The organism is Streptomyces sp. NPDC102360 (assembly GCF_044766085.1).
Lineage (GTDB): Bacteria > Actinomycetota > Actinomycetes > Streptomycetales > Streptomycetaceae > Streptomyces.
In genome coordinates, this window is sequence record NZ_JBIWLG010000005.1 from 1 (window position 1) to 57,671 (window position 57,671).

At 71.4% G+C, this 57,671-nt stretch carries 45 protein-coding genes and 2 pseudogenes (1 of these 47 running past the window's edge); 21 read left to right on the plus strand and 26 right to left on the minus strand.

Annotation, left to right across the window (positions count from 1 at the left end; genetic code table 11):
• The first annotated feature begins 564 nt into the window (after positions 1–564).
• Both ACIRHA_RS20910 and ptsP read left to right on the plus strand, forming a co-directional pair.
• Positions 565–1,014 (plus strand): PTS glucose transporter subunit IIA, encoded by a 450-nt coding sequence (locus tag ACIRHA_RS20910; protein ID WP_403847729.1) that lies wholly within the window; start codon positions 565–567, stop codon positions 1,012–1,014.
• Positions 1,015–1,088: 74 nt separating this feature from the next.
• Positions 1,089–2,759: a phosphoenolpyruvate--protein phosphotransferase gene (gene ptsP, locus ACIRHA_RS20915; protein WP_403847732.1), complete on the plus strand. Its 1,671-nt coding sequence runs from the start codon at positions 1,089–1,091 to the stop codon at positions 2,757–2,759.
• A 72-nt stretch (positions 2,760–2,831) separates the two neighbouring features.
• On the opposite strand, the gene ACIRHA_RS20920 is transcribed toward ptsP, so the two are convergent.
• Complete coding sequence (locus tag ACIRHA_RS20920) at positions 2,832–3,734, minus strand: hypothetical protein (protein WP_403847735.1); 903 nt, start codon at positions 3,732–3,734, stop codon at positions 2,832–2,834.
• A gap of 102 nt (positions 3,735–3,836) precedes the next feature.
• Positions 3,837–5,810 carry an acetoacetate--CoA ligase gene (locus ACIRHA_RS20925; protein WP_403847737.1) on the minus strand — a complete coding sequence of 658 codons (1,974 nt, stop codon included), beginning with the start codon at positions 5,808–5,810 and terminating at the stop codon, positions 3,837–3,839.
• A 215-nt stretch (positions 5,811–6,025) separates the two neighbouring features.
• Here ACIRHA_RS20925 and ACIRHA_RS20930 point away from each other — a divergent pair, with 215 nt between their 5' ends.
• Positions 6,026–8,383 carry a glycoside hydrolase family 31 protein gene (locus ACIRHA_RS20930; protein WP_403847739.1) on the plus strand — a complete coding sequence of 786 codons (2,358 nt, stop codon included), beginning with the start codon at positions 6,026–6,028 and terminating at the stop codon, positions 8,381–8,383.
• Positions 8,384–8,431: 48 nt separating this feature from the next.
• Here ACIRHA_RS20930 and ACIRHA_RS20935 read toward each other — a convergent pair whose 3' ends face one another.
• Positions 8,432–8,968: an NUDIX domain-containing protein gene (locus tag ACIRHA_RS20935; protein ID WP_403847742.1), complete on the minus strand. Its 537-nt coding sequence runs from the start codon at positions 8,966–8,968 to the stop codon at positions 8,432–8,434.
• Between the two features lie 70 nt (positions 8,969–9,038).
• Between ACIRHA_RS20935 and ACIRHA_RS20940 the strand changes: the two genes are divergently transcribed.
• From ACIRHA_RS20940 to glpK, 8 genes and pseudogenes are all read left to right on the plus strand, one after another.
• Entirely contained in the window at positions 9,039–9,848 is an 810-nt protein-coding gene (locus tag ACIRHA_RS20940) for a M15 family metallopeptidase (RefSeq protein WP_403847744.1), read from the plus strand.
• A 182-nt stretch (positions 9,849–10,030) separates the two neighbouring features.
• Positions 10,031–10,561 carry a hypothetical protein gene (locus ACIRHA_RS20945; RefSeq protein WP_403847746.1) on the plus strand — a complete coding sequence of 177 codons (531 nt, stop codon included), beginning with the start codon at positions 10,031–10,033 and terminating at the stop codon, positions 10,559–10,561.
• 60 nt (positions 10,562–10,621) lie between these two features.
• Positions 10,622–10,714, plus strand: a pseudogene (locus ACIRHA_RS20950) (D-alanyl-D-alanine dipeptidase); the annotation flags it as partial.
• A 161-nt stretch (positions 10,715–10,875) separates the two neighbouring features.
• Positions 10,876–11,334, plus strand: coding sequence for a Zn-ribbon domain-containing OB-fold protein (locus ACIRHA_RS20955; RefSeq protein WP_403847749.1), 459 nt, complete (start codon positions 10,876–10,878; stop codon positions 11,332–11,334).
• A complete protein-coding gene (locus ACIRHA_RS20960; RefSeq protein ID WP_403848886.1) occupies positions 11,331–12,521 on the plus strand; it encodes a lipid-transfer protein in 1,191 nt (396 codons plus the stop codon). The genes ACIRHA_RS20955 and ACIRHA_RS20960 overlap by 4 nt, the downstream gene beginning before the upstream one ends.
• A 96-nt stretch (positions 12,522–12,617) precedes the next feature.
• Positions 12,618–14,267, plus strand: a complete 1,650-nt coding sequence (locus ACIRHA_RS20965; protein ID WP_403847752.1) for an EAL domain-containing protein — start codon at positions 12,618–12,620, stop codon at positions 14,265–14,267.
• A gap of 315 nt (positions 14,268–14,582) precedes the next feature.
• Positions 14,583–15,326, plus strand: coding sequence for an MIP/aquaporin family protein (locus tag ACIRHA_RS20970; protein WP_403847755.1), 744 nt, complete (start codon positions 14,583–14,585; stop codon positions 15,324–15,326).
• A gap of 43 nt (positions 15,327–15,369) precedes the next feature.
• Positions 15,370–16,881, plus strand: a complete 1,512-nt coding sequence (gene glpK, locus ACIRHA_RS20975) for a glycerol kinase GlpK (RefSeq protein WP_403847758.1) — start codon at positions 15,370–15,372, stop codon at positions 16,879–16,881.
• Positions 16,882–16,993: 112 nt separating this feature from the next.
• Here glpK and ACIRHA_RS20980 read toward each other — a convergent pair whose 3' ends face one another.
• The 5 genes and pseudogenes from ACIRHA_RS20980 to ACIRHA_RS21000 form a co-directional block, all read right to left on the minus strand.
• The gene (locus ACIRHA_RS20980; RefSeq protein ID WP_403847761.1) at positions 16,994–17,596 is read right to left on the minus strand and encodes a GTP-binding protein; all 603 of its coding nucleotides are present in this window, start codon (positions 17,594–17,596) and stop codon (positions 16,994–16,996) included.
• Positions 17,577–21,255, minus strand: a pseudogene (locus tag ACIRHA_RS20985) (hydantoinase B/oxoprolinase family protein). Before ACIRHA_RS20985 ends, ACIRHA_RS20980 begins: the two are co-directional and overlap by 20 nt.
• Before the next feature lie 54 nt (positions 21,256–21,309).
• Positions 21,310–21,705: a DUF742 domain-containing protein gene (locus ACIRHA_RS20990; protein WP_403847764.1), complete on the minus strand. Its 396-nt coding sequence runs from the start codon at positions 21,703–21,705 to the stop codon at positions 21,310–21,312.
• A gap of 9 nt (positions 21,706–21,714) precedes the next feature.
• Positions 21,715–22,152: a roadblock/LC7 domain-containing protein gene (locus ACIRHA_RS20995; protein WP_351339480.1), complete on the minus strand. Its 438-nt coding sequence runs from the start codon at positions 22,150–22,152 to the stop codon at positions 21,715–21,717.
• A complete protein-coding gene (locus ACIRHA_RS21000; protein WP_403847767.1) occupies positions 22,149–24,965 on the minus strand; it encodes a nitrate- and nitrite sensing domain-containing protein in 2,817 nt (938 codons plus the stop codon). Before ACIRHA_RS21000 ends, ACIRHA_RS20995 begins: the two co-directional genes overlap by 4 nt.
• Positions 24,966–25,391: 426 nt before the next feature.
• Here ACIRHA_RS21000 and ACIRHA_RS21005 point away from each other — a divergent pair, with 426 nt between their 5' ends.
• Positions 25,392–25,808: a hypothetical protein gene (locus ACIRHA_RS21005; RefSeq protein WP_403847770.1), complete on the plus strand. Its 417-nt coding sequence runs from the start codon at positions 25,392–25,394 to the stop codon at positions 25,806–25,808.
• Between the two features lie 54 nt (positions 25,809–25,862).
• Here the strand turns inward: ACIRHA_RS21005 and ACIRHA_RS21010 are convergent, their stop codons facing one another.
• The 10 genes from ACIRHA_RS21010 to ACIRHA_RS21055 form a co-directional block, all read right to left on the minus strand.
• Entirely contained in the window at positions 25,863–30,473 is a 4,611-nt protein-coding gene (locus ACIRHA_RS21010) for a hypothetical protein (RefSeq protein WP_403847773.1), read from the minus strand.
• Between the two features lie 36 nt (positions 30,474–30,509).
• Positions 30,510–31,403: a hypothetical protein gene (locus ACIRHA_RS21015; RefSeq protein WP_403847776.1), complete on the minus strand. Its 894-nt coding sequence runs from the start codon at positions 31,401–31,403 to the stop codon at positions 30,510–30,512.
• Positions 31,404–31,482: 79 nt separating this feature from the next.
• Entirely contained in the window at positions 31,483–33,009 is a 1,527-nt protein-coding gene (locus ACIRHA_RS21020; RefSeq protein WP_403847779.1) for a hypothetical protein, read from the minus strand.
• Positions 33,010–33,101: 92 nt separating this feature from the next.
• On the minus strand, positions 33,102–33,794 hold the full coding sequence (locus tag ACIRHA_RS21025) for a GntR family transcriptional regulator (RefSeq protein ID WP_403848889.1): 693 nt from the start codon (positions 33,792–33,794) through the stop codon (positions 33,102–33,104).
• A gap of 61 nt (positions 33,795–33,855) precedes the next feature.
• Positions 33,856–35,064, minus strand: coding sequence for a cysteine desulfurase-like protein (locus ACIRHA_RS21030; RefSeq protein WP_403847782.1), 1,209 nt, complete (start codon positions 35,062–35,064; stop codon positions 33,856–33,858).
• A 45-nt stretch (positions 35,065–35,109) separates the two neighbouring features.
• Positions 35,110–36,030, minus strand: coding sequence for an SGNH/GDSL hydrolase family protein (locus ACIRHA_RS21035; protein ID WP_403847785.1), 921 nt, complete (start codon positions 36,028–36,030; stop codon positions 35,110–35,112).
• Complete coding sequence (locus tag ACIRHA_RS21040) at positions 36,027–37,178, minus strand: glycosyltransferase (RefSeq protein WP_403847788.1); 1,152 nt, start codon at positions 37,176–37,178, stop codon at positions 36,027–36,029. The genes ACIRHA_RS21035 and ACIRHA_RS21040 overlap by 4 nt, the downstream gene beginning before the upstream one ends.
• Positions 37,175–38,317 carry a glycosyltransferase family 4 protein gene (locus tag ACIRHA_RS21045; RefSeq protein WP_403847791.1) on the minus strand — a complete coding sequence of 381 codons (1,143 nt, stop codon included), beginning with the start codon at positions 38,315–38,317 and terminating at the stop codon, positions 37,175–37,177. Before ACIRHA_RS21045 ends, ACIRHA_RS21040 begins: the two co-directional genes overlap by 4 nt.
• Before the next feature lie 179 nt (positions 38,318–38,496).
• Positions 38,497–39,909: a HEAT repeat domain-containing protein gene (locus tag ACIRHA_RS21050; RefSeq protein WP_403847794.1), complete on the minus strand. Its 1,413-nt coding sequence runs from the start codon at positions 39,907–39,909 to the stop codon at positions 38,497–38,499.
• Between the two features lie 279 nt (positions 39,910–40,188).
• Positions 40,189–40,581 carry an ankyrin repeat domain-containing protein gene (locus ACIRHA_RS21055; RefSeq protein WP_403847797.1) on the minus strand — a complete coding sequence of 131 codons (393 nt, stop codon included), beginning with the start codon at positions 40,579–40,581 and terminating at the stop codon, positions 40,189–40,191.
• Between the two features lie 281 nt (positions 40,582–40,862).
• Between ACIRHA_RS21055 and ACIRHA_RS21060 the strand changes: the two genes are divergently transcribed.
• Both ACIRHA_RS21060 and ACIRHA_RS21065 read left to right on the plus strand, forming a co-directional pair.
• A complete protein-coding gene (locus ACIRHA_RS21060) occupies positions 40,863–41,057 on the plus strand; it encodes a hypothetical protein (protein ID WP_266598445.1) in 195 nt (64 codons plus the stop codon).
• 38 nt (positions 41,058–41,095) lie between these two features.
• Positions 41,096–42,676, plus strand: a complete 1,581-nt coding sequence (locus ACIRHA_RS21065; RefSeq protein WP_403847800.1) for a hypothetical protein — start codon at positions 41,096–41,098, stop codon at positions 42,674–42,676.
• A gap of 51 nt (positions 42,677–42,727) precedes the next feature.
• On the opposite strand, the gene ACIRHA_RS21070 is transcribed toward ACIRHA_RS21065, so the two are convergent.
• Entirely contained in the window at positions 42,728–44,236 is a 1,509-nt protein-coding gene (locus ACIRHA_RS21070; RefSeq protein WP_403847802.1) for a PLP-dependent aminotransferase family protein, read from the minus strand.
• A 64-nt stretch (positions 44,237–44,300) separates the two neighbouring features.
• On the opposite strand from ACIRHA_RS21070, the gene ACIRHA_RS21075 reads away from it, so the two are divergent.
• The 4 genes from ACIRHA_RS21075 to ACIRHA_RS21090 all read left to right on the plus strand — a co-directional run bounded on the left by ACIRHA_RS21075 (position 44,301) and on the right by ACIRHA_RS21090 (position 47,820).
• Positions 44,301–45,011 (plus strand): YitT family protein, encoded by a 711-nt coding sequence (locus ACIRHA_RS21075; RefSeq protein ID WP_403847805.1) that lies wholly within the window; start codon positions 44,301–44,303, stop codon positions 45,009–45,011.
• Positions 45,008–45,775 (plus strand): glycerophosphodiester phosphodiesterase, encoded by a 768-nt coding sequence (locus tag ACIRHA_RS21080; protein WP_403847808.1) that lies wholly within the window; start codon positions 45,008–45,010, stop codon positions 45,773–45,775. The genes ACIRHA_RS21075 and ACIRHA_RS21080 overlap by 4 nt, the downstream gene beginning before the upstream one ends.
• A 52-nt stretch (positions 45,776–45,827) precedes the next feature.
• Positions 45,828–47,183, plus strand: a complete 1,356-nt coding sequence (locus ACIRHA_RS21085; RefSeq protein ID WP_403847811.1) for an MFS transporter — start codon at positions 45,828–45,830, stop codon at positions 47,181–47,183.
• Between the two features lie 256 nt (positions 47,184–47,439).
• Entirely contained in the window at positions 47,440–47,820 is a 381-nt protein-coding gene (locus ACIRHA_RS21090; protein WP_403847813.1) for an RNA polymerase-binding protein RbpA, read from the plus strand.
• Positions 47,821–47,913: 93 nt separating this feature from the next.
• Here ACIRHA_RS21090 and fxsA read toward each other — a convergent pair whose 3' ends face one another.
• The 4 genes from fxsA to ACIRHA_RS21110 form a co-directional block, all read right to left on the minus strand.
• Positions 47,914–48,510 carry an FxsA family membrane protein gene (gene fxsA, locus ACIRHA_RS21095; protein ID WP_403847816.1) on the minus strand — a complete coding sequence of 199 codons (597 nt, stop codon included), beginning with the start codon at positions 48,508–48,510 and terminating at the stop codon, positions 47,914–47,916.
• Positions 48,511–48,568: 58 nt separating this feature from the next.
• Positions 48,569–49,342, minus strand: coding sequence for a polyprenol monophosphomannose synthase (locus ACIRHA_RS21100; protein WP_403847818.1), 774 nt, complete (start codon positions 49,340–49,342; stop codon positions 48,569–48,571).
• 532 nt (positions 49,343–49,874) lie between these two features.
• Entirely contained in the window at positions 49,875–51,488 is a 1,614-nt protein-coding gene (locus ACIRHA_RS21105) for an amidohydrolase (RefSeq protein WP_403847821.1), read from the minus strand.
• A gap of 110 nt (positions 51,489–51,598) precedes the next feature.
• A complete protein-coding gene (locus ACIRHA_RS21110) occupies positions 51,599–52,039 on the minus strand; it encodes an Lrp/AsnC family transcriptional regulator (protein WP_161306038.1) in 441 nt (146 codons plus the stop codon).
• Positions 52,040–52,272: 233 nt separating this feature from the next.
• On the opposite strand from ACIRHA_RS21110, the gene ACIRHA_RS21115 reads away from it, so the two are divergent.
• Positions 52,273–52,725, plus strand: a complete 453-nt coding sequence (locus tag ACIRHA_RS21115) for a hypothetical protein (protein ID WP_403847824.1) — start codon at positions 52,273–52,275, stop codon at positions 52,723–52,725.
• Positions 52,726–52,740: 15 nt separating this feature from the next.
• Here the strand turns inward: ACIRHA_RS21115 and ACIRHA_RS21120 are convergent, their stop codons facing one another.
• Positions 52,741–53,859, minus strand: a complete 1,119-nt coding sequence (locus ACIRHA_RS21120; RefSeq protein WP_403847826.1) for a phosphotransferase family protein — start codon at positions 53,857–53,859, stop codon at positions 52,741–52,743.
• A gap of 57 nt (positions 53,860–53,916) precedes the next feature.
• A complete protein-coding gene (locus ACIRHA_RS21125; RefSeq protein ID WP_403848892.1) occupies positions 53,917–54,990 on the minus strand; it encodes a hypothetical protein in 1,074 nt (357 codons plus the stop codon).
• Positions 54,991–55,621: 631 nt separating this feature from the next.
• Here ACIRHA_RS21125 and ACIRHA_RS21130 point away from each other — a divergent pair.
• Positions 55,622–55,747, plus strand: a complete 126-nt coding sequence (locus tag ACIRHA_RS21130) for a hypothetical protein (protein WP_403847829.1) — start codon at positions 55,622–55,624, stop codon at positions 55,745–55,747.
• Between the two features lie 58 nt (positions 55,748–55,805).
• Here ACIRHA_RS21130 and ACIRHA_RS21135 read toward each other — a convergent pair whose 3' ends face one another.
• Positions 55,806–56,975 carry an acyl-CoA dehydrogenase family protein gene (locus ACIRHA_RS21135; protein WP_403847832.1) on the minus strand — a complete coding sequence of 390 codons (1,170 nt, stop codon included), beginning with the start codon at positions 56,973–56,975 and terminating at the stop codon, positions 55,806–55,808.
• Between the two features lie 307 nt (positions 56,976–57,282).
• Here ACIRHA_RS21135 and ACIRHA_RS21140 point away from each other — a divergent pair, with 307 nt between their 5' ends.
• A protein-coding gene (locus tag ACIRHA_RS21140) for a glycoside hydrolase family 18 protein (RefSeq protein WP_403847835.1) crosses the window boundary here: on the plus strand, positions 57,283–57,671 show its beginning. The gene runs 853 nt beyond the window's last position; the window shows 389 of its 1,242 coding nt (coding positions 1–389); its start codon is at positions 57,283–57,285; its stop codon lies beyond the right edge, outside the window.

Consider the following 57,671-nt stretch of genomic DNA (forward strand, 5'->3'; position numbering starts at 1 on the left):
TGCTGGAGACGGGGTATCAACAAATTTTGGCGTTGATTTTTGGCACGCTGTTGAGTTCTCAAGGAACGGACGCTTCCTTTGTACTCACCCACAGCGACATTTGCTGAGGCTTTCCTCCGGGCGCTTCCCTTCGGTCTTTCTGTTCTTGCGTTTCCGACTCTATCAGACCGTTTCACCGGCCGATTTCCGTCGGATTGACGCCGCCTTACAGGAGTTCCGCTTTCGCGGCCCTTTCGGCGAGGTCAAACACTATCAGTCTTTTTCCGGCCCGCTTGCCACGCTTCTGCAGACATGCAGAAATAAGGTTCGCAATGCAACTTAGGACTTGATAGATGCTGCCGAGGTGTTGGACGCTCAAGGGCGTCGCTTGCCTCCCTGGCAGGGGTACGACACTACATCGGGCCCGAGCTTCGACGCAAATCGTTTGCCCGCGGCCTCTACGGCTGCCAACCGGTACCTCTCGTAGGGAACCGGGACTTTTTATGACTTACGCTTCTGAACAGTACGCCGTCCAGGACAGGCAGTGACGGCGACCCTGAATCTCCGCCCCCTGGGAGGCTTGCCATGACCAGTGTGACGTCCCCGCTCACCGGACGCGCCATCGGGCTCTCCGCCGTTCCTGACCCGGTGTTCTCCGGTGCGATGGTCGGCCCCGGCTCCGCCATCGACCCCGTGCGCGAGGCGTCCGACGCCGTGGCCCCGGTGGACGGCATCGTGGTGTCCCTTCACCCGCACGCCTTCGTCGTCGTGGATGAGGAAGGCCATGGTGTGCTGACGCACCTGGGCATCGACACCGTCCAACTCAACGGCGAGGGCTTCGAGCTGCTCGTCAACAAGGGCGACACTGTGCAGCGTGGGCAGGCCGTGGTCCGCTGGGACCCGGCTGCTGTCGAGGCCGCCGGCAAGTCGCCGATCTGCCCGGTCGTCGCCCTCGAGGCCACGGCCGAGTCCCTTTCCGGTGTCGTCGAGGACGGCGACATCAAGGCCGGCGACGCGCTCTTCGGCTGGAAGTGACGCACTCCATCACTGACGGTCGGCAGGAAATCAACGCGGCGGCAGCGCTCGCCGCACTATCGGAGACGGGTGAGATGGAGACAACGCTGCGAGGCGTCGGCGTGAGCCACGGTGTGGCGATCGGCGAGGTTCGGCACATGGGTACGGCGGTGCTGGAGCCGCCGGCCAAGCAGATCCCGCCTGAGGATGCCGAGCGCGAACAGGGGCGCGCCCGCCAGGCCGTCGAAGCTGTCGCGGCCGACCTGATGGCGCGCGGCAATCTGGCCGGTGGCGAGGCCCAGGCGGTGCTCGAGGCCCAGGCCATGATCGCCCAGGACCCCGAACTGATGGCCGACGTCGACCGTCGTGTCGCCGTCGGGAGCACGGCCGAGCGCGGCATCTACGACGCGTTCTCGCACTATCGCGAGCTCCTCGCCGGCGCCGGGGAGTACATGGCGGGCCGCGTCGCGGACCTCGATGACGTGCGCAACCGCATCGTGGCCCGGCTTCTCGGCGTGCCCATGCCCGGCGTTCCGGACAGCGACAAGCCCTACGTGCTCATCGCCCGTGATCTTGCGCCCGCGGACACCGCGCTCCTGGACCCCGCGCTGGTGCTCGGTTTCGTCACCGAAGAGGGCGGGCCGACCAGCCACAGTGCGATCCTGGCCCGCGCCCTGGGTGTGCCGGCCGTGGTGGCGCTTCCCGGCGCGGGTGAGCTCGCCGAGGGCTCCGTGGTCGCCGTCGACGGCAGCACCGGTGAGATCTTCGTGGAGCCCAGTGCGGAGAAGCGGGCCTCGATGGAGGCCGCCGCTGCCGAGCGCAAGGCTGCGCTGGCTGCGTCGACCGGCCCTGGTGCCACCTCTGATGGGCACAAGGTGCCGCTCCTCGCCAATGTCGGCGGCCCGGCGGACGTGCCCGCGGCGGTTGAGGCGGGGGCCGAGGGTGTCGGTCTCTTCCGTACCGAGTTCCTCTTCCTGGACGACAGCAAGAACGCTCCGTCAGAAGAGAAGCAGGTCGAGGCGTACCGGCAGGTGCTCGAGGCGTTCCCCGAGGGCCGTGTCGTGGTGCGGGTGCTCGATGCCGGCGCCGACAAGCCCCTGGACTTCCTGTCGCCCGGCGACGAGCCCAACCCGGCTCTGGGCGTGCGCGGTCTGCGGACGCTGCTTGACCACCCGGAGGTGCTGCGTACGCAGCTGACCGCGCTGGCGAAGGCGTCCGAGGGGCTCCCGGTCTACCTCGAGGTCATGGCGCCGATGGTGGCCGACCGCGCTGACGCCAAGTCCTTCGCCGATGCCTGCCGTGCTGCCGGTCTGCAGGCGAAGTTCGGCGCGATGGTGGAGATTCCGTCTGCCGCGCTGCGTGCCCGGTCGGTGTTGCAGGAGGTCGAGTTCCTGTCGCTCGGCACCAACGACCTGGCCCAGTACACGTTCGCCGCTGACCGTCAGGTCGGCGCCGTGTCGCGTCTGCAGGACCCGTGGCAGCCCGCGCTGCTCGACCTGGTCTCGCTGTCCGCCGAGGCGGCGAGGGCCGAGGGCAAGAGCTGCGGCGTCTGCGGCGAGGCCGCGTCCGACCCGCTCCTCGCGTGCGTCCTGACGGGTCTGGGTGTCACCTCCCTCTCCATGGGTGCCGCTTCGATTCCGTACGTACGGGCGACGCTCGGCAAGTACACGCTGGCCCAGTGCGAGCGGGCGGCCGCTGCCGCACGTGCCGCGGAGTCGGCGGAGGAAGCACGCAACGCCGCTCAGGCCGTGCTGTCCGGCGAGTAACCGAGTTCGACCGGTGCCTTCGGAGGGCGCTCCGCCTTTGGGCGGGGCGCCCTTCGCGCTTGTCCGCGGGGTTCAGTGCCGGTGCTTTCCTTCCGGTTTCGTGTCGTCCACTTCTGGTGCGGTGCAGTAGTTCACGCCGGGTTCAGGAGCGGACAGGTCGCCGGAATCCGCATCGGTGCAGTAGGCGTCGAAGACCCTTCCCCCAGGGATCGGCTGGAGTACCTCCTCCTTCAGGTGCCAGCCGTGGACACGGTCTTCCTTGCCGGTGACCGAGCTGCGCACGATGACGGCACTGGCACGCCGGCTGACGATCGCCAGCGCCAGTACGGCCGTGACCTCCATGGCCGCGGCCTCATCGATCCTGACCGTGTCGGGTTCCGTCGCGTCCACGTGCAGGACGGCGTGCAGGGACTCCTTGTCGGTGAGCACGCTGCACACCCAGTGATGGGCTCCCTCACCGAGCGCGTCGATCACTCGGGAGACCAGGTGCGAGGCCCTGGCGAAGGCCATGCGTCCGACGTCCTGCCCGCATACGGCACACGCACCTGTCCGGGACAGGACGGATGTCGCGAACTCCCAGGTCGCATGGCGGACGGCCTCTTCCACGAGCTCGGGGACGAGGTCGGCCATCGGCTGTCCCTGGTAGGCGACGCCCGGTCCTGACGCGGCGAGTTCCGCGGTGAATCGAGTACGGCTGACGGCGCTGTCCGGGTCCAGGCCCTCCGCCCTGCAGAATTCCGTGAACTCGGCAGGGTCGAAGAGCGTGACCGTGGTGTACCCGCCGGCCGCGGCCTGGGATTTGAGCAGTCCTTCCACCTGGCGCAGGTACGTCGTGTGGTCTTCGAAGGTGAAGCTGCGGTAGAGCCGCATCGCATCGAAGTCCTGCTCGTCGGCCAACAGGCCGATGGTTCCCGCCACTTCGCGGCGCAGTCCGCGCCGCACGCCGGCCGCTCGGCCGTGTTGAGTGTGCCCCATGATTCCCCCTGAGTGCGCTTGAACGATGCTCACTCAGAGTAATCGTGGGTACTGACAACGCCACGTTCGGTGACGGTCGCGCCATCGGTTTCCGGCGGCCGGTCAGGCTCGCTTGCGGGCGATCTCCTCGTAGAACTTGAGGAGTTCGAGGTTGTCGATGGAGCCGGGGTTGACCGCCTTTTCCAGCGGTGTGCCCGAGAGCAGGCGCTTGACCGGCACCTCGATGCGCTTGCCGGTGAGGGTGTGCGGGACGCCTGGGGCCTCGATGATCTCGTCGGGCACGTGGCGTGGCGAGAGCTGTTCGCGGATGACCTGCTTGATGCGGGAGCGGAGCGCGTCGTCGAGGGCGGCGCCCGGCGCGAGGTGGACGAAGAGGGGCATCCAGTAGCCGCCGTCGGGCTGTTCCAGGCCGATGACGAGTGATTCGCGGATCTCGGGCAGACGCTCCACGGCCTCGTAGATGTCGGCCGAGCCCATCCGGACTCCCTGGCGGTTGAGGGTGGAGTCGGAGCGGCCGTGGATGACGACGGAGCCGTGCGAGGTCAGCGTGATCCAGTCGCCGTGGCGCCAGACGCCGGGATAGGTGTCGAAGTAGCTGTCGTGGTACCTGGTGCCGTCGGGGTCGTTCCAGAAGCGGATCGGCATGGACGGCATGGGGTTGGTGACGACGAGCTCGCCGACCTCGTCGGTCAGGGGGGCGCCCGCGGGGTCCCAGGCCTGCAGGTCCGTGCCGAGGCCGGGTGCTTGGAGTTCGCCGATGTGGACGGGGAGGGTCGGCACGGCTCCGGCGAAACAGGAGCAGACGTCGGTACCGCCGCTGACGGAGGCGATCCACAGGTCGTCCCGCACCTCGTCGTGGAGCCAGCGGAAGCCGTCCGGCGGGAGCGGCGACCCCGTGGTGGCGACGCACTTGACGCGGGAGAGGTCGTGGTCCCGCGCGGGGTGCACGTCGGCCTTGCGGCAGGCCATGACGTACGCGGCCGAGGTACCGAAGAGGGTCGCGCCCGTGCGTTCGGCGATCGCCCACTGGGCACCGGTCTCGGGGTACCCGGGGCTGCCGTCGTAGGTGACGATCGTGGTGCCGGTGAGCAGGCCGCCGACGAGGAAGTTCCACATCATCCAGCCCGTGGACGTGTACCAGAAGAAGCGGTCGTCGGGGCCGAGATCGCAGTGCAGGCCGATCTGCTTGAGGTGCTCGACGAGGATGCCGCCCTGGGACTGCACGATGGCCTTGGGCAGGCCTGTGGTGCCGGAGGAGTAGAGCACCCACAGAGGATGGTCGAAGGGCACTTCTTCGTAGACGGGTGTGACGTCCGCGGAGGTGAGGGCCGACCACTCCAGGGCCCCTTCGGGTGCCTCGGTCCCGAGGAGCGGGATGTGCACCACCGCGCGCAGGGAGAGCAGTTCGTCGCGGAGTTCCCGTACGGTGTCGCGGCGGTCGTGCTCCTTGCCGCCGTAGCGGTAGCCGTCGACCGTGAACAGGACCACGGGCTCCACCTGCTGGAAGCGGTCCAGGACGCTGCGTGCGCCGAAGTCGGGGGCGCAGGACGTCCACACGGCTCCGACGGCCGCCGTGGCGAGGAGGGCCGCGACGGCCTCGGGGATGTTCGGCAGGTAGCCGCTGACGCGGTCGCCGGGGCGCACTCCGAGGGCGCGCAGTTCCGCGGCCAGGGAGCCGACCTGGCCGCGCAGCTCGGACCAGGTGACGGGACGGGGTTCGGTCGTCTCGTCGACGTGGAGGATCGCGGGGGTGTCCGCGCGTGCGGGGTCGTCCGCCGTGCGCAGGGCGTGCGCGGCGTAATTGAGCGTGGCCCCGGGGAACCACTCGGCGCCGGGCATGTCACGGTTGCCGAGCACGCGCGCGTACGGATGCGTGAAGCGCACGTCGAACCACTCGGTGACGGCCTTCCAGAAGGTTTCGAGTTCGGTGACCGACCAGCGGTGCAGCGCCTCGTAGCCACCGTCGGCGGGCGCGCCGTGCCTCTCGGCCGCCCAGGCCTGGAACCGTGTGATCTGCGCGTCGGCGATCTGCTGGCGATCGGGCTGCCAGAGCGGTGACGGGTTCACGGTGGACATGATGCGGCTCCAAGAAGTACGTGCGCGGCGTGTGCGTACTCGGCGCGCTCCGCGGAGTGTGCGCCTGACGCGGCTCACTGGACGATGCCACGTGATCGACTTCGGCACCAGGGTGTATCCCACATAGTCGGCCCCGCGAAGATGTGCTGGCACCACGGATGAACGGCAGTTGAACGCGGCACGCACGCGTGCGCCTCGGTGGCAGGGTGAGCAGCATGGATGGTCGTGACCTGGTGCGCTTGGCGAAGGCGGTTTCTTCCGTGGGGTGGGCCCATGGGCTGCGCTCCGCTCGGGCGTCGTGGCGGCACCGTCGCGCGGACGCCGTGGGCCTTCCCCGGCGGGGCGTCGAGCGGGCCCGGGTGCCGGGCTCCGTGGTCGGTGTGACGCCCGAACCGGGCGGCGGCCTGGTGCGATTCACGCGGTCCCGGTTGCGCATCACGGTCACCGTGAGCGGTGCACTCTTCTGGGGCTGGGACGGAGCCGAACCCGAGCCCTCGTACGCCATGGCCGGGCTCTGTCCGGAGGCGGATCCGCGGGCGGTGCTCGAGCCGGACAAGGACGGCGGCTGGCGGTTGGTGTCCGAGCGGGTGACCGTCGTGGTCTCCCGGCACGGCGCCTTGGAGGTGCGCACGCCGGGCGGGGTACTGCTGCGCCGTGATCTGCCGCCCCGGTGGTGGGAGCCCGAGGGCAGCGGTGAGGCACGCTGGGCGCAGCGGAGCGAGATCTCCGCCGACGCGCGCTTCTTCGGCCTCGGAGGCCGGGCGTCGGGCCCGCGGCTGCGGGACGCGACGTATCGGTTGTGGAACACGGATCCAGGCGGTTCGTTCGGCAGGCACGACGATCCGTTGTCGCTCACGATGCCGGTGCAGATGGTGGTGGCGGACGCGGGGACGCATCTGGTGTTCCACGACAACACGTGGGACGGCACCGTCAGCCTCCGTGAGGGCAGTGAGGGGGAGGGATCCGGGCACGACTTCGCCGGGACCTCCGAGTTGCGCATGGAGGGTGGCCCGTTGCGCTGTTGGGTGGTGGTGGGCACACCCGCGCGCGTGCTGCACGTCTGGTCCCAGCTGACCGGCGCTCCGGCCGTGCCGCCGGGTTGGGCGCTGGGCCACCAGCACGCGCGTCGGGAGTTCGGGAGCGAGGAGGAGGTGCGTCGCGTCGTCTCCGGCCACAAGGAGCGCGATCTGCCTCTGGAGGCCGTCCATCTGGACATCGATCACCTCACGGCGGGGCGAGGCTTCACCGTCGATCGTGAGCGGTTTCCGTCCTTGCCCCGGCTGGCCGAACAATTGCGCGGCGAGGGCGTCCGCCTGGTGTCGATCGTCGACCCGGCGGTGAAGGTACAGCGCGGCAACGCCCTGTACGACGGCGGGCAGGCGATCGACGCCTTTGTCCGGGACTCGGCGGGCAGGCCCGTGCGTGGGGTCATGCGGCCTGGTGAGTCGATGTATCCGGACTTCACGGCTGAGCGGGTGCGCAAGTGGTGGGGCGGCCTGTACGAGGAGCGTCTCGCGCAGGGGTTCTCGGGTTTCTCGCACGGCATGAACGAGCCGGTGTCCTTCTCCGCCTTCGGTGATCCCACGCTCCCCCGTTCGTCCCGTCACGCGGTCGAGGGGCGGGGCGGAGACCATCGGGAGGCGCACAACGTGTACGCGCTCTGCATGGCACGGGCCGGCTACGAGGGGCTGCGCGAACTGCGGCCGCAGGAACGGCCCTTCCTGTTCTCCCGGTCCGGCTGGGTGGGTTTGCAGCGCTACGGAGGGACGTGGACCGGTGACGTCGCCACTGGGTGGGCCGGACTCCGCTCCTCGCTCTCGTTGGTGATGGGGCTCGGGTTGTGCGGGGTGCCGTATTCCGGACCTGATGTGGGCGGGTTCGACGGAAAGCCGTCACCGGAACTGTTCTTGCGCTGGTTCCAGTTGGGCGCCCAGATGCCGCTGTTCCGCACGCACTCGGCGCTGGGGGCGGGTCGGCGCGAGCCCTGGATGTACGGCGAGGAGGTGCTCGCGCACGCGCGCGTGGCGCTGGAGGAGCGGCGTCGCCTCTTTCCGTACTTCATGACCCTCGCGCATCTGGCCCGGCGCACCGGCGCCCCGTATGTGCGGCCACTTTGGTGGGGCGCTCCGGAGGACCGGGCCTTGCGTGACTGCGAGGACGCCTTCTTGTTGGGCGACTGTCTGCTGGTCGCCCCTGTCCTGGAGCAGGGAGCCGACCGCCGCACCGTTCAGCTGCCACCGGGGCGCTGGTACGACACGGTGACCGGCGAAGGATTCGAGGGACCCGGTCGGATCACGGTGGACGCTCCCCTGTCGCGTATTCCGGTGCTCGCGCGTGGCGGGTCGGTACTGCCTGTGCGCGATCCGGGCGGTGGCGTAGCCCTGGAGGCGTGGGCGCCGGCACCGGGACGTACGGGCCATGGCTACGTGGTGCGGGACGTCGGGGACGGCTGGGAGGAGCCGGAGATCGGGCGGTTCCGGGTGCGGTGGGGCAAGGGGCGCGTGCTCGTCGAAGCGGACGGGGAGGACGGCGAGGTCGAACCGCCGTACCCGGTACGTGTTCGCGGCTTGTGAGCGCCTTGCGGCGCAGGTTGCCGCTGGACGCTGTCCTGGACCTGGCCCCTACGGGTAACGGCCCTCGAACCAGGCCTTCACCGCCAACGTATGGAGCGGGAACGCCAGTTCGGTCGGGCGGCGCAGGAGGTGCCAGCCGTCCGTCTCGTCCGTGGCCACGCTGGTGGGCAGGAATCCCGCTGGGCGTTCGGGCAGGAGGCCGAAGAGCAGGAGGTGGCCGTCCGGGGCGCTCATGGCGTCCACGAGCCGTACGTCACGTGCAGCGGCGACGATGCCCGTCTCCTCCTGGAGTTCACGCACGACGGCTCGCCGCCAGTCCTCCCGGTCATCGATGAAGCCGCCGGGCAGGGCGGGCTCCCCGCGCGCGGGGGCGATGGTGCGCGTGATCGTGACGAGGGCGGTGCCCACCGTGTCGTACACCGGTTGCAGGGCGATGGCCACAGGGAGCGGGTTGCGATACGCGACGGAGTCACAGGCCCGGCAGGTGCGGGGCCAGCCGTGCATCGCGGCCCCGTAGGCGGCCCCACAGCTCGAACAGTGGGAATCCGGAACGGGGTTGACCGTGGAGTGGGTTGATTCGGGCACGGCGCGGACTGTATCCGATCACTCGACCGCGGTCTTCCCCGGCGGGCCCGTGCCTGATAGACGCTGATCCATGACTCGAGCCTCCACCGCTCTGCGGAAACTCGCCGCCCTGACCGCCGCCGCCCTGATCGGTGTGGCCGCCGCCCCCTCGGCTGCCCAGGCGACGCCCGACCCCAAGGCGCCCAAGGATTTCGTGGCACTCCATGACGTGGACCCCACGATCATCCAGGAAATGCGCTACTACACGGAGCACGACTTCATGGGTGAGCCGGTCGACGGCTACAAGAAGCCGATGTGTCTCCTCACGAGACCCGCCGCGCAGGCACTTCACAAGGCACAGATCGGCCTCCTGAAGGAGGGCTACTCCCTGAAGGTGTACGACTGTTACCGCCCGCAGCGCGCTGTCGACCACTTCGTCCGCTGGGCGAAGGATCTCGACGACCAGACAATGAAGGCGGAGTTCTACCCGCGCGTCGACAAGACGCGCCTGTTCGCGGACGGCTACATCGCGGAGAAGTCGGGTCACAGCCGTGGCTCCACCCTGGACCTGACCGTCGTGAAGTTGCCCGCGCGGCCCACGCGCCCCTATGCGCCCGGGGAACAGCTCACGCCCTGCTACGGGCCAAAGGCGGAGCGCTTTCCCGACAACTCGCTGGACATGGGGACCGGGTTCGACTGCTTCGACACGCTCGCCCACACGGACGATCCGCGCGTCCAGGGAGTGCAGCGGGCCAACCGGGACCTGCTGCGGAACGCGCTCGGCGCCCAGGGGTTCGTCAACCTGCCTGAGGAGTGGTGGCACTACACATATTTGCCTTATCAACCGGACGCGTACTTCGACTTCCCCGTGAGTCGTCGGTCATTGACCGGGAACCGGTAGGGGTCGGACAGCTCCGCAGTACCCGAATGTGCGCGCGTTCCACGCATGGGGCGCGCGCTCTCGGGCATACGCGCCAGCTCGGCAGCCACTCAGTCAGGTGGACCGCATCCTGGCAACCACACGAGAAGTTCCACCCCTTGGCCAATCCGCGTCCAACGTCAAAGATCCCTCCGGGGGTGTGGGTGTCGAACAAGACGATACGTCGACCGCTGTTCACTTGGTTTCCCGTTACCGCAGGCGGCGTGTTCTACGCGTCTGCCGTCGGGGTCGCTGCCTTAATGCCTCAGGCTGGCTGTGCGCCACCCCTGCTCGTGACAGCGATGGCTCTCTTTTTCTGGGCACTTGGATGGAATTCGACAGTCCGGATCACGCCCACCCATGTTTCGATCACCAACGTCGTCGTGACGACTACCGTGGCCTGGAGGGATGTCGAGCAGGTGACGATGGACGACGGGATTGGCATCCACCTCAGGGACGGACACGAAATCGGTTCGATCGCGTTTGGCGGATCGCTCATCGGGGTGTTCACGAGATATCCGTCCCACCGACGCGCGTACCGACTGCTGCAGGATGCCCACCGAGGTGCAGGGCGCGGTCGCCGCCCGAGGCGAGCTGGCGACGTCGAGCTCCAGCACTCTGTTGACTGGCGCCGACTACTGGTTGCTGCGGCAGTCCTGTACACGCCGCTGCTGATCGTCTTCGCGATTGGCTAGATAGAAGCGAAGAAGGCTCTGAACTGCGGTAGGGAGGCCCCGGTCGAGAGCCATCGACAAGAGAGCTGGTGGCACTACACCTACAAGCCCGAGCTCTACCCGGACACGTACTTCGACTTCCCGGTCTCCAGGCGTTCGCTGACGGGGCGGTGAGGTGGCGGGCGCGACCGGAAGCACCCCCGTGGATTCCGGTCGCGCCCTCACCGATCACGGACGCCGGGAGGGCGCGGGCGGTTCTGCGGGACCCCTGACGTCATTCGGTTCCCCGTGGCACACTTCTGACGTTCCGTCAGATTCATTGCCGGGGAGGAACTGTGGCGCGTACGCGTACACCTGTCGTGGCCGACTGGTTCAGCGGAGAGGGGGACGACTTCCGCCTGCTGGGCACGCGCTGTTCGGCGTGTGCGTCGGTGTTCTTTCCGCGCGAGGACGGGGCGTGCCGCAATCCCGCCTGTGCGGGCGGCGAGCTGGTGGAGCTGCCCCTGTCGCGGTGCGGGCGCGTCTGGTCGTACACGGACTCCAGGTACCGACCACCGGAACCGTATGCGTCGGATCGGGAACTCCCTTGGCGGCCCTACGCGTTGATCGCTGTGGAGCTCGAGACGGAGCGATTGGTCGTGCTCGGCCAAGGGGCTCCTGGCGTCTCCGTGGCCGATCTCGCGGTCGGCATGGAGGTGGAGGTCGTACCGGGCGTGCTCAACGAGGAGGGGGACGACGAGACCGGGACGACATGGATGACGTGGCACTGGCGGCCGACGGGGGTGACGGCATGACGGGGGACGTGGCGGTTCTCGGCGCGGGCATGCATCCCTGGGGTAAGTGGGGGCGCAGCTTCGTCGAATACGGAGCGGCGGCGGCGCGGGCCGCGCTCGCCGACGCCGGGGTCGACTGGCGCGACGTAGGCTCGATCGTCGGCGCGGACACAGTGCGCGGCGGCTACCCCGGCTACGTGGCGGGAGCGACGTTCGCGAAGGCTCTCGGGTGGCAGGGCGCGCGCGTGGCCAGCGTCTACGCCGCCTGCGCTTCGGGGGCCCAGGCGGTCAACACGGCGCGGGCGCAGATCCTTTCGGGGATGGCGGACGTCGTGCTCGTGGTCGGCGCCGACGCCGCGCCCAAGGGGTTCTTCAAGCCCGCCGGCGGCGACCGGCCCGACGACCCCGACTGGTTGCGCTTCCGTGCGCTGGGGGCGACCAACCCGACGTACTTCGGCCTGTACGCACGTCGGCGCATGGCCGTGCACGGGGACACGCTCGAGGACTTCGCCCAGGTCAAGGTGAAGAACGCTGCCTCCGGCGCGCTGAACCCGAACGCGCGCTACCGCAAGACGGTGACGGCCGAGGAGGTCGCCGCCTCCGCCGTGGTCGCCGATCCGCTGCGGCTGCTCGACATCTGCGCCACGTCGGACGGCGGTGCGGCGCTGGTCCTGTCCAGCATGGAGTTCGCACGGCGGCACGGAGCCGCGGACCCGGTCCGTATCCGAGCCGTGTCGACGGTGACTCCGACGTACCCGAACACCGTGCTCGACCTCCCGGACATCGCCACGGACTCGGCCGCCGGGGTCGCCCCCACAGGCCCCACGTTCCGCGCCTCGATCGCCCGTGCCGCCTACGAAGAGGCGGGGATCGGCCCCGAGGACCTGTCCCTGGCGGAGGTCTACGACCTGTCCACGGCCTTGGAGCTGCAGTGGTACGAGGACCTCGGACTGTGCGGCGAGGGTGAGGGTGCGAAGCTGCTGAGGGAGGGCGCGACCGCTCCCGGAGGCCGAATACCCGTGAACAGCAGCGGTGGGCTCGCGTCCTTCGGGGAGGCGGTGCCGGCGCAGGCGATCGCCCAGGTCTGCGAGCTGACATGGCAGTTGCGAGGCGCGGCGGGCGATCGGCAGGTGGCCGGGGCCAGGGCCGGGATCACCGCCAACCAGGGCCTGTTCGGCCACGGTTCGTCGGTCGTGGCGGTCCGCTGACCGCCACGCGCGTACGCTGCGTGGCCGTGCGGGAATCCTGCGTGAACAGCGTGTGAACCGACCCTCGTGGCGCCCGTGCAAGGCCATCATGCTGGCGTGCACACCTGGCCGGACAGCCTCCGCTTCGCCTTCCAGCCCGTGGTCAATCTGGCCACGGGATCGGCCGCCGCTCTGGAGATACTCGCCCGCCCCGAGTCGGGTGATGTGCTCGCACGGGCACATCGCGAGCCCGAGCTGGACGGCGACCTCGCCGCTTTGGCGATCCGCGATGCGGCACGCCGGGAGACGCTGCTGCCGCTGCACGTGAACGTGTTCGCGGGCACGCTCGCCGACCTCGGCGGTCTTGACGCGCTGCGGCGCGCAGTGCAGGACGCGGGGCGCCTGCCGTGGGAGGTGACCGTCGACGTGGGGCCGCCGTTCACGCACGTGCCGCACCGTGCCCTCCTGGAGGGCGTCGCGGTGCTGCGCAAGGAGGGCTTCCGGATCTGTGCCGACGGGGTCGGCGACGGCGACGTACCGCTGCGGCTGCTCGACGATCTCGCCCCGGACCTGATCAAGCTCGACGCCTCGCTGTTGTCGCGCGGGGCGACGGTGCGGGCCATGCGGACGCTGTGCGAGGAGATCGGCGCGCTGCTCGCGATCGAGGGCGTGGAGACCGAGACCCAGTGCATGGCGGCCCGCGATGCCGGAGCGCAGCTCGCGCAGGGCAATCTGTTCGCCCCGGCGGCCCGGCTGCCGATCTCCGAGGTGTACGTGCCCGAACTGCCCCCGGCCGTCGGCTCGTCGCGGCTGTCCGGGCCGCTGGTGCGGGACTTCGTGCGGCCCGCGGCGCTGCTGCCCGATTCGGCGTCCGCGGAGCAGGTGCGGCGCCGGCTCACCGGTGCGGCCGAGGTGACCGGCGTGCTCCTCGTCGACGCCGACGGGGCGCCGGTGCGATCGGTGCAGCGGGACCGCTTCCTGCTGTCCCTGTCCACGCGCTACGGGCACGCGTTGTACGCCGACCGGCCCGCCGCGCGGCTCGGCGACCGGCCGCGCACGGTGGGTGTCGCGGCGACCGCCTGGGAGGTGCTCGACGTGGTCGCGGACGGCGAGCACACCCGCACCGCCGACGACGTCGCCGTGGTGGACGACGACGGTCGCTGCGTCGGCGTCGTACGCCTCACCGACCTCGTACGGGCGCTCGCCGAGAGCCGCGTCGAGGAGGCCGTCGGGCTCAACCCGCTGACGCGGTTGCCAGGTTCGGACACCGTGACCGGCGAGTTGGACCGCTGGGTGGCGCAGGGCCGCGACTTCGCCCTGAGCTGGCTGGACATCGACGGGTTCAAGCAGGTCAACGACGGTGCGGGGTTCGCGGCGGGCGACGAGCTGATCCGTTCGGTGGGGCGGGCCCTCGCGCGCACGGCGTCGGAGTCCGTGCGGGTGGGGCACATCGGGGGTGACGACTTCCTCGTCCTGGCCGATCCCGAGCGGCTCGCTCTGCTCGCGGCCGCCGTGCTCGACGCTCCCTGGTCGGCGGGCGGCAGGGCGGTGACACTGTCGCTGGCCACGGTGGTGTGCCCGGCCGGCAGCGTGCCCGACCACCGGCAGGCCGCGGCGCTGCTCGCCCCGCTCAAGAAGGCCGCGAAGGCGCTCGCCGGGGCGAGTTGGGTCTGCGGTCGGGCGGGGCGCGAAGGTTTCGACGTGCGCCGCGGCGCACGAGCCGCGTCTCCCGCGCGCGACCTGAGGGGAGCCTCGGCCGCCGGTTAACCGTTGCCGTCCACGACCTTGACGCTCCAGTACGGCCGGTGAACACTTCCGGGTGTCAGTCGGCATCGCCGCAAATCGGCCCACCGCTGCTCGGGGCCCTGGCTGCCCCAGGTGCGCTTTCCTGCCGGGTTGCGGCAGGTCAGAGCCGCTCCCCCACGTGTGGTTCCGACTGTGCGGGCACGCTCGTCACGGACGCCGGGCGGGGCGCGGGACTTCCCTGCCTACGGCAGCCGTGGTTCAGAACCAGCCATGGGAAACGCACCCTGCACGGAGGACCGGGGAGCACTGCCCCCGGGCGAGGGCCTAGGAGCCGCCATGAGCAACGGAGACATCTTCATCGGTGAGGTCATCGGCACCGGCATTCTGATCCTTTTCGGCGCGGGCGTCTGCGCCGCCGTCACTCTGAAACACTCCAAGGCGAGGGCCTCCGGGTGGATCGTCATCGCATTCGGCTGGGGCTTCGGCGTGCTGGCCGGCGCCTATACGGCCGCCCCGCTGTCGGGTGGTCACCTCAACCCCGCGGTCACCATCGGCATCGCGGTCGACACCGGGAAGTGGGACAAGGTCTGGGTCTATCTGCTCGGTCAGATGGTCGGCGCGATGCTCGGCGCCGTCCTCGCGTACCTGGTGTATCTCGCGCAGTTCAACGCCAACGTCGGTTCGGATGAGGAGGCCGCCGAGGACGGTCCGACACCGACGCTCGGCATCTTCTCGACGGTCCCCGAGATCCGGAACGTGGTCGCGAACCTGCTCACCGAGGTCATCGCGACGATCGGCCTGGTGCTGCCCATCCTCGCGTTCGGGCTCACCAAGGGACTCGGCGAGTCCGGCACCCAGGTACTGATCGTGGCGCTCCTGGTCGTCGGCATCGGTCTGTCGCTCGGCGGGCCGACAGGTTACGCGATCAACCCCGCCCGCGACCTGGGCCCGCGCATCGTGCATCAGCTCCTGCCGATCCCCAACAAGGGGACATCCGACTGGGGCTACGCTCTCGTCCCGGTCGTCGGGCCGCTCATCGGCGGCGCGCTGGCGGGGGTCATCTACAACGCAGCGTTCTGAAGCGCAGAAACACTCTCGTACGTCTTCTTACGAAGGGGTAGCCATGCCCGACACTTCCGTGAAGTACGTCGCCGCCATCGACCAGGGCACCACCTCGAGCCGCTGCATCATCTTCAACCAGGACGGCGAGATCGTCGCCGTCGACCAGCGCGAACATCGCCAGATCTTCCCGAAGCCGGGCTGGGTGGAGCACGACGCCACCGAGATCTGGTCCAAGGTCCAGGCCGTGGTCGCCGGGGCGATCGCCAAGGCGGGACTGCGAGCGGACCAGCTCAGCGCCCTCGGCATCACCAACCAGCGCGAGACGACGGTCCTTTGGGACCGGGCGACCGGCAAGCCCGTGCACAACGCGATCGTGTGGCAGGACACGCGGACCTCGGCGCTCTGCAACGAGCTGGGCGGCGCCGACGGACAGGACCGTTTCCGCGAGACGACGGGCCTGCCCCTGGCGAGCTACTTCTCCGGGCCCAAGGCGGCCTGGCTGCTCGACAACGTGCCGGGCCTGCGGGCCAGGGCCGAGCGCGGGGAGCTGGCCTTCGGCACGATGGACTCGTGGTTGATCTGGAACCTCACCGGGGGCACCGACGGCGGCGTGCACGTCACCGATGTCACCAACGCCGGGCGCACCATGCTGATGAGCCTGGAGACCCTGCAGTGGGACCAGTCGATCCTGTCGGCGATGAATGTTCCGGAGTCGCTGCTTCCGGAGATCCGTTCGTCCGCCGAGGTGTATGGCACTGCCGTCGGCCAGCTGGCCGGCGTACCGGTGGCCTCGGCGCTCGGCGACCAGCAGGCGGCCGTTTTCGGACAGGCGTGCTACGACACCGGTACCGCGAAGAACACCTACGGGACGGGCAGCTTCCTGCTGCTCAACACCGGTAGCCGGCCGGTGCCTTCGAAGAACGGGCTGCTCACCACCATGGGGTACAAGATCGGCTCCGAGGCGCCCGTGTACTGCCTCGAAGGGTCGATCGCGATCACGGGTGCCCTGGTGCAGTGGTTCCGCGATCAACTCGGCATCATCAAGACCGCCGACGAGATCGAGACGCTCGCGGCGAGCGTGGACGACAACGGCGGTGCCTACATCGTGCCCGCGTTCTCCGGTCTGTTCGCGCCCTACTGGCGCTCCGACGCGCGCGGCGTCGTCACCGGCCTCACCAGGTACGTCACCAAGGCTCACCTGGCACGCGCCGTCCTGGAGGCGACGAGCTGGCAGACCCGTGAGGTCGTCGACGCGATGTACCAGGACTCCGGGGTGCAGATCACGACCCTGAAGGTCGACGGCGGCATGACCAAGAACAACCTGCTGATGCAGCATCAGGCCGACGTCCTGGGCGTGCCGGTGATCCGGCCCAGGGTGTCCGAAACGACGTGCCTGGGCGCCGCGTACGCCGCGGGGCTCGCGACAGGCGTGTGGAACGACCTGGACGAGCTCAAGGCGCACTGGCAGCGCGACGCGGAGTGGACTCCCGCGATGGACGCGGGAGCCCGGGACCGCGAGTACCACAACTGGCGCAAGGCCGTGGAGAAGAGCTTCGACTGGCACGAGGACTGAGACGGCTCGTAGGCCATGTCCCCGCGCGCGTGGTGACGTACGACCATCCACGCGCGCGCACGCGGCGGTCCGGACCCCGGTCGGCGGGGGTGCGGGCCGCCGCTGTGCGTGTTCAGGTCGCCGCGGGCTGCCGGCGCTCGGCGGCTTCCGCGGCGTGGCCGACGACGGCGATCAGCACGTCCTTCACGGACTCCTTGTCGCGCGCGTCGCACAGGACCACGGGGACGTCCGGATCGAGGTCGAGCGCTTGACGGACCGCGTCCGCGGGGTAGCGGTCGGCATCGTCGAAGCAGTTGACGCCGATGATGAACGGTATGGAGCGCCGCTCGAAGTAGTCGACCGCGGCGAAGCAGTCCTCCAGACGGCGGGTGTCCGCAAGGACGACCGCTCCCAGCGCGCCGGTCGCCAACTCGTCCCACAGGAACCAGAAGCGGTCCTGGCCCGGTGTGCCGAAGAGATAGAGCACGAGATCGTCGCGGAGCGTGATCCGGCCGAAGTCCATCGCCACCGTAGTGGTGTTCTTGCGCTCGACGCCCGCGGTGTCGTCCACGGGGCGGCCCGCCTCCGTGAGGAGTTCCTCCGTGCGCAGCGGCCGGATCTCGCTGACCGCGCCGACCAGCGTCGTCTTGCCCACGCCGAAGCCGCCGGCCACCAGGATCTTGAGCGTCACGGGCTCGACGGGGGCCTTTCGACGCTCAGAACGCCCGAAGATCATGGCTGTGTCTCTCCTGCCTCGCTGGTGTCGCTGTCTCGGGTACCGCTGCTCGCCCCGGGCGGCCCGTAGCCGCCGCCTCCGGGCGTTTCGACGACGAGTACGTCGCCGGGGGCCACGTCGGCCGTATCGCTGCCGTCGAGGCGGGTGACGGTGCCGTCCACGCGCTCCACGGAGTTGGCGCCGAGCGCTCCGGGGGCGCCACCCGCCATCCCGTAGGGCGGCACCCTGCGGTGCTGGGTCAGCGTGGAGACGGTCATCGGCTCGCGGAAGCGGATGCGCCGCACGGCGCCGTCACCGCCCGGCCACCGGCCCGCTCCCCCGCTGCCGCGCCGCACCGCGAACTCCTCCAGGAGGACGGGCAGCCGCCACTCCAGGACCTCGGGGTCGGTGAGCCGCGAGTTGGTCATGTGGGTCTGCACGACGGGCGCCCCGGGGAAGCCGTCACCGGCGCCGGAGCCGGAGGCCACCGTCTCGTAGTACTGATGGCGCGCGTTCCCGAAGGTGATGTTGTTCATCGTGCCGGAGCCCTCGGCCTGCACGCCCAGGGCACCGTAGAGGGCTCCGGTGATGGCCTGTGACGTCTCCACGTTGCCCGCGACGACCGCGGCGGGCGGCTGAGGCGAGAGGAAGGAACCGGGCGGCACGACGATGTTCAGGGGGCGCAGGCAGCCGTCGTTGAGCGGGATGTCGTCACCCACGAGCGTCCGGAAGACGTACAGGACGGCGGCGTTGACGACGGCGAACGGGGCGTTGAAGTTCGTGGTGAGCTGGTCGGAGGTGCCGGTGAAGTCGACGGTGGCGCGGCGTTGTGCGCGGTCCACGCTCACCCGCACACGGATGACCGCGCCCGAGTCGGTCTCGTAACTGAACTCGCCGCCTTCCAGAGCGTCGATGACGCGTCGTACGGAGTCCTCGGCGTTGTCCTGTACGTGCTTCATGTAGGCGAGCACGACGTCCAGGCCGAAGTTCTCGATCATGCGGGCGACTTCGTCGACGCCCTTCTGGTTGGCCGCGATCTGGGCGCGCAGGTCGGCGAGGTTCGTCCTCGGGTTGCGGGAGGGGTGGGGCGCCTCGGTCAGCAGGCGCAGCGTCTGCTCCTCACGGAACCGGCCGGCCTCGACGAGCAGCCAGTTGTCGAACAGCACGCCTTCTTCGTCGATGGTGCGGCTGTTCGCGGGCATGGAGCCGGGGGCGATGCCGCCGATCTCGGCGTGGTGGCCGCGCGAGGCGACGTGGAACAGGATCCGGTCACCGTCCGTGTCGAAGACGGGGGTGATCACGGTGACATCGGGCAGGTGCGTGCCACCGTGGTACGGGTCGTTGACGGCGTAGGTGTCTCCGGGCCGCATGGTCGAGCCGCGGCGGCGGATGACCTCCTTGACGCTGGTGCCCATCGAGCCCAAGTGCACGGGAATGTGCGGGGCGTTGGCGACCAGGCTGCCGTCGGGGTCGAAGAGCGCGCAGGAGAAGTCCAGCCGTTCCTTGATGTTGACGGACTGCGAGGTCGACTCGAGGCGGGCGCCCATCTGTTCGGCGATCGACATGAAGAGGTTGTTGAAGACCTCGAGCATGACCGGATCGACTTCCTCCGCGAATTCCGTGCCCAGGCCGGAACTCTCTGTAATCGCCGACCGTTCCATGATCAGGTGACCGTCGTCCGCGAGGGCCGCCTGCCATCCGTCGTCGACGACGGTCGTCGAGCCGTCCTCGGCGATGATCGCCGGCCCCTGGACGGGAGCGCCGGGCGGGAGTTGGGCCCGGTGGTGGAGGGGTACGTCCCGCCAGGTTCCGCCGGTGTGCAGGCGGACGGTGGAGGGGGCCGCCGGGGCGGTGGTGCGGGGAGCGAGATGCGAGAGATCGGGGGGATCGGTCAGGCCAGTGGCTTCTACGGAGAGTGATTCGACGACGAGCGGTCGGTCCAGGGTGAAGGAGTAGTGAGCGCGATGACGTTCCTCGAAGGCGCGGGTCATGGCGTCGGGTTCGGTGAGTTCCACGGTGAGCGCGGTGTCCGTGCCGTCATAGCGGAGCTGGGCCCTGCGCACGATCCGCATGCGCTTCTCCGGGACGTCCTCGGCGCGCAGCTCCTCGCGCGCGGCGCTCTCCAGATCGTCGGCCGTCTTCAGGATGTGCGGCATCGAGGAGGCGTCGACGGTGACTTCGACGGACTGTTCCCGCATCGCCGTGGTGTCCGCCAGGCCGATACCGAGCGCCGAGAGGACGCCGGCCATGGGCGGTACGAGGACCGTCCGGATGCCGAGCTCTTCGGCAACCTTGCACGCGTGCTGGCCACCGGCGCCACCGAAGGTGGTGAGGGCGTAGCGGGTGACGTCGTGGCCCTTCTGGACCGAGATGCGCTTCACGGCGTTGGTGATGTTCGCCACAGCGACCTGGAGGTAGCCCTCGGCCACCTGCTCCGGGGTGCGCGCGTCCCCGGTCGTCTCGCGGATCTCGGTGGCGAGGGCGGCGAAGCGCTCACGTACGAGGCCGTCGTCGAGCGGCTGGTCCCCTTCGGAGCCGAACACGTGAGGAAAGTGGGCGGGCTGGACGCGACCGAGGGCGACGTTGGCATCAGTGACCGTGAGGGGGCCGCCGCCCCGGTAGCAGGCCGGGCCCGGCACCGCGCCGGCCGAGTCGGGTCCGACCCGGTAGCGGCTGCCGTCGAAGTGCAGCACGGAGCCGCCGCCCGCCGCGACGGTGTGGATGTCGAGCATGGGCGCGCGCAGCCGCACTCCGGCGATCTGCGTGGTCAGCACGCGCTCGTACTCGCCCGCGAAGTGCGAGACGTCCGTGGAGGTCCCGCCCATGTCGAAGCCGATGACGCGGTCGAAGCCCGCGCGCCCCGACATCCGGGCCATGCCCACGATGCCGCCCGCGGGCCCGGACAGGATGGCGTCCTTGCCACGGAACTGCCCGGCCTCGGCGAGCCCGCCGTTGGACTGCATGAACATCAGTGGTACGTCGGGGAGTTGCTCGGCGACCTGGCGCACGTAGCGGCGCAGGACGGGCGACAGGTAGGCGTCGACGACAGCGGTGTCGCCCCGTGGCACCACCTTCATGAGCGGGCTGACCTCGCTGGACAGCGAGATCTGGGGGAATCCGATGCGCTCGGCGAGGGCGCCGATCTCGCGCTCGTGAACCGGGTGGAGGTGACTGTGCAGGCAAACGACGGCCACCGCTCGAATGCCGTCTTCGTAGGCCCGGCGCAGCGAGCCTTCGAGGGCGTCGAGGTCGAGCGGGGTGATCACCTCGCCCTGGGCGTCCACGCGTTCGTCCACCTCGATGACGCGCTCGTGGAGCAGCTCGGGCAGCTCGATGCGGCGGGCGAAGATGTGAGGCCGGTTCTGGTAGGCGATCCGCAGGGCATCGCGGAAACCACGCGTGATGACGAGGGCGGTCGGCTCGCCGCGGCGCTCCAGGAGGGCGTTGGTGGCGACGGTGGTGCCCATGCGGACGGAGTCGACGCGGTCGCCGGGCCCGCCGCCCGGCGCCTGCTCCGCGCCCTCGTTGAGGAGCTCGCGGATCGCGAAGACGGCCGGGTCGGCATAGCGCGCCGGATGGTCGGAGAGCAGCTTGTGCGTGAGCAGGCGGCCGTCGGGCCGCCGGGCCACGACGTCCGTGAAGGTGCCGCCTCGGTCGATCCAGAACTGCCAGCCTGCCACGTGTGTCTCCCGCCGTCCGCCCCGTTCCTGTGCCCCGAAGGCTCCGCTGTCGGATCAGAGCGCTCTGAGGCCGTCGATCACGTCGCGGAGAATACTCGCGTCGGGCAGCTCCGCCGGTGGCACCGGCCGTGTCACGTGGACCAGTTCGTCGTCCACGAGATCCCCGATGAGTACGCGCACCACTCCTACCGGGAGATCGAGCTCCGCGGCCAGTTCGGCCACGGACTGCGGGGCGTCCTGGCAGAGTTCGACGATGTCGACGTGTTCCGGCGACAGCGTCTGGTCCGTCGCCACACCGCCTTCATGCTGTTCGGCGACGACGACCGCGATCAGGTCGAGCCGGTGCCGGCCCGCGCTGGAGGTGCGGCCACGCGTCATGGCGTACGGGCGCACGACGGGGCCCGCGTCGTCGTCGAACCAGTGATGCGTCTCCTGACCGTCTGGTCTCATGCCGACCTTCTACCCTCCGGCGGGCAGGTCCGTGCGCCGGGCAGTCCCCAGGTGCACTCCGACGCGCTTGACCAACAGGGTCATCTCGTAGGCGACGAGCCCGACGTCGGAGTCCGCGTCGGACAGCACAGCGAGGCAACTACCGTCCCCTGCCGCGGTGACGAACAGGAAGGCCTCGTCGAGTTCGACGACCGTCTGCCGGACCCCGCCCGCGTCGAAGTGCCGGCCCACCCCCTTGGCGAGGCTGTGGAATCCGGAGGCCACGGCGGCGAGGTGTTCGCTGTCCTCGCGGCTGAGCCCCTCGGAGACGCCCGTGGGCAGCCCGTCACCGGAGAGCACCATCGCCTTGCGGATGCCGGCGACGCGCTCGACCAGGTCGTCCAGGAGCCAGTTCAGCTCACCGACAACCCCGTTGGTGGTCTGCGCATTGGCCTTCGGCGCGGTCATCGACCGTCCCCCTCAGAGTTCGTTCCTCGTGCTGTTCCGTCGGTGCGCTCATCGCCCGCGGTGTTCTCCGCACGTCCACGCCGCCAGCCGCGCTGGAGCGAGGCCATACGGCTGCGCACCTCGTCGGCGTCCCGGTCGGCGGGGAGTGCGGAGGGAGTCCTGTCTTCGGCCGGTGTCGTGCTGTCGCCGCGCAGGTCCGGGCCGTCCTTCAACTGCGGTGCCAGGTTGGCCTGTCGGACGCGGCGGGGCAGGCCGCCGGAAGTGGTGCTGGGCACGGCTGGCCGCTGGGCGTCCGCCGTGGACTCGGGGGTCTCGCGCGGGGCCGCGGGCTCCTCCACCGCACGGGTGCGGCGTCTGGGGAGGCCGGCCGGGGTGTCACGCTGTCCGTCGCCGTCGCCCCGGTCATGCCGCTCGCTCGGTTGGGGCGCGGCAGGGTCGTCCGCGTCGGGCCGGCTGTGGGTCACAGGCCTGCCGTGCGAACTGACGAGCTTGGGCACGCGCCGTCGTGGAAGCGGAAGTGGCCCCTCAGGACCGGCTGCCGGATCCTGCGCGTCGCGGTCCCCGGAGCGGCGCGGGCCGCCTGCATGGCGGGAGGCGTCCGTGTGGCGGGAGGCGTCCGTGCCGTCGATTCCGGCGCGGTCGTCCTCGGCCTGCTGGTGCTGTTCGCCGGAAGGCCCGGACACGGCACGGCGAGGGCGGAACAGACCGCCGCGCTCGCTGTCCTCGTCGCCCAGGGCTCCGGGGAACGGGGTCATGTCGGAGGTGGTCAGCGGCGCCTCCAGCTCGACCGGCCCGTTGAGAACGGAGGCCGGCAGACCGGGCAGCCCGGCCACGGTGCCCGGCTGCGGTCGGCCCGCCGAAGGGGCAGTGCGCCGCAGCGCGTTGGGCCGGTCGAGACGGAAGCCGGCGCCCTCGGTGTCGGGGGCGTCCGTGAGCAGGGAGTCCGGGATGAAGACCACCGCGGTGGTGCCGCCGTAGGGCGACGGCTGGAGGGAGACGCGGATGTTCTGCCGCTGGGCGAGGCGGCTGACCACGAACAGGCCGAGCCGATCGGTGTCGGAGAGTTCGAATTCCGGTGTCTCGGCGAGGCGCAGGTTGGCGTCGAGCAGCGCGTCGGGGGCCATTCCGAGGCCGCGGTCGTGGATCTCCAGAGTGAAGCCGTTCGCGACGCGCTCACCGACCACCTGCACGGCGGTGTGCGGCGGCGAGAACACCGTGGCGTTCTCCAGGAGTTCGGCCACGAGGTGGGTGAGGTCGGCGACGGCCGGTCCCGTCACGGCGATCCGCGGCAGCCGCCGTACCTCGACGCGCTCGTAGTCCTCCACCTCGGCGACGGCAGCCCGAACGATGTCCATGAGCTGGACGGGTCTGCGCCACTGCCGGGACGGAGCGGCGCCGGAAAGGATCACCAGGCCCTCCGCGTGGCGGCGCATCCGGGTGGTGAGGTGGTCGAGGCGGAACAGGTCGGCGAGCTCGTCGGTGTCCTCGGTCCTGCGCTCCATGGTGTCGAGCAGGGTCAGCTGCTTGTGCAGCAGGACCTGGCTGCGCCGGGCGAGGTTGACGAACACCTCGGAGACGCCGCGGCGCAGTTCGGACTGCTTGACGGCGGCTTCGACGGCGGATCGCTGCAGGGTGTTGAGCGCCTGGCCGACCTGTCCGATCTCGTCCCTGTCGTATTCGAGACGCGGCGCCTCGGTCTCCACATCGACCTCGTCCCCTGCGGCCAGGCGGCGCATCACACCGGGGAGCCGCACACCGGAGGCCTCGTGCGCCTCCAGACGGAGTCGCCGCAGGTCACGGATGAGCCCGCGGCCGATGCGTACGGAGAGATACAGGGAGACGAGCAGACCGAGCAGACCGAGCACTCCGGCGACCCCGGCCCGCACCAGGACGTCGACGGCCTCCGGGCGGGCGCGGTCCTGGTAGCGCTCGGTCGCGGCGGTGTCCCGGTCGACGAGTTCGTCGAGCACAGGCTGCGAGGCCTTGTCCCAGCTCCGCGCGGTGACGCCCCTGGGAGCACCGGGAGAGCCGTTCACGACGGCTTCCTCCGCGGAGCGCAGCGGGTTGGTGTCCGGGCTCTTCCAGTACCGCTGGTAGCGGGAGCGCTCGGAGTCGGGCAGAAGCGCGAGATTGCTCTCGTAGAGGAGGGAACGCTGGGCGACGAGGTCGGAGACCTGCCGCAGCTCCTGCTGGTTGAACCGGCGAGCGACGAGCCCCGAGCCGACCAGCGCGTCCTCCTGGGACAGGAGTTCGCGTGCCTTGAGTACGCCGACGAGGGCGCGCGCCTGGCGTTCCACCTTCGCGTCGTCGAGGGCCGTGAGGTCGAGCAGGAAGTCGTACGTCGGCGCGATGAGGCGGTTGTAGAACTCAAGGGCCTGGGCGCGGGTCACGGTGCCTTCGTCGACGTTCCGACGCAACGACGCGATGCCTTCCAGGCCCTCGACGGCGGTATCGAGAGAGACCCGGGCGTCACCGTCCAGGTCCTCGCGGATGTCGCCGTCGCGCACCTTTTCCTTGATCCGCGTGATCGACTCGTCGGCCGCGGTCCGCTCGGCCCGCAGCGCCGACTGGGCGTCGGAGGCGCGGGGGTCGGCGAGGTAGACGAGCGTCTGGCGGCGTTCCGCCTGCAGGGAACGGCCCGTGGCGACCAGCGGGTAGGCGATCGAGTCGATCGCCTGGCCCGCGGAGATCAGCTGGACGGCGGCGCGCCCCGTGATCACCGTGGCGAAGGCCCAGATGGCCGTCAAGGACAGCAACGGCACCAGCAACAGCGCCACGATCTTCCGGCGGATGGACTTCCCGCGAAAGCGCATGGCCTCCCCCAGATCGACCCCTCTGCCTTCAGGGGCACACATGTGCGTCAACAAACGGCGCGAGCCTACTACTGAGACAGGAGCAACTCGAAGGCCTGTCCGGATGATGTCCGAGTGAACTGTGGTGCCGACATCATGAGTTGTCCGGCATTGCGGGAGATTCCCACCGCTCGACCCCCTATTCGCCAAGGATCGCAACTGACGCACGCTGTCCGCGAGTTGGCCGGAATCCTGCGCACCGCCCGCCCGGAACAGGCGAGTTCACCGAAACGGGAATCTTCCCGGCGCGCCATTCGTCTTCCTCAAGGGAGGGGAGGCTCGACGGCGTAAAGCACAGCAATTCGGGCAGTCACTGTGCAGTGCCGGTGCGGGGGCATCGGCTTGAGGGCCATTCAGGGCCCACGAGCGGTGGGGAGTGACGTGGCGATGGGCACGGCAGAGCGAAACGGGCTGTGGATCGAGGAGCCGGCGCGTCGACGCCGGATGCCCGATCCCGTACGGACGGCCGCGGTGCGGGCCGTCCTCATAGTCGCGCTCACCCTGATCCAGGCCATGATCGCTGTGTTGTGCACGCTGACCGACTCCTGGCTTGCCTTCCCCATGGTGCTCAGCAGCGTGGCCAGCACCGTGGCGGCCACGTGGGGCGTCCTCGACGTCTGGGTGACGCGCCAGGTGTGGAACCAGCGGCACGGCGTCGTCTCGGTCCCGGCCAGCACGGCCCGGCAGTTGCGCAAGGAGCGCCGCCAGGCCCGTCGTGCCGCGAGGTCGCGGCGCGGCGCCCCGCGGCCCGATTCGGTCAACATACGCAGGCGCGGCGGGGCCGGGCAGCTGACCCACTCCTGAGTCGCCCCCCGCCGCACGCTCAGTCATCGGGCGTCAGGCATCAGGCATCAGGCATCAGGCATCAACGGGCCGCTTGTACATCCGCGTGGCCGTGATCTCACCGTGCACCGTCTCACCCTCGGGGTCCTGCTGCGGCAGGCCCGGACGCAGGTGCTCCTCCACGCTGATGTACTTCAGGCCGGCCCGAAGGTCCGCGTCATTGCGCATCCGGATCACGAGGGGGAACTCGGCGAGCGCCGTCGTGTCGAACAGGCCGGTGGTGTAGAGGAGTTGCACGCCGAGCGCGTCGGACACCGCACGCTGCAGTTCCAGCAGGTACGTGGCGTTGGCGCGGCCGATCGGGTTGTCGAGGAACAGCGTGCCCGCGTGGCGGTGCTTGTCCCGGCCCCGGTCGTTGGAGCGCAGCGCGGCCATCGTGCAGTACAGGGCGATGGCGGCGGTGAGCAGCTGACCACCGGAGAACACGTCGCCCATCTGTCCGACGGGGACGCGCTCGGCGCGCAGCACGGCGTCCGGCTTCAGGATCTCGACGGCGATGCCCTTGGGCTGGAGCGCCGCACTGACACCGCGCAGCAGCAGGGACATTCCGTCGCGCCGCAGGTCGGAGTTCTTCTTCACGGCCGCGCTTGTCGCCTCGTCGATGACCTCGCCGAGCCGCTCGATCAGCGTGGCCTGGTCGGGCTCCTCGAAGCGAATCCGCAGGAACTCCTGCCCGGACCACTCGCCGAGCCCCTCGGGCAGCCGGGACAGGCGCTGGGCGGAGCGGAGGGTGGCGAGCGAGGACTCCACGAGGCCGCGCAGCCGGTCCACGATCGAGTCGCGGTTGCGCTCCAGCTGGGCCAGCTCGTCGGTGAGGACGCGCAGCCGGGGCGCGAACGCGTCGGCCCACTTCTGCGCGTGCTCGGGGAGGGCGGACGCGGGCAGTTCGCGGATCTGCTGGCGGGCGGGCGTACGCACCTGCTCGTACCGCGTCGAGTTCGCGTGCCGTACGAGGATGTCACTGGCCTCGCGGACCGCCGTCTCGGCCGCGGACAGGTCGGCGGCGCAGCCGCGCAGCGAGCGCCGGGCCTCGGCCGCCGTCTGGCGGGCCTCCTCCAGGGCGCCGGGGTAGGGCTCCGGCTCGTCCTCCTCCGACGGGTCCGCGTGGTCGCGCAGCAGGTCGCGCAGGAGCGCCGCGGTCTCCTCGAAGCCCCCGGCCCCGTCCTCGGCGGCACGGTGCGCGTCGAGAAGTTCGGCGTGGGCGGCGCGGGCGCTGGTCAACGCGTCGGTGCGGACGGCGAGTTCGGTGGTGGCCGTGCGCAGCAGGGTCTGCGCATGCTCGGTGCCGGACGGGACGAGGTCCTCGGGCAGCTCCGTGTGTGCGTCGCCGTCCTCGGGCGCGTGACGCTCGGCCTCGCCGCGCAGCCGGCCGAGCTGCTCGCTCGCGGTGGAGGCGCGGGTCTCCAGGAGCTGGACGAGTTCCTCGGCGCGGGCGGCGGCGGCCTGCCTGGAGGGGCCGTCGGCGCCTTCGGAGGTTTCCAGCAGGGTGGCGGCGCGGGTACGCACCTTGTTGGTGAGCCGGTCCAGGTCGGCGAGCGCCGCGGACTCGTCGGACTCGGCGCGGGCCTGCTCGGCCCGCAGGTCGGCGCCGACGCCCACCTTTTCGTAGACCTGGGACGCGGCCCGGTACGCCTCGCGCAACGCGGGCAGCGACGCCTTGGGAGCCGATCCCTCCGGTACGTCGTCGGGAGCGCCGGCGATCTCGGCGCGCTCTGCGCGCAGCGTACGGGCGGTGCGGCGGGCGTCGTCCGCGGAGCGCTGGGCGGCCCTGCGGTCCTCGTCGGCCGAACGCGCGTGCTCCAGGCAGGACTGGGCACGGGCCTCCGACTCGACGGCCTCGTCGGCCAGCTCTCGGACCTTCGCCTGCCAGCCGGCGCGCTCGCGCAGACGGAACGCGAGTCCGGCGAGCGCGTCGGCGGCACGGCGGGCCTTCTGCGCCGCCTCCTGGCGCTCGTCGCGCACGCGGGTCGCCTCGGCCGCGGACTCGTCGGCCTCGGCGCGCAGCGTGCGGGCCTCGGCGAGCTCGGCCTCGGACTCCTCGGCGAACGTACGGGCCTCGCGGGCCGCGGCGGCGAGTTCGGCGAGGCGGCCCGCGGGGCAGCCGGAACGCCAGGAGGTGAGGCGCGCCGCCAGTTCGCGGTCCTTGGCGAGGCGCCCGGCGAGCGTGCGGATGTCCTCGTCGCGCCGGGCCGCGCGCTCGCGGAGCGCCTGCCGCTCCTCGTCGGCGGCGTGCTCGTCGTGCATGGCCGGGTTCGGCGGTACGAGGAAGACGGCCGCGTCCCTGGAGGAGGACGCGTCCTCGGCCGGGGTCGGGGCGAGCAGCGCGGCGGCGGTGCCGACGGCGACGGCGGAGCGGGGCAGCAGGGCCGCGCCGGCGAGCGCCTCCCGGGCCCGCTCATGAGCCGCCGGGTCGGTGATCACGACGCCGTCGACCAGCTCGGGCCGGGCGGCGAGTACGCGCGCGTGGTCGGCCGGATCGACGGACTGGGCGAGGTAGCGCCAGCCCGGCAGGGCCGGGATGCCGTGCTCGCCGAGGAACTCGACGGTGGCCAGCACGTCGGGGCCCGGTGGGAGCAGACCGCCGTCACCCAGCGCGCCCAGGATCCGGGAGTCGTCGGCGGCGGCCGTACGCAGCTCGAACAGCTGCCGCTCGGCGGCGGTCACGGTGTCGTCGAGCAGCGCCTTCAGGTCGTCGGCGGCGCGGTCCAGGTCTTCGGCGGTGAGGGTGCCCTCAGCGGCGCCGTCGGCGGAGGACTCCGACCCCTCGGCCTCGCTGGACGTGCCGCCCACACCGAGCAGTTCGGCCAGCCGCTCCTCCCCCGCGAGGGAGCCGGCCGCCCGATCCTCCGCCTGGTGGGCCTGCTCCGCGGCGCTCGCGGCGTCGGCGGCGCGGGCCGCCGTCAGCTCGGCGCGCGACTCGACGGCGCCGGCTTCGCGCGCGTGCTCGGAGGCCCGGCGGGCCGCCTCGCGCGCGGTGTCCCACGCGGCGACGGTGGTCTTCTCCGCGTCCGCGGCGGCGAGCGCGGCGCGGGCCGGGTCGGCGTCGGGCGCGCTGTCGTCGATCCACCCGGCGCGCACGGCCTCGGTGGTCTCCTGCTCGACCTCGGTCAGCCGCTGGCGCAGGTGCCCGAGCTCACTGCGGGCGCGCTGGGCCTCGGTGGCCGCGGCCGTGGCGTCGCGGTGCGCGGTCTCGCCCGCGTCCTGGAGGACGGCGGAGCGCTCCTCCTCCTCGTTCGCGTGCGTTTCGGCCTGCTCGGCGGCGCCGTGCAGCGCCCGGACGAGCTCGGATGCGGCCTTCGCGCGGGCCGCGAGCGCGGGGGCGGCGTCGCGCTCGGCCTCGCGGATGGCGACGGCCACGCGCGCGGAGCGGTCCGCGGCGGCGCGGTGGCGCAGGACGGCCTCGGCGGCCTGCCAGGCGGAGTGGAGGCCCCGCGCGTCGGCCAGCTCACGCTTCTGGGCGGCGGCGGCCTTCTCGGCTCCGGCGAGCGCCAGGGAGGCGTGGCGGTAGGCGAGTTCGGCGGCGATCAGGGAGCTGCGCTCGCGCGCCGAGTCCGCTTCGGTGACGGTGTGCGCGGCAGCGGTGACCTGCTGGGCCAGCTCCCCGGTGCGACCGCGTTCGACGGCGGCGCGGGCGGACAGCCGGCGGGCCAGCGTGCGCGTGCGGCGCTCGGCGGCGGCATGGATGTCACGCGCGCGTCCCCGCGTGTCGGCGGCCTCCACGATGCGGGTGAGCAGGTCGACGGAGCCCGCCGTGAAGTCGCGCTCGGCGATCAGTTCGGCGCGCCGTCCCAGCTTGTTCCCGAACCCGCTCACCAGGTCGGCGAGACCGTCCGTGTCCCGTGTGTCGGTCACGGCGCGCAGCAGCAGGTCGGTGAAGTCGGAGTCCTTCTTGACGGCGAAGAGGCCCGCGGCCTCGCCCTCGTCCGCGTTCATCTCCCGCTGGTAGCGGAAGAGTTCGGGGTCGAGGCCGAGGTCACCGAGGTGCTCGTTCCACCGGTCGTGGATCTCCTCCCAGTGCACCTCCAGATGCGGGTACGCCTTGCCCGCCTCCGTCAGCGCGTCCCGGAAGCCCTTCATGGTGCGGCGCCGCCCCTGCGCGCCCGAGGCGCCCTCGGCGGCGGGGCGCACGGCGCTGGACTCGGCGACCGGCAGCGAGTCGAGGCTCAGGCCGGGGCCCGGCCTGAAGGAGTACCAGGCCTCGGCGAACTTCCGCGGGTCGTTGGAGACCTGCCGCCCCCGCCACTCGCTCACCTTGCCGACGACGACGCACTCGCCGGTGAGCGTGTGCTGCCACTCCAGGGCGACGTGTCCGCAGTCGTCGGCGAGGAGGAACTTGCGCAGCACGCCGGAGCTGGCGCCGCCCAGCGTGTTCCGGTGGCCGGGCAGCATGACCGAGAAGATCAGCTTGAGCAGGACCGACTTGCCGCCGCCGTTCTCCAGGAAGAGCACTCCTGCCGGCGCGGGGCGGCGCGGCGGGCCGACGGGCTCGTCCTCGAAGAACTCCGCCTGGGTGGGTGCGGGGTCGGGCACGGGCTCGCCGACGCCCCGCAGGTCAAGCACGGTGTCGGCGTAGCGCGCACCGGCGGGCCCGATGGAGTAGAGGCGAATCCGGGACAGCTCGTACATGGCGGACTCTCGTGGTAGGTACGGAAGTTCAGAAGGTCAGGAGTGGAACGGCAGGCCCGCGTCGGCGGCGAGCTCGGCCGCGTCCTCGTCCATCGGCGGCACCAGGCTCGCGGACCCGTCGGTCACGGGGACGACCCCAAGCTCGAGGAGTTCGGCCATGGCGGCCGTGCCGGCCATGTCGCGGACCTGGAGCTGGTAGCGGGCGGTGGTGCGGTACGTGCCGCCCGAGTCGTCGCCGGTTCTCTGCAGGAAGCCGGAGTCGGTGAGGAACGCGGCGGCCTTGCCGACGATGCCGGTCGTCGAACTGGCGAGGCGGCGCGTGTCCTTGGTGGCTCCCGTGGAGCTGCGCCGCGCCCAGATCCGCCACGCGGCTTCGAGTCCGGGGGCCTCGGTCGCCGGGTCGGTGTTCTCGCCGGTCTCCTCGGCCCGCTCCTCCAGCTTGCGGCAGGCCTGCCGGACGAAGGCGTCCACGCCGTTGACACTCACGCGGCCGATGTAGCCGTCGTCGGCGAGGTCCTCGGGGCGCGGGAAGGCGAGCGCGGCGACCGCGAGATGGGCGAGGCCGTGCAGGAAGCGGTCGGTGGAGTCGGTGGACGCCTTGCGCGCGTAGTCGCCCATGCGGACCGCGAACACGGAGTCCTCGGCGGCGGTCACGGCCATCCCCGCGCGCGGGGACACCTCCAGGACGACGAGGCCGAGCCCGGTGGCCACGGCGTCGGCGAGCCGCGCGAAGGGCGGGTCCTCGCGGTAGCGGCGCAGCAGCTCGCCGTACTCCTGGTCACGGGAGGGCTGCAGCTTCGGCTGGAGGCCGAAGGAGACGAGCCGTGCCGCGTCGGCGGCATCGGCCGGGGTGACGGGCGCCTGGGCCCTGGCCGAGCCCGAAGCGTCGGGCTCGCCCCATTCGGCGTGCTCTTCGGCGTACTCGGTCACGGGTGGTGCTCCTTCATGGGCTTTGCGTGTCCTGCGTGTCCTGCGTGTGCTGCATGTTCTACGGGGACGTGGGTCGGCATCACGCGGCCTCCGTCCGGTCCGTGGCCATCCCGACCGCGTCGAGCAGGGCCGTGCCCACGATGAGGTCGGCGCCGCCGAACTCCGGGTCGTCGAGCTCGGTGCCGTCGTCCACGGCGAACAACAGCTTCTCCTCGCCCTGGCGGTAGGCGGTGCCGACCGGCGGGCTCGCGGCGTGCACCGCCAACAGGGCGACCAGATACGGCAGTTCGGCATCGCGCCTGCGGGCGTCGGCGAGCAGTCCGGACAGCCGGCGCGGCGCGTCCGACGGCAGGTCGAGCAGCTCCATGGCGCCCGCGAGCTGCTCCTCGCTGAACCGGCTGTCGTCCGGCGTCGCGATGAGGTCCGGCTCGGGCATCTCCGCACCGAGGTGCTCGCGCTCCATGGGGGGCGTGAGCAGTATGTCGACCAGGTCGCCGACCCGGACGGACACGGGCGTACGGAGTCCGGTGCCGCGCGCGAAGAAGGCGTCGGTCGCCTTGGTCGCGCTCTCCACCGGAAGCGGCAGCAGCGGCGCGAGGAGCTGCCCGTACAGGTCGAGGCCCGCGCGCGCGGAGGGCGCCGTGAAGGCCTGCCGGTCCTGCTCGGCGCGGAACAGCGGACCGGCCTCCAGGAGGCGCGACTGCAACTGCGTGTGACGGCGGATGCAGTCCTTGACGATGTCGACGAGCTCGGCGGCGCGGCGCTTGTGCTCCTGGTCCTCCGCCTCGTCGCGGGCCTTGCGGATGTTCGTCAGGATCGCGTTCTCGTGCCGGTAGCGGTCCGCGACGTGGTCGAGCGCTTCGGCGATCATGTCGGGCACGGCCTGCAGCCAGTCGACGGCGCGCACATTGCGCCGCGTCGCGTCCAGCGCCTTGCGGAGCGTCTCCGAGTACTGCACGGTCCGGTATCTGGCCTGCTCGGCGGCGAGCTGCGCGTCCGCGAGCCGGCCGCGGCTGATCAGCACCTCCAGCTTGACCTCGGCGGCGATCTGCGCGCTGGTGACGTCGGTGTCGAGGGCGCCGACCAGCACGTTCACCGCCTCGTCCGTCGTGCGGAGGTAGACGCTGCCCCCGTAGCCGGGGACTTCCTCGATCAGCTTGAAGTCGTAGTCACGCCGTACGTAGGAGCCGTCCGGCGCGAACGTGCCGTACACGGCACGGAAGCCGCGGTCCACGCTGCCGACGTTGATCAGGTTCTCCAGGACCCAGCGGGCCACCCGCTCGTGCTCGGCGGCGGGTCGCTGCGGGTTCTGTGCCGCGATGCGGGGCACGAGCCTGGCCACTATCTGTTCGTGGTCGGCGCCCGTGTCGAAGTCCATGTTCAGCGTGACGAGGTCGATGGCGGACAGCGCCACCTCCGCCATCCCGTACGTCGAGTACTCGCCCGCGAGATTGGCCTTGCGCACGTCCAGATCGTGCAGCGGCGCGGTGCACGCGAGCGCGCGAAGGCGGCGCGCGAGCCCTTCGTCGGCGGCCGGGCCCGGTGCGGGGCGCGGCCCCGCGCTGAGCTGGGGCGGAACGGATTCCGTGCTGGCAGGCGAAGTCACGGAGCACAGGGTATGCGCTGGGTCTGACAACGGTCGAAACGGCGCAGATGCGACGGCTTTCGGGCCTGCCCGCGACGAGCCGCGAAAGTCCGCTAGCCGTCCTTCGGCATCCGCTGCCGGTACGCCTCGACGAGTCCGTCGCGGGAGTCGTCGAGGTACTCGCCGAGCAGTGTCTCGGCCGTGTCCCTGCGCCCCTCGCGCAGCATCTCCACGAGTTCCAGATTGCGCGCCAGGTACGGCTCGTGGAGGCGCTGCGGGTCGTCGACGACGTGGAACGCGAGCCGTAGCTCGGCCAGGACGCTGCGCATCAGTTCGTCGGTGCGCTCGCTGCGTGCCAGGGCGACGAGTTCGCGGTGGAAGTGGATGTTGGCGGTCGAGACGCTCTTCCACTCGCGCCGCTCTGCCCCCCGGTGCCCGTCGGCGACCGCTCCGGCGACCCGGTCGAGCGCGTACGGAGGGTCTCCCAGGGACCGTACGACGGCGCACTCGACCATGCGCCGGGTCCGGTAGATGTCCTCGACGTCGTCGACGCTCAGGACGCGCACGAAGACCCCGCGGTTCAGCCGGTGTTCGAGCAGCCGCTCGTGCGTGAGCAGCCGGAACGACTCGCGGAGCGTGTTGCGCGACACCCCGAGGGCACCTCCGATGCTGTCCTCGGACAGGCGTGTGCCGGGCGGGAAGTAGCCTTCCGCGATCCGGCTGCGCAGGATGTCCGCGACGCGCTCGGCGGTGCTGGTGCGCCCCAGCAGCGCGCGGTCGTCCGCGAGGTCGTTGAGTTCGTCCATGGCCACGGCCGAATTCAAGCGCAGTTCCAGGAACGGGACAACGTTGGTATCGACGGATCGTTCAACGACGCCCTGTGATCCCTTCAAGAGTCTCGAGCAGCCGCTCCACGTCCTCCGCGCTGCTGTAGGGGGCGAGGCCCACACGGACGCCACCCGCGTCTCCGAGGCCGAGCCGTCGCGAGGCCTCCACGGCGTAGAAGGAACCGGCGGGGGCGTCGATGCCGTGGGCGGCCAGGTGCCGGGAGATCTCGACCGGGCTCCGGCCATCGACCGTGAACAGGAGGGTCGGGGTGCGCCGCTCAGCACGCGAGTACAGGGTGATGCCGCCGACGTCCGCGAGTCCTCGCTCCATGCGCCGCCGCAGCGCGTCCTCGTGCTCCTCCAGGTCCGTGAAGGAGGCGATGAGGCCCTCCCTGCGACTACCGCTGACACCCGCACTCAGGTCCGCGAGGAAGTCCACGGCGGCGCTCGCGCCGGCCAGCAACTCGTAAGGAAGGGTGCCGAGTTCGAAGCGCTCCGGTACGGCGTCGCTGGACGGCAGCAGCTTGTCGGGGCGCAGCGACTCGAGCACCTCGGCGCGGCCGGTGAGCACGCCCAGGTGCGGTCCGAGGAACTTGTAGGGCGAGCAGACCAGCGTGTCCGCGCCGAGCGCCGCCAGGTCGACCGCGGCATGCGAGGCGTAGTGCACCGCGTCCACGTGGAAAAGAGCACCCACTTCGTGGGTGAGGGCTGCCAGGGCCGGCAGGTCGGGACGCGTGCCTATCAGGTTGGACGCGGCGGTGACGGCCACCAGGCGGGTACGTTCCGAGAGCACCGCCTTGAGGTGCTCGGGTCCCAGCTCGCCCGTCTCCGGGTCGAAGTCGGCCCACCGTACGGTGGCGCCCGCCGCCTCGGCCGCCTGCACCCACGGGCGGATGTTGGAATCGTGGTCGAGCCGGGTGACGACCACCTCGTCGCCCGGCCGCCAGGTCTTGGCGAGCGTCCGGGACAGGTCGTAGACGAGCTGCGTGGCGCTGCGCCCGAACGCGACGGTTCCAGGCGTGGTGCCGAGCAGATCGGCCAGTGCCGCACGGGCCTCGACGACGATCCCGTCGGCACGGCGTTCGCCCTCCGTCGTCTGCCCCCGGTTCGCCAGCGGCCCGGTCAGTGCGGCGGCGACGGCGTCGATGACCGGAGCGGGGGTCTGGGTGCCGCCCGGCGCGTCGAAGCGGGCCGTGCCGGACTTCAGGGCGGGTATCCGTGCCCGGATGGCGGCGATGTCGAGGGCCATGACTCAACTCCTGTGGTGCGTGGGCGACACGGGGCCTCCTCCCGGTCAGGGGCAGACCTCGCACGGCTGGCTCGTACCGGAAGCCGCTTGCGCGACCCCCGTCACATGATCGCAAGCCCGGAGCGGCACCTCCAGGCCCGGGACCGAGGCGAGCGCCGCCGCGACCCCGGCAGAGGCCCGCAGGTCGAGACGGGCGCCGGTGCCGCGCATGCCGTGCCGTGCTTCCTCCGCGGCGAGCGCCAGAAGCCCGGGCAGCAGGTCGGCGCAGCGCCGCGCGACCCAGCCGGTGCCCGCCGTGGCGAGCCACCACAGTCCTGCGGCGCGGGTCGGCGCGGGCCGTTCCGGCTCGACAGGGGGCGCCGGGCCGAGCGTCTCCCCCGCGGCGGCGAGCACGGCGTGGAAGCGGGCCGCGAACTCGCGGTGCCCCCGCTCGCCGGGGTGCAGCCGGTCCACGCTCCACAGGGCGGGGTCGGCCGCCCAGGCGGCGTCGGCGGCGTGCAGGTGGACGGCTCCGTGGCGTTCGGACAGGGCGTGGACCACGGAGTTGACCGCGCGCTGGCGACGCGCGAGTGGCCGCGCCAGGACGCCGGGCAGGCCCAGCAGGGCGCCGGGGTCGGGCAGGCACGCGGTGAGCAGGACGGTGCCCCGTTCGGCGAACGCCCCGTACACGGTGTCCAAGTGGGCGGCCACGGCATGGATGTCGAAGGCGGCGCGCAAGGTGTCGTTGATGCCGGCCACGACGGACGCGACATCGGGAGTGAACGCCAGCGCACATGGCAGTTGGCGCAGGAGCACATCGGAGGTCTGCGCCCCGCTGGTCGCGAAGTTACGGAACTCCACGGGCACTTCGGTGGGCGCCAGGCCTTCGGCGAGCAGCGCGGCCCAGCCCCGCCATCCGCCACCGACCGGATCACCGACACCCTCGGTGAGAGAGTCCCCGAGCGCGGCGAACCTTAGAGCCTTCATGTCGCGCCCCGAACCGGGACCTGAACAGGTGCGTCGTGAGCCGCCAGGAAGGCGTTCACGGCGACGTCCCACCCGAAACACTCGGCACGCGCGCGTGCCATGTCCCTGCGCCGCCGCACGGGCCGCCCGAGCACGTCCCGGACGGCTGCCGCGAACGCCGCACCGCTGTCCTCGGCCACGGCCCCGGCCCCGCCGACCACCTCCGGCAGCGCCGAGGACGCGCTGACGACGACCGGTGTCCCACAGGCCAGCGCTTCCAGGGCAGCGAGCCCGAACGTCTCGGCGGGCCCCGGCGCCAGGCACACGTCCGCCGTGGCCTGGAGGGCCGCAAGCGTGGCCGGGTCGGCAATGTGCCCGAGGAAGTCGACCGGCAACCGCCGCGCCCGCGCGTGCTGTTCGAGCCGCGCCCGCAGCGGCCCGTCCCCCGCCACGACGAGCCGGGCGGGCACACCGGACCGGCGCAGCCGCGCCACCGTGTCGAGCCCGATGCCCGGCCGCTTCTCCACGGAGAGCCGGGTGCACATGAAGAGCAGCACCTCGTCCACGCGCGCGTACCGCGCACGCACCTCCTCACTTCGCCCCTGCGGCCGGCACCGCACGAGATCGACGCCGAGCGGCGCCCGCACCACGTTGCGCGCCCCGATCCGCACGAACTCGCGCTCGGTCCACTCCGTGGTGCACACCACGCGCGTGTAGGCGTGCGCCGTACGGACGTTGAGCACATCGGAGGCCCGCCGCGCGGCGCGCTCGGGCAGGCCCCACGTACGCAGCACTCCATGGGTTGTCTCGTGGGACACCATCACGGCGGGTACGCGCGCGCGGCGCGCCCACTCACCGGTCCAGCGCAGGGACGTCCGGTCCGACACCTCGAGCCGGTCCGGGCGCAGCCGGGCCAACAGCCGTGCCACGCGCTGCCGGTCGGTCAGGACGCGGTAGCCGCCGCTCGCCGGGAGCGGCGTCCCCGGCAACGTGATGACGCGCCCTTGAGGCGTCCGTGTGTCCGAGACCCGCTCCCCCGGCACGATCAGCACCGGTTCGTGCCCGGCCGCCAGATACCCCGCGCCCAGCTCCCGCAGCGCGGTCCGCAAGCCGCCGGAGGCGGGGGCGACGAAGTTCGCGAGCCGTACGATCCGCAGCCGCCCGCTCATGCCGCCACCGCCCCCGCCCCGGCCCCGGCCGAGCGCGCATGCAGCACGTCTACGTAGTGCTCCACCAGGAGGTCGCCCACGGCCTCCCAACTGCGCCCGGACACCGCGGCCCTACCGGCGCTCCCGTAGGTGGCGCGCAGACCAGGGTCCCCTGCGAGCTCCCGCACGGCGTCGCGCAACGCCTCCGCGTCGCCCGGCGGGACCAGCAGCCCGGTCCTGCCGTGCGCGACGAGGTCGAGGGGCCCGCCGGCCGCCGGGGCGATCACCGGCACTCCACTCGCCATGGCCTCCTGCACGGTCTGGCAGAACGTTTCGTGGGGACCTGTGTGCACGAACACGTCCAACGAGGCGAAGATCCGGGCGAGTTCGTCCCCGGTGCGCCGCCCCAGGAAGAGCGCGCCGGGCAGCGCGCCACGCAGGGAGGCCTCGCTCGGCCCGTCCCCCACCACCACGACCCGCACGCCGTCGAGCCCGCACACCCGCGCGAGGAGCTCCACGTTCTTCTCCGGCGCGAGCCGCCCCACGTAACCGACGAGCAGCTCACCACGCGGCGCCAGGTCGGCACGGAGGAGTTCGCAGCGCCGCTCGGGCCGGAACCGTACGGCGTCGACCCCGCGCGGCCACAGCCGCACCCGTGGCACCCCGTGCGCCTCCAGGTCGCGCTGTGCGGCGGTGGAGGGCGCGAGGGTACGGTCCGCGGCGGCGTGCACGGTGCGGATCCGCCGCCAGGCCGCGCCCTCCCCCGCCCCCACGTACGTACGCGCGTAGCCCGCCAGATCGGTCTGGTAGACCGCCACGGCGGGCACGCGCAGCCGGGTCGCGGCCGCCATGCCGCGCATGCCGAGCACGAACGGGCTGGCCAGATGGACGAGTTCGGCCCGGTGCGCGGCCACGGTCTGCGCGAGGCGGCGCCCCGGCAGCGCGACACGGACCTGCGGATAGCCGGGCAGCGGCAGGGACGGCACCCGGACGACGGGGCAGGGCGCCGCCGCGTCCGCCTGGGGCCCGGTCGGGGTGGCGGGAGCGACCACGAGGGGTTCGTGGCCGCGGGCGGCGAGGTGCCGCGCGGTCTGCAGCGCGCAGTGCGCCACACCGTTGATGTCGGGCGGGAAGGACTCGGTCACGATGACGACACGCATACGGGCTTTGTCGCCCCGCCGGACGTGCTCACGTCAAAGTGGATCTTTCCTGGCGAGGAACGGTCCGTGAGCGTTGGCCGCCACCGAAAACCACAGGTGAACGACCAGAAGGTGGCCCCTCACCGAGGGGCCACCTCCCGGAAATCAGCGCGCCACATGCGCGGCGTGAATGAAGCCGATCACAACGCCGTGGCGTCGGGCCCGATCCTGCTGCGGACCGCGGTCTGTACCTCGTCCTCCTCGGCCGGATCGGCCGCGAGTCGGCGCAGTTGATCGACAACACGGGCGTCGCCCGTCTCGGCGTGCCGCGCGGCGACCTCCCGGGTGCTCTCCTCGCAGTCCCACAGGCACTCGACCGCGAACCCGGCGGCGAAGGAGGGATCGGTGGCGGCGAGCGCGCGGGCTGCGCGCCCGCGCAGATGTGAGGACGCCGTCTCGCGATAGATGTGCCGCAGCACGGGAGCGGCGCAGACGATGCCGAGCCGTCCTGCCCCATCGACGAGCGGCCAGAGGGTGGGGGCGTCGGGACCGTCGCCGCGTACTGCCTCCCGTAGGGAGGCGAGGACGAGTTCGCCGTCCTGCGCGCCGCCCCTGCAGGCGAGCATGCGGCCCGCGGCGGCGCCGAGCGCGTCCGGCCGGGGCGCCCACTGCCGGGCCCGCTGCACGACGGCGACGCTGCGCATCCGCTCGAAGGCGTCAAGCGCGGCGTCCACGACAGCGCGGGACGGCGCCTCCACCGCGGCCTCGATGAGATCGAGCACCGCCGGGTCATGCGTATCGGCGAGGTAGCGAAGGGCGGTGCAGCGCGCCCCGTCGGTACCGTCCTGCGCTGCGCGCAGGATCTCGGCGTGGTCCTGCGGACCCGCCACGGCGGTCAGGCAGCGGGCGGCGGGCACGTACAGGACGGCGCCCCGCTCGAAGCCCTCCTGCGCCCAGTCGAAGACGGCCTGCACGCTCCACTCGGGGCGCGGCCCCGCCGGCCGCATCTGCCGCTGCCAGCGGTCGAAGGAGCCGGTTTCCTGCGCGGCACGCACGCGTGCCCCCACATGCGGGCGCGGGTCCTCGGCCCACAGGCGCCAGGGTCGCGGTTCGAAGGCGTCGCGCACGACGGCGGCGAGATCGGCCTCGGCGTCGGCCGGAAAGCGCGCGAGGACCGGCTCGGCGAGCGCACGCAGGCCCGCGTCGTCGTCGCGCAGGGCCAGCTCGTCGAGCGCCCAGGCCCAGTTGCCGCCCACGGCGGCGTACCTGCGCAACAGCTCCAGGGCGTCCCGCCTGTCGTAGGAGGCGAGGTGGCCGAGGACCGCGAGCGCAAGGCCCGTACGTGACTCCTCGGTGTCGAGGAGGTCTTCGGGGTCGAAGAGGTGCCGCTCGATCTCGTCGAGCTCGCCATGGAGATCGACGTAGAGGCGGGCGTAGTACAGCGAGCGGTTCTCCACCTGCCAGTCGTGGCGGGGGTCGCTCAGCACACAGTGATTGAGAGCCGCGAGTGCCTCGGCACGCGGCGCCGTCAGCGCGTGCAGCGTGCCGTCGCCGCGGCCCCGCTGCAGCAGGCCGAGCAGCGTACCGCTGGGCGCTATGACCGGTTCGAACATGGGAAACAGCCTCACATCAAGCGTCGACGCAACCGGGACGATCACCTACCTGGCCACGCGACAACGCGTCGGAGCGCCCGCCGTCTCTTGCTTGCTGCTACCCATTTCTCTGCCTCTCGTCCAAGGCCCGGAACCGGGCCGTTCACGGCCCGCTCTGCACGTGGGCACCACCTGCCCCGGCCTCGCGTCCGTAAATCACGCCGTCATCATGACCCAGCGGTTCAACCCACCGCGACCGCATTTCCCGCACCCCCGTTTTGCCTGGTCAGAGTCGGTGTGTCAGGAGGTGCCGAAGAGGTCGACGAGCTCCGTCTTGCCGAACATCCGGGCCGTGTCGACCGCCGAGGGGGTTCCCGCGGCCGGATCGGCGCCCCCTTCGAGCAGTGCGCCGATCACGTCGTCGGCGCCCTTGAAGACGGCACCCGCGAGCGGGGTCTGACCCTTGTCGTTGGCGCGGTTCGCGTCGGCGCCGCGCCCCAGAAGGGCACGCACCGCCTCGGCGTGCCCGTGATAGGCGGCGAGCATGACAAGCGTGTCACCCCGGTCGTTCGTGAGGTTCGCCGGCACCCCGGCGTCCACGTAGCCCACGAGAGCCTCCGTCTCGCCGCGTCGCGCGAGGTCGAAGATCTTGGTGGCCAGCTCCACGACCTCCGGGTCGGGGGCTTCGCTCATCGGGCGGACCGCCTTTCTCATACGTGCCGGTACGGCTGTGCAGCCGTACGAGTGAATCGACAGGGTACTGCCCGGTCCCGCACATGACCCGATCCCGCCGAGGCAAAGATCACGAAGAGTGCGGACGACCGTCCGGCAGCACGCTCGAGCGGCCCAGCAGCGGCTGGTCAAATGGGTGAAAGCTAAGCATTTCCACCCATTTGCACCTTTTGTCGTATAGATACATGCTGTGAGCCTGGAAGAACTCATGGTGACTGTCCCCATCAACCAGGAGAACCCTCATGATCCTGTCCATCTCGGGCGTCGTGCTGCTCGGCATCATCGTCTTCTTGTTCTTCCGCAAGGACGGCCTGAAGGCCTCGCACGCACTGGTCTGCGCCCTCTTCGGCTTCTACTTGGCGGGCACGGCCATCGCCCCGAGCATCAAGGCGGGCGGCCAGAGCCTCGCCAGCCTGCTCGGCGGGATCAAGTTCTGACCGGACCACTCACCCGCACACACCACCAGGAGAACGACGTGGCCAGGCGCCCACTCCCCCGCATTCTGAGCAACGGCAGCGCCACGATCGCCCGGAGCCGGGACATGGCTCGGACGGCCGCCGACGGTGCCACCGACGTACTCCACCCCCTCATCACGGTCAGCCGTGGACTGCGTCGCCTGGCCGGTGCCGGGCGGCAGAAGTGGGCGAACACCCCCAAGGAGCGGCGCGGACCGCTGCTCTTCCTGGTGGCCGCCGTCGTCCTGGTCGTGGTGTTCATTCCATACGGTCCGCTGCTGGCGCTCATCACCCTGATGGCGGCGGCCGGATGGAAGGGGCGCGATCCGAAGCCGCCGGAGCAGACCGGCCCCGACGATTCGCAGGTACAGCGCCTCTCGTCCCTCTACGAGGCGCTTGTACCGTACTTCTCCGTAGCCGACGACCCGAGCCCGCTGTACGCGCACGGGGGCGACTGGGAGAAGGCCTTCGAGACGTTCGACTTCGACGGCGACGGCCGTGTCGACCGGATCGACATCCGCTACCCCGCCTACTTCACGGACGGGGAAGCGGCGTCCCGGGCCCGGATCGAGCAGCTGCTGCACGCCAAGCTCGGTCGGGCCCGCGAGTACCACTTCGCGTGGGACGAGGAGGGCAACCACCTGACGGTGAACGTGCTCGACCCGCTGCCCACGGACATCGCCGCCCAGCCCTTCGTGACCTCGCCCGGTGAGACCGTGCTCGGCTTCACCGACGGGACCGGCGTCCAGCGCACGCTGCCGGTGCAGGCGGGCGATGAGGAGCGGGACGAGCCGCCCGTCGTGTGGCGCACCGGCGTCCGCTCCACCGAGCCGCACCTGCTGATCGCGGGGCAGCCGGGCAGCGGCACGACGTCCCTGCTGCGTTCCGTGGCACTGCAGGCGCTGCGCCACGGTGACGTGCTGATCGTCGAGGGCAGTGGAACAGGCGACTACGCGTGCCTGGTCGGCCGCCCCGGGGTGCTCGCCGTGGAGTGCGGTCTCGCCGGCGCGCTGACCAGCCTCGAATGGGCCGCACACGAGACGGAGCGGCGGCTGATCGCTGCGAACCGGGCGCGTCAGGCCGGGCACCCCACCCCCGACGACATCAAGCGCCCTCTGTGGATCCTGCTGGACCGGCCCGGCGCCCTCGGTCATCTCGCCGCCGCCGACGGCCGCAAGGACCCGCAGACGCTCCTCCAGGTGCCCCTCAGGCACGGCCGCGCGGCCGGCGTGACCGTGGTCGTGGCCGAGCAGTTCGACAGCCTCGACGCCCTGATCGACCCGGTCCGGCAGCACACCCGCGCGCGCGTGGTGCTCGGCCCGGCCGCTCCGGAGGAACTGCGGGACGTGCTCGGCACCCTGCCGCAGACGACGCCCACCGCCGACATCCCCGCGGGCCGCGGCTACGCCCGCCTGGGCACGGGCCCCGTCCACCGCCTTCAGGTCCCCGCCACCCCGGACCCGTACGACGACGCGACGAGCGAGACCCATCGGCAGGCGGTCACGGCGCTCCTCCCGGAGCGCAGCACGCCGGCCGACGCGGCCATCGAGACCCCGGTCGAAGCGGTGCCCGACGAGGCCGAGGCGCTGGCCGAGCGCTGAGAGCAAGGCTCTACGCGAACGAAGCGGCGCTCTCCACTGAGCGGCGGCCGGCTACGCGATCAGGGTGCGCGGCACGTCCCCGCCCGCACCCTGACCGTCGCGGACGAGCTGCGCCGCAGCCGCGAGCCGCGCCGCCGCCTCGTCGGCCACGGCGCCGCCCACGGTGAACGGCAGCCGTACGTACCCCTCGAAGGCCCCGTCGACGCCGAAACGGGGCCCCGAGGGGACGCGCACACCGACCCGCTCGCCCAGCTCGGCGAGGCGCGAGCCCGACAGGCCTCCGGCCTTCACCCACAGAGTGAGGCCCCCGTTCGGCACGTCGAACTCCCAGTCGGGCAACTCCCGCCGCACGGCGGCCACCAGCGCGTCACGGTTCCCGCGCGCCTGGGCGCGCCGCAGCGCGACGGCCTCCTCCCAACCCCCGGTGTTCAGCAGCCAGTTCACCGCCAGCTGCTCCAGGACCGGAGTGCCGAGGTCCGCGTACGCGCGCGCGGCGACCAGGCTGCGGATGACGTCGGGCGCGGCCCGCACCCAGCCGATGCGCATGCCCGCCCAGAACGCCTTGCTGGCCGAGCCGACCGTGATCACCGTGGAGCCCGCGGGATCGAACGCGCAGACCCGGCGCGGCATCGCCGCACCCTCGCCGTCCTCGTCGAAGTGCAGTTCGGTCATGGTCTCGTCGACCACCAGCACGGTGCCCGCCGCGCGCGCGGAGTCGACCAGCGAGCGGCGCTGCTCCTCGTCGGCGAGCGCGCCCGTCGGATTGTGGAAATCGGCGACTACGTAGGCGAGTCGGGGCGCAGCCTCGCGCAGGACCTGGCGCCAGCGGTCGAGATCCCACCCGCGGAGCCCGTCGGCCATGGCGACGGGCACGAGCCTGAGGCCCGCCTCGCGCATCAGCTGAAGGATGTTCGCGTACGAGGGTGACTCCACGGCCACGCGTTCGCCGCGGCCCGCGAAGAGGTGGCAGATCGCGTCGATGGCGCCCATCGCGCCCGTCGTGACCATGATCTGTTCGGGCATGGTCGGGATGCCGTGCGCGGTGTACCGCTCGGCGATCATGGTGCGCAGCGCGGGCAGCCCCGCCGGGTAGTCACCGTGGGTGTGGGCGTACGGCGGCAGCTCTTCCAGAGCGCCCTGTACGGCGCGGGTCAGCCACGGTTCGGGGGCGGGCAGCGCCGCCGTGCCGAGGTCGATCATGGAGCCGAGGGCCTCGGGCGGCAGAGGTTCGAGGCCGCGCGCGGGCAGCGGATTCCCGGCGGGCACGGCGGTCCAACTGCCCGCACCCCTGCGGGACTCCAGGAACCCTTCGCCGCGCAGCGCCTCGTAGGCGGCCGCGACCGTGGTGCGACTCACGGAGAACGCCTGGGCGAGTTCGCGCTCGGCAGGAAGCCGCGTGGCCACCGGGACGCGGCCCTCCAGGACGAGGAGGCGGATGCCGTCGGCGAGGGCTCGGTAGGCGGGCGGGCGGCGGGTGCCGGGGCCCGCGGGGCGCGGCTGCTGCGAGGTGAGCAGCCGAGCGAGCTGGGTCGAGCCGATCGCCGAAGTCCACTGCGCCATGCGAGCCAGTCCACCTTCCTCGAATTGGCCATGGTTGGCATCCGATTCCACGCCACAGAGTGTCATGTGTCAGGCCACTACCACCACAGAGGGGCTCACCTTGTCCGCGTCACCGTCCGTTCCGCCGCCCGGCGGCCCGCTTGCCCGCCGCCTCGTGCAGCTCTACGTAGGTCTCGCGCTGTACGGCGCCAGTTCGGCGCTCCTCGTGGAGGCGGGACTGGGACTGGAGCCCTGGGGTGTGCTGCATCAGGGGCTCGCCGAGCTGACGGGCATCTCCATCGGCGTCGTGTCGATCATCGCGGGCGCGATCGTGCTGCTCCTGTGGATCCCGCTGCGGCAGCGCCCCGGGCTCGGCACCGTCTCGAACGTCTTCGTGGTGGGCCTCGCGATCGACGGCACGCTCGCGGTCGTCCCGGACCCGCACTCCTACGGAGTGCGCATCCCGTTGATGCTGGCGGGCATCGTGCTCAACGGGGCCGCGACCGGCCTCTACATTGCGGCGAAGTTCGGCCCCGGCCCGCGCGACGGCCTGATGACCGGGCTCCACCAGCGCACCGGCCGCTCGATCCGCCTGATGCGCACGGTCGTCGAGATCGTCGTCGTGGCGAGCGGCTTCCTGCTCGGCGGCACGATCGGCGTCGGCACGGTCCTGTACGCCCTGACGATCGGCCCGCTGGCGCAGTTCTTCCTGCGCTTCTTCGCCGTCCCCGCGTCGCCCGCCGGCCCCACCGCGGTCGCGAACGGCTCACCTCGGCGGGCCATACTGCGACGGTGACCTCGCGCGTACGCCATCCCTACCTCGACCACCCGGGTCCGCTCGCGCTCGCCCACCGGGGCGGGGCGGCGGACGGCCTGGAGAACACCGTCGCCGCGTTCCGCCGTGCGGTCGACCTCGGCTACCGCTACATCGAGACCGATGTGCACGCGACCTCCGACGGGCGCCTCGTCGCCTTCCACGACAGCACGCTGGACCGGGTCACGGATGACGGCGGCCGGATCGCCGACCTCCCGTGGTCCACGGTCCGCCACGCGCGCGTGGCGGGCACCGAACCGGTGCCGCTCTTCGAAGACTTGCTGGAGTCGTTCCCGGACGTGTGCTGGAACGTGGACGTCAAGGCGGAACCCGCCCTCGTCCCCCTCATCGACCTGCTGCGCCGCACGCGCGCGTGGGACCGCGTCTGCGTCGGCTCCTTCTCCGAGGCGCGCGTCGCCCGCGCGCAGGCGCTCGCGGGCCCCCGCCTCGCCACGTCGTACGGCACCAGGGGCGTGCTGGGTCTGCGCCTTCGCTCGTACGGGATTCCGGCGGCGCTGCGCCGCTCCGCGGTCTGCGCCCAGGTGCCGGTGACGCACGGGCGGATCCGGGTGGTCGACCACCGCTTCGTGCGGGCCGCCCACGCGCGCGGCCTGCAGGTCCACGTGTGGACGGTGAACGACGAGACGGAGATGCGGCGACTTCTCGACCTCGGGGTCGATGGCATAGTTTCCGATCACATCGAGACGCTGCGGGACGTCCTCAAGGACCGGGGGGCGTGGGTCTGACCGCCCTGCCGCGGCGCCGGACGTCGGGGACGGCGAGGGGACGGGGACACGGGTGGGCACCGAGATCGCGCGGGAGACGGCGCAGGGGGCGTCCGCGCCCGCGGAGCGCAAGCGCGAACAGCGCGGCTGGTACTTCTACGACTGGGCGTGCTCGGTCTATTCGACCAGCGTCCTGACGGTGTTCCTCGGTCCGTATCTGACCTCGGTCGCGAAGGCGGCGGCGGACCCGGACGGCTTCGTGCACCCCTTGGGCATCCCGGTCCGCGCGGGCTCGTTCTTCGCGTACTCGGTCTCCCTGTCGGTGATCCTGTCGATCTTCGTGATGCCCCTCGCGGGTGCGGCCGCGGACCGTACGGGCCGCAAGAAGCCGCTGCTCGCACTGTGCGCCTACATAGGCGCGGCGGCGACGGCCGGGATGTTCTTCCTGGACGGCGACCGCTATCTACTGGGCGGCCTTCTCCTCGTGGTCGCGAATTCCTCGCTCGCCGTCTCGATGGTGCTCTACAACTCGTACCTGCCACAGATCGCGCCCCCGGAGGAGCGTGACGCGGTCTCCTCGCGCGGTTGGGCCTTCGGTTACGCCTCGGGCGCCCTCGTCCTTCTGGCGAACCTGGTGCTGTACACGGCCCACGACACCTTCGGTGTCTCCGAGTCGACGGCGGTACGCATCTGCCTGGCGTCGGCGGGCGTCTGGTGGGGCGCGTTCACCGTGGTGCCGCTACGCCGCCTGCGCGACCGCCGAACTCAGCCCACCCCCGGTGGCACTGCCTCCGGCCCCCGGCAGCTGCTGGCCACGGTGAAGGACATGCGCCGCCACCCGCTGACACTCTCCTTCCTCCTCGCCTACCTGGTCTACAACGACGGCGTGCAGACGGTGATCTCGCAGGCCTCCATCTACGGTTCCGAGGAGCTCGGGCTCGACCAGTCGACGCTCATCGTGGCGGTGCTTCTCGTGCAGCTCCTGGCGGTGGCCGGGGCGCTCGCGATGGGCCGCCTCGCGCGTACGTACGGGGCCAAGCGCACGATCCTCGGCTCTCTGGTGGCGTGGACGGTGACGATCGGGGCGGGCTACTTCCTGCCGGCCGGGGCGCCGGTCTGGTTCTTCGTCCTCGCCGCCGGCATCGGGCTCGTCCTGGGCGGCACCCAGGCGCTGTCCCGCTCGCTGTTCTCGCACCTCGTACCGGCCGGCAAGGAAGCCGAGTACTTCTCCGCGTACGAGATGAGCGACCGCGGGATGAGCTGGCTGGGGCCCCTGGTGTTCGGGCTCGCGTACCAACTGACCGGGAGTTATCGCGACGCCATCGTGTCCCTTGTCGCCTTCTTCGTGATCGGTTTTGTCCTGCTCGCGAGGGTTCCGGTCCATCGGGCGGTGCGCGACGCCGGCAATTCCCTACCCGCCCGGATTTAGCACCTGAAGGCAAATCCCGGTAGTGTACGCGGTTGGCCTGCCAGGCGTACCGTTACTGCACGTCTAGATCGCGAAACGCTGGGTGACATCCGGCGTGAGATGTGACAAACCGGTCACCGGTGGGTACAACAAGGGGCGGCTACGACGGCGACGCATGACCCGGGAACCGGGAATCTTTACCGCCGACCGGACGTTGACCGGATGACGACGACAGCGACACCTGTCCTGTGGGCGACAAGCCCGGGAGGCACGATTCATGAGTGAGCGAGCTCTTCGCGGTACACGCCTCGTAGTGACCAGCTATGAGACGGACCGCGGCATCGACCTGGCCCCGCGCCAGGCCGTGGAGTACGCATGCGAGAAGGGACATCGCTTTGAGATGCCCTTCTCGGTGGAGGCCGAGATTCCGTCCGAGTGGGAGTGCAAGGTCTGCGGGGCCCAGGCACTTCTCGTGGACGGTGACGGCCCTGAGGAGAAGAAGGGGAAGCCGGCTCGTACGCATTGGGACATGCTGATGGAGCGGCGCACCCGTGAGGAGCTCGAAGAGGTCCTCGAGGAGCGTCTGGCAGTTCTGCGTTCGGGCGCTATGAACATCGCGGTGCACCCGCGGGACAACAGCGGCCGCAAGTCCGCCTGACTCCCAGAAACACACCGCACAACGGCCGGGGCCGGACACACACCGTGTGTCCGGCCCCGGCCGTTCGTCGTGGGTCCGTCCGGGGTGGGTCCGTCAGGGAGTGAGCGGCGGCCGCGGGCCCGCGTCGTCCCCGCGCGGGCCCGGACGCTCGTTGTCCCGGATCACCTCACCGGGGATCACGGTGCCGCCGGACTGTCGCATCCGGGCCTGCTGGAACGCGTCACCGAGCGGCCCCTGGCCCGCCGCGGCGCCCATCTTCCGCTCGACCGTGCGCTCCGTGTACCGGCTCAGCGCCGTGCGCAGCGGCGGGATGAGCAGCAGCAGGCCGAGAACGTCCGAGATCAGCCCAGGAATCATCAGGAGGAGCCCGGCGAGCATCAGCAGCCCGTTGCCCTGCGAGCGCTGCTCAGGGGGCCTGGAGGCCTCGGGAGAGCCGCCCTGCTGGCGCTGCAGCGTCTCGGTGAGGTTCTTGAAGGCGCGGCGCCCCGCGGACTTCATCACCACGGACCCGAACACGATGCCGGCCACCAGCAGGATGCCGAGCGTGAAGCCGCCGATCGCGCCCGCCACCACCGTGAGCAGCCAGATCTCCAGGACCATCCAGGCCGCGACGGCGAGCGGCAGATACCTGCGGAGCCGCGAGCGCCGGGCACCGGTGGACGGGTTACGAGGCGGAGTGCCAGTGGTCATGTACCCAGTCTGCCTGGGGCCGGGTGCGATTGGCGTAAGCGGGGGATCAAGATCGCTCTCAGCGATCGCCGGGCTTGCGGCCCAGGACCTTGTCCACCCGTGCCCCCACACCCCATGTGGTGACCCGCCACAGCGCCTCCACGACGATGTCCTTGCTCATCTTGGAGTCCCCCCGCTCGCGCTCGACGAAGGTGATGGGGACCTCCACCACGTGATAGCCCTCCCGCACCGCCCGCCGGGCCAGGTCGACCTGGAAGCAGTAGCCCTGCGAGGCGACCTCGTCGAGACCGAGGCCCTCCAGGGTCTCGCGGCGGAAGGCGCGGTAGCCGCCGGTGACGTCGCGGATCGGGACGTCCAGGAGGAGACGCGAGTACGTGGAGCCGCCGCGCGAGATGAACTGACGGGACTTGGGCCAGTTGACGATGCGTCCGCCGGGTACCCAGCGCGAACCCAGGACCAGGTCGGCACCCTTCAGCGCGGTCAGCAGGCGGGGCAGCTCCTCCGGCTGGTGGGAGCCGTCGGCGTCCATCTCGACCAGGACGCCGTAGCCGTGCTCCATGCCCCAGGCGAAGCCCGCGAGGTAGGCGGCGCCCAGGCCCTCCTTGCCGGTGCGGTGCAGGACGTGCACCTGCTCGTCCTCTGCGGCCAGCTCGTCGGCGAGTTTGCCGGTGCCGTCGGGGCTGTTGTCATCGGCGATCAGGACGTGCGCCGCGGGCACGGACTCCCGGACACGGCCCACCACGGGCTTGATGTTCTCCGCCTCGTTGTAGGTCGGGATGATCACCAAGGTCGTGCCCAGAGGGCCGAACTTCCGCCCGCCGCCGTCGCTCACAGCTTCCCCTTAAAACTTCCGTCCACAGGGGGACCACCATAGCGAGCACCCCAGTTCACGCCGATAAGGCGCCCTGGATGAGCCGGGGAGGGCCGGAAACGAAACCAATCTCTGCGGATCGACGAGTACTGCGGATCGGGGCCGGGCGTCCTTCGGGCCGACCTGGGGCCCGCTGGCTGCGGGTCGACCTAAAGCCGTTGTCTACTGAACGCCCGGGCCCCACCCGGGTCGCACCTGGCCGACCGGCCGGAACGTTCCAGCGCCCCGTGGCGCGGGCGCTGGGCCTGGCTCCCAGTGGTGGTACGCCGGTGCGGCGCACCACCCCCTGACCCAGCTGCGTTCTACGACTGCCTGGACTTCCCCGGTCGAACCTGGAGGTGGTGGACCCGGCCGAACCTACCCGTCGACAGCCGCGCCTTGTCAACAGGCGTTCGACCTGCGGCTCTCTGCGAACTGCCCTGGTCAGCGCGGAGGATTCGCAGGTCGCGCGGGACCGTTCCGCCGCAAGATCGAAGTCGTGGCGCCCCGGTTATCACTCGTCCGGCCCTACGAAGACCGTCTGACCGAAGACCACCGTCCGCAGGCAGACCGGGAGTTGGCCCCCCGGGGAGAGGTCCGGCAGGCCGGGCGTTCCGGAGCGCGGATCGGTCGACCAGCGGGCCACGCGGTCGTCCGGCGCCTGCACGACCAGTTCGTCCGTACGCCAGACGGCGTAGTCGGCGGGAGCACCCGGGACGAGGATGCCCGCGTCGTCGCGGCCGACGGCACGCCAGCCGCCGCGCGTGTGGGCGGTGAACGCGGCGCGTACGGAGACACGGTGACCGGGCGTCCGGTGGAAGGCGGCGGCGCGGATCGTGCCCCACGGGTCGAGCGGGGTGACCGGGCTGTCGGAACCGAAGGCGAGGGGGACGCCGGCCTTCAGCAGGGCCGCGTACGGGTTGAGGGTGCGCGCCCGCTCCGCGCCGAGGCGGTCGGCGTACATGCCGTCCTCGCCGCCCCACAGGGCGTCGAAGGCGGGCTGTACGGAGGCGGTGAGGCCGAACTCCGCGAAGCCGGCCACTGTTTCGGGGGTGAGCATCTCGGCGTGCTCCACGCGGTGCCTGGCCGCGCGTACGCGCGCGAGGCCGACCTTTTCGGCGGCGCCGCGCATGCCGTCGACCACGGCGGTGACGGCGGCGTCCCCGATGGCGTGGAAGCCCGCCTGGAGGCCGGCCTCCGTACACGCCACTACGTGGGAGGCGATTTCTTCACTCGACATGTAGGCGGTGCCGTTGTGCGGCGCGTCTACGTAGGGCTCGTGCAGGCACGCCGTGTGGGAGCCCAGGGCGCCGTCGACGAACAGGTCGCCCGCGGCACCCAGCGCGCCGAGGGCGCGGGCGCGCTCGATGTCGCGGTCCGCCCAGTAGCCGGCCACCCGGGGGCCGGGCTCGGAGCGTGCGACGTCGAGCAGCCCGGTGAAGTCGTCCTCGGAGGAGATGTCGGGCCCGGCGCACTCGTGCACGGACCCGATGCCGAGCGACGCGGCGTGCTGGAGGGCGGCTCGCTGGGCTTCCGTACGTTGCTGGGGGCCGACGGCGGCGAGGGCGGCGGCGCGGACGGCGTGGTGGGCGGCGCGGGTGAGGGGGCCCTCGGGGTCGAACCCGGGGCGGTCGGCGACGCCGGGGACGAGGTCGAGGAGGGCGGTGCTGACGGCGGCCGAGTGCACGTCGATACGGGAGAGGTAGACGGGCCGGCCGGCCGTGGCCTCGTCGAGTTCGGCGCGGGTGAGGGCGGCGCGGTCGGGCCAGCGGGCGGCGTCCCAGCCGTGGCCGAGGAGGACGCGGTCGGTGGGGTTGGCCGCAGCGTGTTCCCGTACGAGGGTCAGGGCTTCGGTGCGGGTGCGGGCGGCCGTGAGGTCGAGACCGGTGAGGGCGAGGCCGGTCGACGTGGTGTGGACGTGGGCGTCGGTGAACGCGGGGGTCACCAGGGCGCCGTCGAGGTCGATCACCTCGTCCACGCCGTCCGTGAACGCGTCCGCCGCGCCCTCCGAGCCGACCCAGGCGACGTGGCCCGCCTCCACGACCATGGCGGTGGCGAAGGGGTCGGCCGGGCTGTGGATCTCGCCTCGACGCAGGAGGACGGTGCGGGGGCTGGGGGGCGTGCTCATGGTGACAGTTTCCCGTGTCCGCGGGGTGCGGGTGCGCCGGGGGTCGGGTTTGTCCGGGTGCACGCGCCTCAAGCCGGGGCGGAGCAGCGGGCTCCGCCCACCCCGTGAACCTAGATCCGCGGGGGACGCGCCTCGTACGGGGTCGAGAGGACCACCGTCGTGCGCGTGGAGACGCCGGCCAGGGAGCGGACGCGGGCCAGGAGGTTCTCCAGCTCGTGGGGCGTTTCGACCCGGACCTTGAGGATGTAGTTCTCGTCGCCGGCCACGCTGTGGCACGCCTCGATCTCGGGGACGCCCGCGAGGCGCTCCGCGATGTCGTCGGGGGCGCTCGGGTCGAACGGCTTCACCGAGATGAACGCGGTGAGCGGCAGGCCGACCGACTCGGGGTCGACGACCGCGGCGTAGCCACGGATCACGCCGCGCTGTTCGAGGCGGCGCACCCGCTGGTGCACCGCTGACGTGGACAGGCCCGTGGCCTTGCCCAGGTCGGTGTAGCTCATCCGCCCGTCCTTGACGAGCAGCTGCACAATCTGTCGGTCGAGCTCCTCCATGCCGCTGAACCTACCGGTCCCTTGATCCTCACGGATACCTGAAGGAACGAGATGGGCGATACGTCTACCGCTCGAAGGGCAAGCTCATTCGACATGTGACGAACACCACAGGCCTCGGGCCGTGTCCACCGGCATGAAGTGATTACCTCGACGAACAGCCGGGAAATGCTTGCTGTGGCCGAGGCCGCCACTCATGGACATCAGCGGCCGGCCCACCCGAGGGGGAGAATCCCATGCAGAGTGTGAAGCGTTCCGGACGTCCTGGCGCGCGCGGCCGCCAGCAGGCGATCGCCGAGCCCCAGCCGGAGGGCGTCGAACCCGACGCCTTCGACATGGCCGGGGACGATGGGGACGGGTACGAGACCTTTGAGATGTACCGCGTGGCCTGCCCCGACTGCGGCAAGGCCATCGCCCTTCTCGCGGAGGAGGACGTGCTGCCGGAGCACGCCCATGTGACGTCCCCCTGGGACCCGTTCGGGCTCACCGTCTGCGTCGGCAGCGGCAGGACCGTCACGGAGGCCCTGCCCACGGACGACCTGGTGGGCGCTCAGGAGCAGGACGCCGCCCTCCTGTTGACGCTCCCTCAGGGGCTCGACTGGCGCACCCAGCCCTTCTCGCACGCCGGCGGCGCCGGATCGCGCCCCATCCGGGTGCCCGACCAGCCCTACCGCCGGGCCGCCGCCTGACCCGAGCGACGGGTCCTACGACCTGTCGGCCCAGTAACTGCCCCGCACCATGGCCCGCAAGCTGTCATGGTGCAGGATCAGTGTGTCCGGGTCCGCGGGCGCGGTGGCCTCGCCGAAATGGATCTGCCGGTAGGCGACGCGGAGCATCACGGCGGCGTGTCGCAGGGCCGCGTAGAGCGTGTAGAACTCCATGTCGCGCGGGGTGTGGCCGGTGAGGCGCGCGTAGCGGGCCTCGACCTGTTCGCGGCGCAGGAAGTCCGGCAGGCCGCGCTGCCCGAAGGTCTCGGTCAGGTCCTGGAAGAAGCGGTGCAGATACACCGTCCAGCCGAGGTCGACCTCGCGCGGGGCGAGTGCGGCCATCTCCCAGTCGAGGACGGCGGCGGGTGCGAAGCCGTCCTGTTCATAGATGATGTTGCCGATGCGGGCGTCGCCCCAGTTGAGGACCGAGGGGCTCGGCTCCCGCGGCCACAGCTCCTCCAGGCGTGCGAAGGCGCTCTCGATGAGGGGCGAGGGGCTGCGACCCTCCACCACCCATGCGTAGTAGGCGCGTTGGGCGTCCACGTGGCGGCGCAGCGGGCTCCCCTCTCCGGGCAGTTCCAGGAAGGACGCCTCGGCCGCCGGCACGCCGTCGTGCAAGCGCGCCAGCACCCGGATACTCGCGTCCTCCAACCGCTCCCGCTCGTCGTCGGTCGCCTCGTGCAGCCAATTCCCCTCGTACGTATAGGGCATGACGTCGGGCGGCACGCGGCCCGCCACCCGCTCCATGACGAAGAACGGGGCGCCGAGCGGTCCCGCGTCCTCCTCGAGCCACAGCACGCGCGGCACCGGAAGCCCGGTGCGCTCGGCCGCGAGGCGCATCGTCCGGTACTGCCGCGGCATGTCGTACACCGGGAAGATCGTGTACGCCGACGGGTCCGCGGCCAGCCGCAACGCACAGGAGCGTACGGGCGGTTCGGGGTGCTCGATGTCGAAGAGCAGGGTCTCGCTCGACATGCCGTTGGACTCCGGGACGGTGACGTTCACCGCCTTCGCCCCGGGCAGCCGGCGGCCGAGCCAGGCGGTCAGGCGCCGGGCGATCTCCTCGGGCTCGCGGGTGGACGTGCGGGGCCTGGGCTGTCGCGGTGCTGTCGCCATCGCCGAACTCCCTGTCCGTGAAGGCCGTTGGGGGATGTCACGCGTTGTGGGAGCCGGTCAGGACCGGTCCGGGGCCACCGAGTCGAAGCCCGTGAAGCCGCTCGGGTCGTGGCGGCCGAAGGAGCCGTGTTCGAAGATGCCGTACCCGACCTGCCCGTCGAGCGTGAAGCGGGCCGCGTGGTCGATGACCCCGTAGGCGGCCCGCGGGTGGGCCGCCGGGTCGGCCAGGTCGTACGTCCGCCGGTCGCACCAGTCGTGGCCCTGCCAGGTGCCGTGCTGCCAGTCGTCGGCCGGCGGGTAGCCCGCGCCGACGGCGAGCGGGGAGGACGCGAGGATCTCCACGCCCATGTCGAGCGGTTTGCGGTCGACCGGGTCCATGAGGTGGATGACCGCGCGCTCGGGGTGGCGGGTGCCGGGGCGGTAGGTGATGTCGGTCTGTGGCCAGCCGAGTTGGCGGTCGCGGTGGCCCTCGCGGACGACCGTGGCGTCGTTCAGGGTGCGGTAGCCGTCGGCGTCCTCCTGGGTGATCACCATGAGGAAGCGGTCGTCGAAGCGGACCGGCGCCCAGATCCAGTGGAAGCCCTCGGTGGGGTACTCCTGCGCGAGCCGGCCGCCCTCCTCCCCCGGCACCGGCCGCACGCCCCAGCTCCGGTCCCGGGTCCCGGTCCAGTCGTCCAGCCGGACCTCCCGGCCCCCGATCCGCAGCCACCCGTCGCACCGCCCGGCCTGCACGAACCGCTTGCCCTCCAGGGTGAGCCGCGCCCCCTTGCGCTGCGTGTGGTGCGGCTCCCACAGGGCAGGGAAGTCGGCGCTCCAGTTGATCTCGTACGCGAGTCCGTCGGGGTCGTCCGGGTCGGCGGCGCAGCTGAGGATGAAGTCCTTGAGCGGGCGCTCGACCATGATGTGCAGCGGGCCGACGCGCATGCTCATCCGGGTGTCCTCGCTCAGGGCGTCGGACGCGCGGACCGCGTGCAGGGTGTCGCCGACGCGGAGAGTGGCGTACGCGTCGATCACGCCCAGGTTCGGGTAGACGCCGAGGCCGAGGATGAGCAGGAACTGGCCCTCGGGGTCGAAGAGATGGAAGATGCAGCGGTCGTAGGCGTTGCGGTCGCTGGTGGCGACGTGCTTCATCGACAGCGGCACCTGATGGATGGGCCACTCGTCGAAGGCGACGGGGCGGTCGGCGGTCTCGTCTGCGGCCACGGCAAACCTCCCTGGGAGCACGGTGGTTGACGTCGCCCGGAGGGGTACGGCCTGCCCGGCGGCGGAGTTGACGGTACGTCAGCAAGGCGTCGCTTGCCAGATGTTCGACCGGCCCATGCCACGCGTACGGGGTAGTCGCGAACTGACGCTCGAATTCGTCAACCAGTGACCCCGCCGATCCCTCTTTCGTTGAACGGGCATGACCTCGACGCAGACCTCGGCACCTGCGCCCACGGGACGACGCAGGCGCATCCTCGTGCCGGTTACCGCAGAATCGGTTCACCAGAGCCGACAGTCCCCCACGTCCCACCCGCTCCCCCAGGGCCAGCAGGCGCCACAGGAGCAGCGGCCCCAGCACCCGTCACAGGTTCAGCGCAATCCTCAGGCCGCACCGCCCCCGCGGCCCTCCGCGCCTCCGGGCGCACCGTCCCCGCAGCCGCCCGCGCTCCAGCCGGCGGGGCCGCAGCCGCTCCCCCGGCCGCAGCAGGCCCGGCCGCCCCAGGCGCCGCGCCCGCAGCCGCCCCAGCCGCGACCGCACAACCCGCCGATCTACCAGGCGATGGTGACGGCGTGGACCGAGCGCGGTAAGACGCTGCCGGGGCGTGAGGACCCGGAGTGGGCGCGCCTCATCGCGCCCACCGTGCGCACCGGGCAGTTCAGCGCGATGCAGAGCACCCGGCAGTAGGTCCCGCGGCGTCGCGGGGCTGGGCACGCACCCGGCCCCGCCCCTTCCACCGCGCTGCCTACTGCCGGCCACTCTCAGGACCGGCGAGGTGACGGGCGATGACCATGCGCTGGATCTGATTGGTGCCCTCGACGATCTGGAGCACCTTCGCCTCGCGCATCAGGCGCTCCACGGGGAAGTCGGCCGTGTAGCCGTACCCCCCGAGGACCTGCACCGCGTCCGTGGTGACCTTCATCGCGGCGTCCGTGCACAGCAGCTTCGCCATGGCGGCCTGCTTGGAGAAGGGCCTGCCCGCGTCCCGCAGCCGGGCCGCCGACAGGTACAAGGCGCGGCCGGCCTCTATCTGCGTGGCCATGTCCGCGAGCATGAAGCGCAAACCCTGGAAGTCCGCGATGGGCCGGCCGAACTGGGCGCGCCCCTTCGCGTACTCCACCGCCGCGTCGAGCGCGGCCTGCGCGACGCCGACCGCGCAGGCCGCGATCCCGAGGCGGCCCGAGTCGAGCGCCGAGAGGGCGATCTGGAAGCCCTGCCCCTCGTCCCCGAGGCGGCGCGCGTCGCTCACCCGCACCCCGTCCAGGTGGATTTGGGCGGTGGGCGAGCCCTTCATGCCCATCTTCCGCTCGGGCACCGCCGCGCTCAGCCCCGCCGCGTCACCGGGCAGCAGGAACGCCGTGATGCCGTGCGCGCCCTCGCCGCCGGTGCGGGCCAGGACCGTGTAGAAGTCGGCCACGCCGCCGTGGGTGATCCAGGCCTTCGTTCCCGTGAGCACCCACTCGTCGCCCTCGCGGATCGCCTTGGTGCGCAGGGACGCCGCGTCGGAGCCGGAGGACGGCTCGGAGAGGCAGTAGGCGCCGAGCAGACCGCCGCCCAGCATTGCGGGCAGGTGCTCGGTGCGCTGCTGCTTCGTCCCGAAGTTCGCGAGGGCGTGGCAGGACAGTGAGTGCACGCTGACGCCGAGGCCCACCGTGAGGCGGGCCGCCGCCAGCTCCTCCAGGACCTGGAGATAGACCTCGTACGGCTGCTCGCCGCCGCCGAACTCGGCGTCGTAGGGCAGTCCGAGCAGTCCCGACCCGGAGAGGAGCCGGAAGGTCTCGCGCGGGAAGCGGCCCGCCTCCTCGTCCTCGGCCGCGCGCGGGGCGATCTCCCGCTGCGCGATGTCGCGGACGAGCCGCAGCAGATCCTGAGCTTCGTCCGTCGGCAGCTGACGCTCGACTCCTGGCTCCGGCATGGCGACGCTCTCCTCCCTGGGCGGGCACTGCGGCGGCGGCCGCCGGGTGGGCGGGCGACGCCGGATGGTCACTGCCGGGCCGATGCTGCCCTTCCGGATCACGGAAAGCGCAGACCAAGCGGCCGCGGCGTGTTGAGTATTCCCGATCCGGAGCGCCCCGTCACTGGTTAACGACCGCTTACTCAAAGTTTTTCCGCGGCGGCGGAATTGGTTCGTACCATTGACCCCACTGGTCTAGTCCTTCTAATGTGCGGCGCGCAGGTCCACGGCACGAACCCCACGCTCCCCTCCCCCACGAGGAGACACGATGCTCAGACCGCACCTCCCCCGCAGAGGCCTCAAGGCCCTCTTCTCCGCCGCGTGTTGCGCCGCCCTCGGCGCAGGACTGCTCGTTGGCGCGGGCGGCGCCTCCGCACAACAGCAGAGCGACACCGAGCCGAAAGCGGCCGGGTCCAAGGTCGTCGGATACTTCACCGAGTGGGGTGTCTACGACCGGAACTACCACGTCAAGAACATCGAGACGTCGGGCTCCGCCGACAGGCTCACGCACATCAACTACTCCTTCGGCAACGTCCAGGGCGGCAAGTGCGCGATGGGCGATTCCTATGCCGCGACCGACAAGGCGTACACCGCGGACCAGTCCGTGGACGGCGTCGCCGACACCTGGGACCAGCCGCTGCGCGGCAACTTCAACCA

Bases quoted from the DNA above. Each gene is read 5' to 3' on its own strand.
- ACIRHA_RS21000 (WP_403847767.1), bottom strand. From the start codon at position 24,965: ATGCGCTTTCGCGGGAAGTCCATCCGCCGGAAGATCGTGGCGCTGTTG.
- ACIRHA_RS20995 (WP_351339480.1), bottom strand. From the start codon at position 22,152: ATGACCGCGCCGAAGGCCAATGCGCAGACCACCAACGGGGTTGTCGGT.
- ACIRHA_RS21070 (WP_403847802.1), bottom strand. From the start codon at position 44,236: ATGGCGCAGTGGACTTCGGCGATCGGCTCGACCCAGCTCGCTCGGCTG.
- ACIRHA_RS21060 (WP_266598445.1), top strand. From the start codon at position 40,863: ATGATCCTGTCCATCTCGGGCGTCGTGCTGCTCGGCATCATCGTCTTC.
- ACIRHA_RS20980 (WP_403847761.1), bottom strand. From the start codon at position 17,596: ATGATCTTCGGGCGTTCTGAGCGTCGAAAGGCCCCCGTCGAGCCCGTG.
- ACIRHA_RS20920 (WP_403847735.1), bottom strand. From the start codon at position 3,734: ATGGGGCACACTCAACACGGCCGAGCGGCCGGCGTGCGGCGCGGACTG.
- ACIRHA_RS21105 (WP_403847821.1), bottom strand. From the start codon at position 51,488: ATGAGCACGCCCCCCAGCCCCCGCACCGTCCTCCTGCGTCGAGGCGAG.
- ACIRHA_RS20960 (WP_403848886.1), top strand. From the start codon at position 11,331: ATGACGGGGGACGTGGCGGTTCTCGGCGCGGGCATGCATCCCTGGGGT.
- ACIRHA_RS21045 (WP_403847791.1), bottom strand. From the start codon at position 38,317: ATGCGTGTCGTCATCGTGACCGAGTCCTTCCCGCCCGACATCAACGGT.
- ACIRHA_RS20990 (WP_403847764.1), bottom strand. From the start codon at position 21,705: ATGAGACCAGACGGTCAGGAGACGCATCACTGGTTCGACGACGACGCG.
- ACIRHA_RS21035 (WP_403847785.1), bottom strand. From the start codon at position 36,030: ATGAAGGCTCTAAGGTTCGCCGCGCTCGGGGACTCTCTCACCGAGGGT.
- ACIRHA_RS21110 (WP_161306038.1), bottom strand. From the start codon at position 52,039: ATGGAGGAGCTCGACCGACAGATTGTGCAGCTGCTCGTCAAGGACGGG.
- ACIRHA_RS21125 (WP_403848892.1), bottom strand. From the start codon at position 54,990: ATGAAGCACGTCGCCACCAGCGACCGCAACGCCTACGACCGCTGCATC.
- glpK (WP_403847758.1), top strand. From the start codon at position 15,370: ATGCCCGACACTTCCGTGAAGTACGTCGCCGCCATCGACCAGGGCACC.
- ACIRHA_RS20910 (WP_403847729.1), top strand. From the start codon at position 565: ATGACCAGTGTGACGTCCCCGCTCACCGGACGCGCCATCGGGCTCTCC.
- fxsA (WP_403847816.1), bottom strand. From the start codon at position 48,510: ATGACCACTGGCACTCCGCCTCGTAACCCGTCCACCGGTGCCCGGCGC.
- ACIRHA_RS21120 (WP_403847826.1), bottom strand. From the start codon at position 53,859: ATGGCGACAGCACCGCGACAGCCCAGGCCCCGCACGTCCACCCGCGAG.
- ACIRHA_RS21055 (WP_403847797.1), bottom strand. From the start codon at position 40,581: ATGAGCGAAGCCCCCGACCCGGAGGTCGTGGAGCTGGCCACCAAGATC.
- ACIRHA_RS20930 (WP_403847739.1), top strand. From the start codon at position 6,026: ATGGATGGTCGTGACCTGGTGCGCTTGGCGAAGGCGGTTTCTTCCGTG.
- ACIRHA_RS21025 (WP_403848889.1), bottom strand. From the start codon at position 33,794: ATGGACGAACTCAACGACCTCGCGGACGACCGCGCGCTGCTGGGGCGC.
- ACIRHA_RS21075 (WP_403847805.1), top strand. From the start codon at position 44,301: ATGTGTCAGGCCACTACCACCACAGAGGGGCTCACCTTGTCCGCGTCA.
- ACIRHA_RS20925 (WP_403847737.1), bottom strand. From the start codon at position 5,810: ATGTCCACCGTGAACCCGTCACCGCTCTGGCAGCCCGATCGCCAGCAG.
- ACIRHA_RS21115 (WP_403847824.1), top strand. From the start codon at position 52,273: ATGCAGAGTGTGAAGCGTTCCGGACGTCCTGGCGCGCGCGGCCGCCAG.
- ptsP (WP_403847732.1), top strand. From the start codon at position 1,089: ATGGAGACAACGCTGCGAGGCGTCGGCGTGAGCCACGGTGTGGCGATC.
- ACIRHA_RS21030 (WP_403847782.1), bottom strand. From the start codon at position 35,064: ATGGCCCTCGACATCGCCGCCATCCGGGCACGGATACCCGCCCTGAAG.
- ACIRHA_RS20970 (WP_403847755.1), top strand. From the start codon at position 14,583: ATGAGCAACGGAGACATCTTCATCGGTGAGGTCATCGGCACCGGCATT.
- ACIRHA_RS21130 (WP_403847829.1), top strand. From the start codon at position 55,622: ATGGTGACGGCGTGGACCGAGCGCGGTAAGACGCTGCCGGGGCGTGAG.
- ACIRHA_RS21005 (WP_403847770.1), top strand. From the start codon at position 25,392: ATGGGCACGGCAGAGCGAAACGGGCTGTGGATCGAGGAGCCGGCGCGT.
- ACIRHA_RS21040 (WP_403847788.1), bottom strand. From the start codon at position 37,178: ATGAGCGGGCGGCTGCGGATCGTACGGCTCGCGAACTTCGTCGCCCCC.
- ACIRHA_RS21050 (WP_403847794.1), bottom strand. From the start codon at position 39,909: ATGTTCGAACCGGTCATAGCGCCCAGCGGTACGCTGCTCGGCCTGCTG.
- ACIRHA_RS21135 (WP_403847832.1), bottom strand. From the start codon at position 56,975: ATGCCGGAGCCAGGAGTCGAGCGTCAGCTGCCGACGGACGAAGCTCAG.
- ACIRHA_RS21090 (WP_403847813.1), top strand. From the start codon at position 47,440: ATGAGTGAGCGAGCTCTTCGCGGTACACGCCTCGTAGTGACCAGCTAT.
- ACIRHA_RS21010 (WP_403847773.1), bottom strand. From the start codon at position 30,473: ATGTACGAGCTGTCCCGGATTCGCCTCTACTCCATCGGGCCCGCCGGT.
- ACIRHA_RS20940 (WP_403847744.1), top strand. From the start codon at position 9,039: ATGACTCGAGCCTCCACCGCTCTGCGGAAACTCGCCGCCCTGACCGCC.